The organism is Streptomyces sp. NPDC007901 (assembly GCF_042959465.1).
Taxonomy (GTDB): domain Bacteria; phylum Actinomycetota; class Actinomycetes; order Streptomycetales; family Streptomycetaceae; genus Streptomyces.
In genome coordinates this window covers 1-56393 of record NZ_JBIBKW010000021.1, presented here as the reverse complement: position 1 = coordinate 56393, position 56393 = coordinate 1, and the positions used below count along the sequence as shown (strand labels likewise).

The following is a 56393-nucleotide window of genomic DNA, read 5'->3' as shown; positions in this document are numbered from 1 at the left end:
AAGATCCCCGCTGCCACCACGCTCGCCAGTGCCTTCTTCACACGCCACCTCTTCCGTGACTCCGACGGCCCCGCCGACCACCGGAGTTACAGAAAGTAGCTCCTCGACTACCTGGTGAAACCTTCAGCCACCGAATCACCACCGCATCAGGTGATCCAAAACAGGACACCGGCCGAAATCCGCACGGGACTTCGGGCGGTCACCGTCGTAGCGCCACCGCGACGGCCATCGTGAGCTTGGTGGTGAATTCGGTGCGGTCGGCGGCGCGGTGCTTCCAGCCTTCGCCGGCGGCTTGGAGGACCTCGGCGATCTGGTGGGGGGTGACGTTCCCGGTCCGCGCCCCGGCCGCCGCGCCGAGGGAGCCGACCTCCTTCGACCGGGCCCTCGTCCTCCACCTCGCCCCCGACGGCCGCGCCTCCTACCAGACCCTGGCCGACGCGCTCGGTGTCAGCCTCTCCACCGCCAAACGCCGCGTCGAACACCTCACCCGCCGCGGCCTGCTGCGCTTCCGCTGCGACTTCGCCCGGCCCCTCGGCGGCTGGCCCGTGGCCGTCACCTTCTGGGCCAGGGTCCCGCCCGCCGACCTCCCCGCCGTCGGCGAGGCCCTCATCCGGCTCCCCGAGACCCGCAACTGCGCGGCCGTCAGCGGACCCCAGAACCTCGTCCTCCAGGCCAGCCTGCACTCGGTCAGCGACATCCTCCGTCTGGAGACCCAGCTGGCCCAGGCCCACCCGACCCTGGACATCGCCGACCGGGTCATCACCCTCCGGCAGGACAAACTCCTCGGCCGCCTCCTGGACGCCGACGGCCGGTCCGTCGGGGTGGTGCCGGCGGACCTGTGGGCGGAGCCGTCGGTGTGAAGGGGAGGGCCGCCCTGCGTGCCGGTCTTCGGGACCGGAGAAATTCCCGCAGACTCCGGCGAACATTTCCGGCGTGGCGCGCATCGAACCTGGTGTAGGGCACAAGAAGACGGCGCCGGACGCGGACGCGGCTCGCGGCGCAGAGTACGAGTGGAGCACCGTCACCGTGAACGAACACCGGAACACCACCGACCAGACCCTCGTCACCCGTTCCACGGCGAGGCGCCGCTCCGGCCGCAGGCTCGGCCGTACGGTGCTCGCCGTGGCCGCCGTCGCCGGCCTGGGCCTCGCCTGGGCGGGCACCGCCTCGGCCGCGGGCACCCGCGACGCGAAGACCACGCCGACCTGCTCGGCCTCCGCGCTGAAGGCCACGTTCGGCGAGCAGCTCGGCGGGGGCATGAACCACCAGGGGGTCGTGATCAGGCTGCGCAACCTCAGCGGCACGACCTGTGCACTGCGCGGCTACCCCGGTCTGGGCCTGGAGAACTCCCGGCACAAGGCCCTCACGTCCCACACGCACTGGGGTGACACCTGGTACGCCAAGGACCCGGGCAGGAAGACCCTCACCCTCAAGGACGGCGAGAGCGCCGAGGCCGTCGTCGCCTGGACGCACGCCAACACCGGCACCTCGGGCGCCGTGCACGCCTCCTACCTGGAGATCACCCCGCCCGCCTCCACCCAGCACAAGACACTCGCCTTCCCCGAGTGGGTCGACCACGGCGACCTCTCCGTCACCGCGCTCGCCAAGCACATCACCGTCAACCACTGACGCCGGCGACCGGACCGGCCGGAGCACACGGAGGGGCGGCACCCCCGCACAGGGTGCCACCCCTCCTCTTGCGTGCCGGGTCCGCCGCCCATCGGTCTTGAGGGTCGGGGACGGACGGCGGACCCGGGGTCCGGCGGAGGCCGGTCAGGGCCGGCCTCGGCGGTTGGCGCGCCTCAGCGGTGGTCGCTGCCCTGCGACTCGGTCGCCGCGCGGCCGGCCTCCAGGCGGGCCACCGGGATCCGGAACGGGCTGCAGGAGACGTAGTCCAGGCCCACCTGGTGGAAGAAGTGGACGGACTCCGGGTCGCCGCCGTGCTCGCCGCAGACGCCCAGCTTGAGGTCGGGGCGGGTGGCCCGGCCGGCCTTGGCGGCCGCCGCGACCAGGGAGCCGACGCCGTCGCGGTCGATCGTCTCGAAGGGGGAGACGCCGAAGATGCCCTTCTCCAGGTAGGCGGTGAAGAAGGAGGCCTCCACGTCGTCCCGGCTGAAGCCCCAGACGGTCTGCGTCAGGTCGTTGGTGCCGAAGGAGAAGAACTCCGCCGCCTCGGCGATCTGGCCCGCCGTCAGGGCGGCCCGCGGGAGCTCGATCATCGTGCCGATGGACAGCTTCAGGTTCGTGCCCGTCGCCGCCTCGACCTCGGCGATGACCTGGTCGGCCTCCTCGCGGACGATCTCCAGCTCCTGGACCGTGCCGACCAGGGGGATCATGATCTCGGCGCGCGGGTCGCCCTTGGCGTTCTTGCGTTCGGCGGCCGCCTCCGCGATCGCGCGGACCTGCATGGTGAACAGGCCGGGGATGACCAGGCCCAGGCGTACGCCGCGCAGGCCCAGCATCGGGTTCTGCTCGTGCAGCCGGTGGACGGCCTGGAGCAGGCGGAGTTCGTTCTCGTGCGGCTCCTGGCGGGACTCGGCGAGGGCCACGCGGACCGAGAGCTCCGTGATGTCCGGGAGGAACTCGTGCAGCGGCGGGTCGAGCAGGCGGACCGTCACCGGGAGGCCGTCCATCGCCGAGAAGAGCTCGACGAAGTCCTTCTTCTGGAGGGGGAGCAGGGCGCGCAGGGACTCCTCGCGGTCCTCCTGGGTGTCCGCCAGGATCAGGCGTTCCACCAGTTCGCGGCGGTCGCCGAGGAACATGTGCTCGGTGCGGCACAGGCCGATGCCCTGGGCGCCGAAGCGGCGGGCGCGCAGGGCGTCCTCGGCGTTGTCGGCGTTGGCCCGCACGCGCAGCCGGCGCTTGCGGTCGGCGAAGGCCATGATGCGGTGGACGGCCTCGACCAGTTCGTCGGCGTCCTGGGCGCCCGCGTGCATCCGGCCCTCGAAGTACTCGACGACCGGGGACGGTACGACCGGGACCTCGCCCAGGTAGACCTTGCCGGACGAGCCGTCGATGGAGATGACGTCGCCCTCCTCGACCACGTGACCGCCGGGGACGGTCATCCGGCGGCGCTTGGTGTCGACCTCGAGGTCCTCCGCGCCGCACACGCACGTCTTGCCCATGCCGCGGGCGACGACGGCGGCGTGGGAGGTCTTGCCGCCGCGGGAGGTGAGGATGCCCTCCGCCGCGATCATGCCGTCGAGGTCGTCGGGGTTGGTCTCGCGGCGGACCAGGATGACCTTCTCGCCGGAGCGGGACCACTTCACCGCGGTGTACGAGTCGAAGACCGCCTTGCCGACCGCCGCGCCCGGCGAGGCCGCGATGCCCCGGCCGACCTGCTGGGCCTTCGCCTGCTCGTCGAAGCGCGGGAACATCAGCTGGGCGAGCTGGGCGCCGGTGACGCGCTGCAGGGCCTCGGTCTCGTCGATCAGGCCCTGGTCGACCAGCTGGGTCGCGATCCGGAAGGCGGCGCCCGCCGTGCGCTTGCCGACGCGGGTCTGGAGCATCCACAGCTGACCGCGCTCGATCGTGAACTCGATGTCGCAGAGGTCCTTGTAGTGGTTCTCCAGCGTCTCCATGATCTGCATCAGCTGGTCGTACGACTTCTTGTCGATCTGCTCCAGCTCCGCGAGCGGGACCGTGTTGCGGATGCCCGCGACGACGTCCTCGCCCTGGGCGTTCTGGAGGTAGTCGCCGTAGACGCCCTGGTGGCCGGAGGCGGGGTCGCGGGTGAAGGCGACGCCGGTGCCGGAGTCGGGGCCCAGGTTGCCGAAGACCATCGAGCAGACGTTGACCGCGGTGCCGAGGTCGCCGGGGATGCGCTCCTGGCGGCGGTAGAGCTTGGCGCGGTCGGTGTTCCAGGAGTCGAAGACCGCGCGGATCGCGAGGTCCATCTGCTCGCGCGGGTCCTGCGGGAAGTCCCGGCCGGCCTCGGTCTTGACGATCCTCTTGAATTTGGTGACGAGCTTCTTGAGGTCGGCGGCCTCCAGGTCCGTGTCGACGGTGACCTTCTTGGCCTCCTTCGCCGCGTCCAGGGCCTCCTCGAAGAGCTCGCCGTCGACGCCGAGGACCGTCTTGCCGAACATCTGGACGAGGCGGCGGTAGGAGTCCCACGCGAAGCGGTCGTCGCCGGCCTGCTTGGCCAGGCCCTGCACCGACTTGTCGGAGAGGCCGATGTTCAGGACCGTGTCCATCATGCCGGGCATGGAGAACTTGGCGCCGGAGCGGACCGACACCAGGAGGGGGTTGTCGGCCTGGCCGAGCTTCTTGCCCATCCGCTGTTCCAGCGCGTCGAGGTGCGCACTCACCTCGTCACGCAGTGCCACCGGCTCCTCGCCGCTGTCGAGGTAGACCTTGCAGGCTTCCGTCGTGATCGTGAAGCCGGGGGGAACGGGAAGCCCCAGGTTGGTCATCTCGGCGAGGTTCGCACCCTTGCCACCCAGGAGGTCCTTGAGGTCCTTGTTTCCCTCGGTGAAGTCGTAGACGAGCTTCGCTGCGTGGGGTTCTTTGTTTTCCGACACGGGTCTCGACTCCCTCGAGGACGCGGTGGCTGCCCTGACGGCGAGGAACATACCCAGATCGAAGGCGCCTGGGTACGTCTACTTGCGTGTCATGCGCCCGTAACCAGTCGTCCGCCACCGGATCGAAAGTCAAAGCTTGGCAAGCGGTGACACGGTTGCGTTTTCACTTCTTGAACACAAGAACGCTCAACACGGCACTTTACCGCTCATGTGAGCGGGCATACCGCACACCTGATTTCGATCGATGAACGATCAAGGGGTGGCACCCAGTGCCACCCCTTGGAGAAGTGCAGTCGCTCATGATCCGCTCATCTGAGCGCAGCCCTTATCAAGGGTGGCGAGAATCACGCTCCCACAGACGCGCGGATTTCACCATGCGGACGTGGATCCGGACGCCACAACCAGCCGGAAACCGGCCCGTCACACGCCCAGCGACAGCAGCCGCTCCTCCGCCCGCTCCGGCGCGTACAGGTGCTCCACGACCAGCGCCCCGGCGCCGATCAGCCCCGCCCGCTCCCCCAGCCGCGAGGTGACGACGTCCAGGTGAGCGGTGGAGCGGGGCAGCGCCCGCTGGTAGAGCAGCTCGCGCACACCGGTGAGGAACGCGGTGCCCGCCAGGTCCCCGGCGATCATCAGCACCCCGGGGTTGAGGAGGGTGACGACCGTCGCCAGCACGTCCCCGACGCTACGGCCGGCGTCCCGCGCCAGGGCGGCCGCCTCCGGATGCCCCGAGGCGAGCAGATCACGCACATCTGAGCCGGACGCCGCCGGAACCCCGGCCTCCGCCAGCCTCCGGGCCACGGCGCCGCCGCTCGCGACGGCGGCGAGGCAGCCGTAGGAACCGCAGCGGCACTGCACCTCGGCGCCCACCCGGATATGACCGATGTCCCCGGCGCCGCCGTCGATGCCCCGGTAGATCGCGCCGTCGACCACCACCCCGGCCCCGATACCGGTCGAGACCTTCACCAGGACGAACGCCGAGCAGTCCGGGTATCCGGTGCGCTGTTCGCCGTACGCCATCAGGTTCGCGTCGTTGTCCACCAGGACCGGGACGGCCGGCGCGCCCGTGTGCTCCGTGAACGCCCGGGCCGTGCGGCCCCTTATGTCGTAGCCGTCCCAGCCCGGCATGATCGGCGGCTGGACGACCCGGCCGGTGTCCATGTCGACCGGGCCCGGCACCGCGAGGCCGATCCCGCACACCTCCGTGGCACGGTGGCCGGCCTTCTCCAGCAACTCGGCGAACCAGCGGCCGAGTTCGGCGAGCACGGCCTCCGGGCCGTCCTGGATGACCGCCGTGCCGGAGTGCTCGGCGAGGATCTCCCCGGTCAGGGACAGTACGGCGGCCCGGGCATGGCGGGTCTCCAGGTCGGCGGCGAGGACCACCGCGTGGGAGTCGTCGAACTCGAGGGTGATGGAGGGGCGGCCGCCCAGCGGGGAGTCGACCGGGCCGCCCGCGCCCTCGCGCAGCCAGCCCGCGCGGAACAGCCGGTCCAGACGGAGGCCGACGGTCGCCCGGGAGAGTCCGGTGGCCTGCTGGAGGGCGCCGCGCGTCACGGCCCGGCCGCTGCGCACCAGTTCGAGCAGCTCGCCGGCGCTCGCCTGGCCGCCGCCCTTGCCGGTCCTGCCGGGACGTCCGGTCATGCGCACCCCCTTGTGTTTCTCAAGCTTGCATTACATATTGAGTTTTGCGTGTTAAATAGACGTAACCCTACGGTAGCCACAGCCAAACCCGGCCGGCCGAACGTCTTCGGGGAGTCCCGAGTGGATCGCACTGCCCAGCTCACCACCCCTGCGCTCGATCGCGGGATTGCATACGATCCGCCGCCCCTGTCCCCGACCGGGCGGGGGTCCCTGCACGTCAGGGCCGCGCGGGTGCTCGACGGCAACTGGACCGGCGGTTCGACCGTGCCCTCCCGGAACCTGTATCCGCACCAGTGGTCGTGGGACTCGGCGTTCATCGCGATCGGGCTGCGGCACCTCTCGCCGCTGCGCGCACAGACGGAGCTGGAGACGCTGCTGGCCGCCCAGTGGGCCGACGGGCGGATCCCGCACATCGTGTTCAACCCCTCCGTGCCCCTCGACGCGTACTTCCCGAGCCCCGACTTCTGGCGCTCCTCGACCGCGGGGCGCGCTGCGGGCGCCCCGCGCACCGTACAGACCTCCGGGATCGTGCAGCCACCGGTGCATGCGCTGGCGGCCTGGCTGGTGCACCTCGCCGACCCGGGCCTGTCCCGGGCACGCGGCTTCCTGGCCGGGGTGTACCCGCGCCTCGCCGCCTGGCACCGCTATCTGCTGCACCGGCGGGACCTGGGCGGCGGCGGGCTCGCGTCCGTCGTCCACCCCTGGGAACAGGGTATGGACAACAGCCCCTGCTGGGACGCCCCGCTGGCCCGGGTCGCCCCCGCCCCGGCCCGCTCCTTCCGCCGCGCCGACCTGGAGCACGGCGCCGCCGAGGACCGGCCGACGGATCTGGACTACGGGCGGTACGTGCGGCTGGCTGCCGAATACCGGGACGCCGAGTACGCCGACCGCAAGCGCGAGTTCGCCGTCGAGGACCCCGCGTTCAACGCGCTGCTCATCGCCTCCGAGCACGCCCTCGCCCGTATCGCACGGGAGTTGAGGGCGACCGGCACGGCCCGGCACGCGCGGGCGCAGCGGCTGACGGCGGCGCTGGTGGACCGGCTCTGGGACCCGGAGCGGGAGATCTTCCTCTGCCGGGACCTGCGGGCCGGCGGGAGCGGCGCGGACGGCACAGGCGGCTCGGACGGCATGGGCGGCGGACTGATTCCCGAGCGCGGGGTGTCCGGACTGGTCCCGCTGCTCCTCCCGGAGCTGCCGCGCGAGATCGCCGCCGCGCTGGTCCGCACGCTGAGCGGCCCGCACTTCGGCACCGGCACCCTCCTGGTCCCCAGCTACGACCTGCTCGGCGAGGCCTTCGACCCGCACCGCTACTGGCGCGGCCCGGCCTGGTTCAACACCGGCTGGCTGCTGGAGCGGGGGCTGCGCGAGCACGGCGAGCGGGAGCGGGCGGACGCGCTCGCCGAGGCGGTCCTGCGGACGGCCGACGCGAGCGGGTTCGCCGAGTACGTCGACCCGTACACCGGCGAGGCGTGCGGCGCGACCGGGTTCAGCTGGACGGCCGCCCTGGCGCTCGATCTGCACCACCGGCAGCGGGCGCCGCATGACGAGCGTCAAAATCTGGACAAGAGCTGACAAAACGAGGTGTCTTCGGTGGACACCGCACGTTCGACCTGAAGGACAGAGGAGGGGACCGGGGATGACGGACCGGCATCATCTGCTCGTGCACGGCGCGACGTTCGCCGCCGTGGACGACCGCGGCGACATCAGCGGCGTGCGGGGCGGCGGCTCCCCGGACGGCTTATTCGTACGGGACGCCCGCCACCTCAGCCGCTGGCAGCTGACCGTCGACGGGGCACTGCCCGAGGTGCTCACACCGGTCGGCGACGGGGACGGCACCCGCTGCGTCCTGGTCCCGCGCGGCGGCCGCCAGGAACCGCCCGCGCACACGCTCTTCCGCGAACAGGCCGTCGGTGACGGCTCGTTCGTCGAGTCCCTGCGGGTCACCAGCAACCGCCCGGTGCCCACCACGATCCGCATCGCGATCACCGCCGACGCGGACTTCACCGACCAGTTCGAACTCCGCGCCGACCACCGCACCTACACCAAGTCCGGCGCCGTCCGCTCCCGCCAGGTCCTCGACGACGGACTGGAGTTCACCTACCGCCGGGGCGAGTGGCGGTCCTTCACGACGATCACCGCCGAGCCCGCGCCGGACGGCGTGGAGGAGACCGGGACCGGCGCCCGGCGGATGGTCTGGACGCTGGAACTCGAACCGCACGGCACGACCGAGCTGGTCGTCCGGGTGATCGGCCGCCCGCACGGCGACCGGCGGGCGCTGCGCGTACCGCGCGACCCGGCCGCGCTCAACGAGCAACTCCTGGCCCTGGAAGGCGAGTTCGTGGAGGGCGTGGCCTTCCCGACCGGCTGGCCGGAGCTGGCGGCGGCCTGCGCCCGCGGCCTCGCCGACCTCGCCACCCTCCAGGTGCCGGCCACCGGCCCGGACGGCGAGGAACTCAAGGTCCCGGCGGCGGGCGCCCCCTGGTTCCTCACCCTGCTCGGCCGCGACGCCCTCCTCACCTCCCTCTTCGCCCTCCCCTACCGCCCCCGGCTGGCCGCCGCCACCCTCCCCGCGCTCGCCGCCACCCAGGCGACCGAGGCCGGCGCGCACTCCGTGGCCCAGCCCGGGAAGATCGTCCACGAGGTACGGCACGGGGAGCTGGCCCACTTCGGGCAGGTGCCGTACGGCCGTTACTACGGATCCGTCGACGCCACCCCGCTGTTCCTGATCCTGCTGGGCACATATGTGGAGCAGACCGGGGACGTGGAGCTGGCCCGGCGGCTGGAGCGCAACGCCCGGGCGGCCGTCGGCTGGATGCTGGACCACGGCGGGCTGACCTCGCGCGGCTATCTCGTCTACCGCGCGGACAAGGGCGGCCTCGCCAACCAGAACTGGAAGGACTCCCCCGGCGCGATCTGCTCCGCCGACGGCAGCCGGCCGATGGGCACCGTGATGGCGGCGGGGGCGCAGGGGTACGCGTACGACGCGTTGCGCCGGACGGCGTGGGTGGCGCGGACGGTGTGGGCCGACGAGACGTACGCCGCGCTCCTGGAGCAGGCCGCCGCCGATCTGCGGGACCGGTTCCAACGGGACTTCTGGATGCACGAGTCCTCCTTCCCCGCGCTGGCACTCGACGGGGAGGGCCGGCCGGTCGACGCGCTCGCCTCGGACGCGGGGCACCTGTTGTGGTCCGGGCTGCTGGACAAGGAGTACGGGGAGGTGGTGGGCCGGCGGTTGCTGGAGCCGGACTTCTTCTCGGGCTGGGGGGTGCGGACGCTGGCCGCGGGGCAGGCGGCGTACCACCCGCTGTCGTACCACCGGGGATCGGTGTGGCCGCACGACAACGCGCTGATCGCGCTGGGGCTGGCGCGGTACGGGCTGCACGACGAGGCGCGGGCGGTGGCGCACGGGCTGGTGGACGCGGCCACGGCGGGCGGGCACCGGTTGCCGGAGGTGCTGGCCGGGTACGGGAGGGACACGCATCCGGAGCCGGTGCCGTATCCGCACGCGTGTGTACGGGAATCGCGGTCGGCGTCGGCGCCGTTGGCGCTGCTCACTGCGGTGGGTGGGGCGTAGGGGGTCGTAGAGGGTCGTGTGTAGGCTGCGGGGCGGTGGGGGCTGGTCGCGCAGTTCCTCCCCCGGCCTTCGGCCGGGGGGACCCCCAGCGCCCCCTTGGGGCGCGAGTTGATATGCGTTTGCCCGGTGTTTGCCGTTGGCCCTGAACAGGGGTCATGCGCAAGACGTACGGAAAGTTGGCGGGCCCGGGCCTCCCCAGCGTCGGTCCGCCGTTTCCGTTTCACGGGTCTCGCACGGAAGGACCTCCGGGTTGTCTCAGCACACGAGCATTCGCCAGCCATCGGGCACGCCCTCCGGGCCGTCCGAACGCGAAGCCCCGCCGGAGGAGTCCGAGGTACCGAAGTCCGAGCGGGAGGCGGCTTCCGACGCGCCCGGGACTCCCGCGCCCGAAGCCGAGGCCACTCCTGAGGCAGAACCCGGGTCCATAGCCACCGCCAAGATCGAAGCCGCATCCGAGGCCGACGCCACCGGCGAGACCGACGCCGCTTCCGAGGCCGACTCCGGATCCGAGGCCGACTCGGGATCCAAGACCGACTCCGGATCCGAGACCGACTCCGGATCCGAGGCCGAAGCCGCAGCCACCTCCGAGACCGACCCCGAGGCCCAGGCCGGGAGCGACCCCGAGGCCGCCGCCCCCGGAAGCTCCGCCGAACCGGCCCCCGCCCCCGACGTCCCCCGCCCCCGTCGCCGCGGCTGGGCCGCCTGGAGTGGTCGGGTTCGGGAGCGGCGGGAGGGGTGGCGGGAGGCGCATCCCGGGGCTGCCTCGGTGCTGTCGGTCGGTGTCAACGTGCTCTGTGCGGCGCTCGTGATCGGGGCGCTGGTGATGCCGAACACCGTGGTCGAGCTGGGGCCCGCGAAGTTCGTACGGCTGCCGTCCGAGGGGATCATCGCGGCGGCCGTCGCGCTGGCGCTGCCCCGGCGGCCCCGGATCGTGCTGGCCACGGTGTTCGGCGTCGTACTCGGTGCGCTGACCCTGGTCAACGCCCTGGACATGGGGTTCAAGCAGTACCTGGGCCGGAGCTTCAACGCGATCCTGGACTGGAGCCTGCTCGGCGACGCGGAGTCGTATCTGGAGGACACGATGGGCCGGACGGCCACCCTCGCCGTCAGCGTCGGTGCCGTCGTCCTCGTGCTGCTGCTGTTCGTGCTGCTCGCCCTCGCGACGGTCCGGCTGAGCAACCTGCTCGCCCGGCATCCGGGGCGGGCCACCCGCGGCACGCTGATCGCCGGTGTCGTCTGGATCACCTGCTCCTCCTTCGGCGTCCAGCTCGCCGGCGGTGTGCCGCTCGCCGCCGACAGCACCGCGACCACGCTGGAGATCAAGGCCCGTCAGGTGAAGGACACCCTGCACGACGAGGCGGAGTTCCGGAAGGTCGCCAAGGTGGACGCCTTCGGGAACACCCCGCCCGACCAGCTGCTGACCAGCCTGCGGGGCAAGGACGTGGTCTTCACGTTCATCGAGAGCTACGGGCGCAGCGCCATCGAGGACCCGATCGAGGCACCCGGCGTCGACAGCACCCTCGCCGTCCGGACCCAGGCCCTTGCGAAGGCCGGCTTCCACGCGAAGAGCGGCTGGCTGACGTCGGCGACCTACGGCGGCAGCAGCTGGCTCGGGCACTCCACGACCATGTCGGGCCTGTGGGTGAGCAACCAGCAGCGCTACCGGACCGTGATGGCGAGCGACCACCTGAGCATCACCAAGGCGTTCCAGAAGACCGGTGACTTCGACACGGTCGGCGTGATGCCGGGCATCCAGAAGGGCTGGCCGGAGCAGAGCTACTACGGCCTCGACAAGGTCTACAACGCCTTCCAGCTGGGCTACAAGGGACCGAAGTTCAGCTGGTCGACGATGCCCGACCAGTACGCGCTGCAGCAGTTCCAGGAGCGGGTGCACAGCAAGAAGCCGGCCGACGGCAAGTCGCGGATGTCGTTCCTGATCCTGACCTCCAGCCACCAGCCGTGGGCGCCGATCCCGAAGATGGTGCCGTGGGACCAGCTGGGCGACGGCTCGATCTTCGACGCCATCCAGAAGGCCGGCAACAAGGCGTCCGACGTCATCGCCGACACCACCAAGTCCCGCCAGGAGTACGGCAAGTCGGTCCAGTACTCGGTGACCGCGCTCACCGAGTGGCTGGAGCGCTACGGCAACGACAACACGGTGCTCGTCTTCCTCGGCGACCACCAGCCGATCGCCCGGGTCAGCGGCAACCACGCCAGCCGTGACGTGCCGATCTCGATCGTTGCTAAAGACCCGAAGGTCCTTGACGCGATCGACTCCTGGAACTGGACCGACGGGCTGCGCCCGGCGCACGACGCGCCGGTGTGGAAGATGAGCGCGTTCCGTGACAAGTTCCTGACGGCGTACGGGTCGACTCCGCACCCGAAGACGAACTGAGCGCCCGCCGGAAGTGCCGCGATGGCGTCGTCGTGCGGCTGCGGCGCCATCGTGGCTGGTCGCGCAGTTCCTCCCCCAGCCTTCGGCCGGGGGTACCCCCGGCGCCCCTCAAGGGGCGCGTTCAGCCGCCGGAGGTGTCCAGTTCCGCTTCCTCGGTGATGCCGGCGCAGTCGTAGGGGTCCTTCAGCCAGCCGTCCGGCAGGACCACGCGGTTGTTGCCGGAGGTGCGGCCGCGGGGGCCGTCGGCGCCGGTGGGCCAGGGCTGGTCGAGGTCGAGTTCGTCGAGGCCGGCGCGGAGTTCGGCCAGGGACGAGGTGATGGCGAGACGCCCCCGCATCTCGCTGCCGACCGCGAAGCCCTTCAGGTACCAGGCGACGTGCTTGCGGAAGTCGACGACGCCCTTGGACTCGTCGCCGATCCACTCGCCCAGCAGCGTGGCGTGCCGGACCATGATGTCGGCGACCTGGCGCAGGGAGGGCTTCAGGACGTCCTGCTCGCGGCCCTCGAAGGCGGCCACCAGGTCCGCGAACAGCCACGGGCGGCCCAGGCAGCCGCGGCCGACCACGACACCGTCGCAGCCGGTCGCGCGGACCATGCGGAGCGCGTCCTCGGCCGACCAGATGTCGCCGTTGCCGAGGACGGGGATCTCCGGCACGTGCTCCTTGAGGCGGGCGATGGCCTCCCAGTCGGCGGTGCCGCCGTAGTGCTGGGCGGCGGTGCGGCCGTGCAGGGCGATCGCCGTGACGCCCTCCTCGACGGCGATCCGGCCGGCGTCGAGGTAGGTGATGTGGTCGTCGTCGATGCCCTTGCGCATCTTCATGGTGACGGGCAGGTCACCGGCGCCGGCCACGGCCTCGCGGAGGATCGCGCGGAGCAGGTTGCGCTTGTAGGGGAGGGCGGAACCGCCGCCCTTCCTCGTCACCTTCGGGACCGGGCAGCCGAAGTTCAGGTCGATGTGGTCGGCCAGGTCCTCGTCCGCGATCATGCGGACGGCCTTGCCGACGGTGGCCGGGTCGACGCCGTACAGCTGGATCGAGCGCGGCTTCTCGGTCGCGTCGAAGTGGACCAGCTGCATGGTCTTCTCGTTGCGTTCGACCAGCGCCCGGGTCGTGATCATCTCGCTGACGAACAGCCCCTTGCCGCCGCTGGCCCCAACCTTTGCTTCGCCTCCGGCGAAGGCTTCGCCTTCGGCGAAGTGCCGACACAGGGTCCGGAAGGGCGCGTTGGTGATCCCCGCCATGGGGGCGAGGACGACCGGCGGGCTGACGGTGTGCGGGCCGATCTGGAGGGGCGACGTGGGCTCGGGCATTCCCCCATTGTCCCGTACGCGGCGCGGTGCTCGTCCGGCGCTCGTCGTACCTGTGGACAACCGCCCCTCCCGCACCGCCCGTCATGATCATGTAGCACTCATTAGTTAGACGCACTATCGAAGCGGGCGTACGATGGGGGCCATGCCCGAGCTGAGCCCCCGCCGACGCATGCTCGTCCTTGCCATCTGCTGCATGAGCCTGCTGATCGTGAGCCTCGACACGACCGCCCTCAATGTCGGACTGCCGTCCATGCAGCGCGAGCTGCACGCCTCGACGGCGGGTCTGCAGTGGACGATCGACGCGTACACACTGGTCCTGGCCTCGCTGCTGATGCTCGCGGGGTCGACGGGCGACCGGGTCGGCCGCAAGAAGGTCTTCATGACCGGCCTGGTCGTCTTCTCGATCGGCTCGCTACTCTGCTCCCTCGCGCCGAACCTGGACTCGCTGATCGCGTTCCGCATGATCCAGGCGGTGGGTGGCTCGATGCTCAACCCGGTCGCCATGTCGATCATCACCAACACCTTCACCGACCCGCGCGAGCGGGCCCGGGCGATCGGCGTGTGGGGTGCGGTGGTCGGCATATCCATGGCCGCCGGACCGCTGGTCGGCGGCCTGCTCGTGGAGTCGGTCGGCTGGCGGGCGATCTTCTGGGTCAACATCCCGGTGGGTCTCGCGGCCGTGCTGCTGACGCTGCGCTTCGTGCCGGAGTCCCGGGCGCCGAAGGCCCGCCGCCCCGACCCGGTCGGCCAGGTCCTGGTCATCGCCCTGTTCGGCTCCCTCACATACGCGATCATCGAGGCGCCGACGGCGGGCACCGGCACGGTCCTCCCCTTCGCCGCGGTCGCCCTGGCCGCTCTGCTGGGTCTCCTCTGGTACGAGCCGAGGCGCGACGAACCCCTGATCGACCTGCGCTTCTTCCGCTCGGCGCCGTTCAGCGGCGCGACCGTGACCGCGATCAGCGCGTTCGCCTCGCTCGGCGGCTTCCTGTTCCTGTCCACGCTCTACCTGCAGAACGTGCGCGGCCTTGACGCCCTGCACGCGGGCCTGTGGATGCTGCCGATGGCGGTCCCGATGTTCCTGTGCGCCCCGCTGGCGGGCCGCCTGGTCGGCAGCCGGGGACCGCGCCTGCCACTGGTGATCGCCGGTATCGCGATGACCGCCAGCGCGGTCCTGTTCGCCGCGTTCGAGGCGGAGACCTCGGACACCACTCTCTTCCTCGGCTACGTCCTGTTCGGCATCGGCTTCGGCTTCGTGAACGCCCCGATCACCAACACGGCGGTGTCGGGCATGCCCAGGACCCAGGCGGGCGTGGCCGCCGCGGTCGCCTCCACCAGCCGCCAGCTGGGCCAGACCCTGGGCGTCGCGGTGATCGGCGCGGTGCTGGCCTCCGGGATCGGCTCGTCGTCGTACGCCGGCAGGTTCGTGTCCGCGGCCCGGCCCGGCTGGTGGATCCTCGCGGGCTGCGGCCTCGCGGTCCTGATCCTCGGCGCGGTGACAAACGGCCGCTGGGCCCGCGCGACCGCCGAGCGGGCCGCGCAGCGCCTGGAGTCACCGGAGATCCGCGCGGCCGCGGGGACCGCGGAGCGGGTCTAGACCCTGTCGTCAAATTCCCGCCTGCCCCGCGACGCCATGCACGCACCTGACGCCGCGGAGCCGCCCTCCGGGCGACGACGGGAATGTGACGACAGGACCTAGAGGCATTGCCCTGAAGCGGTGTCAGGGCCGTGCTGGAAGATAGGGGGGTGCCACTCCCCTACGTCTACCGCGTGACCAAGTACGACCCCGCCGACCGCGACGAACACGGGCACTACACCGGCGCCGAGGACACCGTCAGCGATCACGGCGAGATCGAAGCGGCCTATCTTCGGGCAGTCGAGGCGTTCGCCGTGGAGGCCGGCATCGACCGCCTGTGCGTACGCGAGCCGCAGGTCCCGTCCCTCACGCACTTCGGTGCCGAGCGGCCCCTGGCGGACTTCGGGCTCGACGGACTCTTTCCGACCGGCCTCGCCGGCTTTCATGACGGGGCGGAGGTGCCGCTCGGTGTCGGGCTGGAGCTGGTACGGGTCATGCTGCGCGACGGCGGCGCATGGTGCCGGCTGGAGGTGGAAGGCGTCATCGCGGTGCACGTCGGATGGGACCAGTACGTCTACATCGGCAGCAGCCACCCCTGCACGAAGGCACTGGCACGGACCCGCGCACTCGGGCTGTTCCCGGAACGTCTGGATGCCTCCCCGTACGACGTCGAGACCGGCGCGGAAGACGTCCAGCGGCCGGCCGACGACGACTTCTGGGCCGCTCTGCACTGGGCGGTCGCCATCGGACGCGCCGGAATCCTGGAGGAGGCCTACATCGAAGGTGGTTCACGATGGCACCGCCTCGCCCTCGACACCCTCGACACGGTTCGCGCCGGGCTGGCTCCCCGTGCCCGGCTGGCCGTGTGGCCGGACCTGTCCTCCGACATCGACGCCGTCCTCGGTGCCCTCCCCGTCGAGGGTCTCGTCGAGTATGTCTGGCAGGACCGGGACGGCCGGATCCACAGTGCTGTCGCTGACGGGGACGAGTCCTCGGAGCCGGCGCTCCGGACAGCCCGTGCCGGCGCTGCAGCGCTCCTGTCCGTGTATGCCGATGAGCGCATCCCTCTGTTCACCGCTGTCCTGCCCGACAGCGACGGAGCGGTACGGGCCCGCTGGCGGACCGAACCGACGCCGAGCGACCGGAACTGGGCCTTTCTCAAGACCCTTCACCTCGGTGAGATCGTCACCGGCACGGTGACCCGCATCGCCGACTTCGGCGTCACTTTCGTGGACATCGGCGGCTTCGAAGCGATGATCAATATCCCCGAGCTGTCATGGCGTCCCGTCGACCACCCCTCCGACATCGTCTCCGTCGGCCAGGAGATCAACGCTGAGGTTCTCGACGTCGACCTGGTCCGTGAACGTGTGTCACTGTCCCTCAAAGCCCTGCACGAAGATCCGATGCGGCTGCTGACAGGCCGGATCGGTCAGACGATCGTCGGCCGTGTCACCAGACTCGTACCGTTCGGCGCCTTCGTACGCATCGAAGAGGTGGAGAACGGTTTCGAGGGACTGGTACACAACTCCGATCCGACCGACGCGCACCAGGACAGCCCTGGACCCGGCATCCAGGTCGGTGACACTCTGCCGGTCAGGATCCTGGACATCGACATGGTCCGGCGTCGTATCACCCTTGCCTGGGCGGGGGCCGTCACCTGACTCACCGGACATGCCTCAGGCATCAGGGGACCGATCGGCCTCTCCGGTCCTGGAGTCCGAAGCCCCGCCGGACCGATGGCACCCGCAGCCACACCGACGGATCAGCACCAGTCCGTTGGAGTGGGGCAGCGGCACGTCCGTGATCTGCCTGCACACGCGGTGCACCTCTTCGTAGCCGGCCCGCTTCGCCAGTGTGCACTCGGCGGACAGGGTCACCTCGTCGGAGACCGGCGCGCTCATCCGCACCCCCGCCGGAGCACGTCGGCGAGCCGCAGCGCGACGTCTGCACGTACTCGCCCCAGGTCGATCAGGTTCAGGGCGGGGGAGGCGGTGTCCGTCCCCAGCGACGGCAGGACGATCCCCGCCGCCGCCAGCGCTCCGCGCAGTACGCCGACCGCCTCGACGACTTCGGTCGTGCCGGGCTTCTGTGCAGTGGTCATGAACTCAGCGTCGGCTGAGGGAAGTTCCAGCGACAGCGGATATTCGCCGATATTCTGACATGGCGACGGCTTATGCACGGACTTTCTCACGCGGTGGCACGCGAGGCGTAGCAGGCGAGCAAACGATGACGCGAAGCTGGTGGAGACCTGAGGGCACAGCGTGATCCACACCCGATGAGAGGGACATGATCATGAGGCGATTGCGCTTCAACGGCACGGGCAGCGGCGAGGGCGGCTGCCCGTCCGTGCACGAGGACGCGGACAGCGGCGAGATCATCGTTCACGGGCCGCCGCTCACCGACCCCGAGGACATCGCACAACTGCGGCACCTGAGCGAGGGAGAAGTTCCGATCGTCGTACCTCGCGAACTCATCGCGGACTGGGGGCCCAAGGACGTGACGCGCAACGCGAGGATCGTCGACCTGGACGCGTTCGGACAGCTCTTTGAGCGGTTCGAGCACACCGCCTGGCGGTTGGAGACCCGGCGCCGGTACGCCTCCGACGAGGCGACCGACACATGGGCACAGTTCGTCCGGGGTGAAACGCCGACCTGGGATCTGAGCACCCCGTATTCCGTGACGATCCGCGAGAAGACCGCGGGCGGCGCACGAGTCGGACGCGTGCGCCTCGTCGACGATCCCGCCACCCAGGGGCAGCGTTACCTGCTCGCGTACGCGGAGAAGAACACCGCCCTGGGCGAGGACATCCGCAATCTCTCGCGCACCGAAGCGGATCGCCTGAATCTCCCGTCCGAGGACTTCTGGCTCTTCGACTCCCGGCTGGTGGCACTTCTCAACTTCACCGACGATGACGAACTGGTCGACGTCGAGCTGATCACCGAACCGGCCGAGGTGGTCACGTACGCCATGGTCCGGGACTCGGCCATGCACCACGCTGTCCCGTACCGGGATTTCCTGGCCGACATGAGCACCAGGGAGCAGTGAAAGGACCGGTGAGCACCGACTTCCAGCAGGCCCGCGCGGCGCTTGGTGAGCGTCTGCGAGAGCTGCGCGAGTCCGCCCCCGGCGGTCGGCTCACCGGCACCGTCCTCGCCCAGCGGCTGGGCTGGCCCCAGTCGAAGATCAGCAAGCTGGAGAACGGCAAACAGACGGCCACCGCCGACGAGCTCCGGGCCTGGGCCGAGGCCACCGGCCGGCCCGAGGCGGACGGGGAACTCCTCGCCCGCCTCCGGGGGCTCGAGTCCCACATCCGCAGTTGGCGGCGCCAGCTCGCCGCAGGCCACAAGGCGGTCCAGGACGCGCACAACGAGGCTCAGGCGCGGGCGGCGGTGCTCCACGCCTGGGAGTCGTCGTGGATCGTCGGCGTGCTCCAGACGCCCGACTATGCACGGGCGATTCTCACCCGATTCACCGAACTGCACGGCTCGGTACGGGACATCGAGGCGGCCGTGCGCTCCCGGATGAAGCGTCAGGAGGGGCTCTACCGCGCAGGCCGCAAGTACCACATTCTCCTCTGGGAGCCCGTGCTGAGTGCCTTGATCTGCCCGCCCTCGGTGCTCGCCGCACAACTCGACCGGCTCGCCGGTGTGATCGGCCTGGACACCGTCGAGCTCGGAATAGTGCCCATCGGCGCCGCTCTGAAGATCCCGCCCGGCGGCGGCTTCTGGATCTACGACGAACAACAGGTCGTCGTAGAGAACTGGCATGCCGAGCTCTGGCTCGACGACGCGGACAGCGTCGCGACCCACTTCAAGGTCTGGCGCACCCTGCGGGAGTCGGCCGTGTTCGGCGCGGACGCCCAGAACCTCGTCCACCGCGCCCGCCGGACCCTCGACCTCACCTGACACGCGGGAGGGCCTCACAGGGCCTTGCCCGGGTTGAGGATCCCGTGGGGGTCGAAGGCCTGCTTCACGCGGCGTTGCAGTGCGTGGGCGGCCGGGCCGAGTTCGTCGGCGACCCACTGGCGCTTGAGGACGCCGACGCCGTGTTCGCCGGTGAGGGTGCCGCCCAGGCGCAGGGCCAGCGCGAAGATCTCGCCGGCCGTCTCCCAGGCCGCGTCCGGCAGCCGGTCCAGGGCCGGGTCGACCACGATGATCGGGTGCAGGTTGCCGTCGGCCGCGTGGGCGATGGTGAAGACCGGTGTCCCGTGGCGGGCCGAGATGGCGCGGATCTCCGCGGCCGCCTCGGCGAGCCGGGAGCGGGGTACCGCGATGTCCTCGATGAGGGGGCGGCCCAGGCGTTCCAGGGCGGGGAGCGCCCGGCGGCGGGCGGACAGCAGGGCTTCCGCCTCGGCGGGGTCGGCGGTTGTGCGCACGCTCGTGGCCAGGGGGGTCAGGACGTCCGCCACCGCCTGCGCCTCGGCGGCCGCCCCGGCGCCGTCGCACTGCACGATCAGCAGGGCGGCGCCGTGCTCGCGCAGGGCCGGGTCGACGGCCGCCAGGACCGGTCCGTCGAGCAGTTCCGCGAGGGCCGGGACCACCCCTGCGCGCGCGATGGCGTACGACGCCTGCGCCGCCGCCTCGAAGGTGGCGAAGTACGCGGCGAGTGTCGCCGTGGCGGCGGGCAGCGGGCGCAGCCGCAGCGTCGCCGAGGTGATCACCGCGAGGGTGCCCTCCGAGCCGGTCAGGAGCCCGGTGAGGTCGTAGCCGGTGACGCCCTTGACGGTACGGCGGCCGGTGGCCACCACCGTGCCGTCCGCGAGGACCGCCTCCAGGCCCAGCACGCTGTCCCTGGTCACGCCGTACTTGGCGCAGCGCAGGCCACCCGCGTTGGTGGCGATGTTCCCGCCGATCGTGGACAGGGCGGCGCTGGCCGGGTCGGGTGCGTAGCGCAGTCCGTGGGCGGCCGCCGCTCGGTCCAGCTCCGCGGTGATCACGCCCGGTTCGACGACCGCGAGCTGGTCCTCCGGGGACAGTTCGAGGACGCGGTTCATCCCGGACAGGTCCAGGACCAGGGAGCCCTCACCGGCCGTCGCCCCGCCCGACAGGCCGGTGCCCGCGCCCCGGGGAACCACCGGCACCCGCAGCGCGTGCGCGTGCCGCAGGGTCACCGTCACGTCCTCGGTGCGCCGCGCGTGTACGACGGCGAGCGGCAGCCCTTCGGGGTGGGTGCCGGAGCGGTCGGTGGCGTGCGCGGCCAGCGTGCGGGGGTCGGTGGCCAGCCGGTCCGGCGGCAGGTCGCGGGCGAGCAGGCCGAGCAGCCGGGCGGGGGCGGTGGTGGTGGTGTCGGTGACGGTCACGAGTTCAGAGCCTTCGTTCCGATCGTGAGCAGGGTGATGTCCTCCTGGGGGGCGTGCACCGGCGCGCACTGGATGTCGCGGAAGTGCCGCTCCAGGGGATTGCCGCGCGCCAGCCCGGGGTTGCCGAGCAGGCGTACGGCCAGTTCGACCGCCCGTACCGCGTGCCGGTCGGCCAGCACGCGCGCGCCGAGGGCCTGTTCGGGGGTGTACGAGGTCTCGGCCGCGTCGACCCGGGCGGCCCCGTCGAACACCAGCTGCTCGGCGGCCGTGAGGAGCACCTCGATCTCGCCGGCCGTTCTGCGGAAGCGTTCCGTGCGGGCCACCGGGTGGCCGAGGTTGGCGGGCACGCGCGTGCGCGCGAACGTGTGGAAGAAGGCCTGCGCCGCCCTGGCCACGCCCAGGTACAGCGCCGCCAGCGGGAGGTGCAGGGCGGCGCCCGCGCGGTTGTCCTGCTCGGCGGCCGGGCCGTGCGGGCCGATGCCGATGACGTGCTCGTACGGCACCTCTACGGCCCGGAACGTCACGTCGTGGCTGCCGCTCGCCCGCAGGCCCAGCTGGTCCCAGCGGCCGGTGACCTCGATACCGGGTGAGTCGCCCGGCACCAGGAAGGTGCCCACCCTCGGCTCCGGTTCGTCGGTCGTCGCCCACACCAGGAACCAGTCCAGGCCCTCCGCACCGGTCACGAACCTCTTCGTGCCGCTGATCGACCAGCCGTCCGGGGTGCGGCGGGCGAGGGTGGCCGGGAGGCCGCCCCGCGCCGGAGAGCCCAGTTCGGGCTCCACGCGCGCGTGGTTGACGAGAACCGGGCGCTCCGCGGACTCCTTCAGCACGCGCGCGTAGAGCGCCTCCGGCCAGTGCGGGCGGGCCGCCTGGCGGGCGTGGGTGGCCAGGGTCATCGCCGTGATGAGGGCGACGGAGGGGTCGCCCCGGCCGATGGTGTGCAGGATGCGGGCCGTCTCCTCGACGCCGGCGCCCCGGCCGTCGTACTGCCGGCCGATGGTCGCGGTGAGCCAGCCCGCCTCGTGGACCAGTTCCAGGGACTCGGCGGGGAAGTCGGCGGAGCGGTCGTAGCCGGCAGCCAGTCCGGCTATGCGGTCCACTGCGGTCTCGGTGATCTCGGCGGTCACAGGGCCTTCTTCAGGTCGGCGTCGAGGGCCGTGGTCCAGAAGGACTTCACGTCCAGGCGGGAGGGCAGGGCGCCGAGTTCGGTGAAGGCGTCGGCCACCTTCTGCTGGGAGGCGATCGCCGTGTCGTCGACCGTGCGGGCCTGGGTGGGGCGCTGCTTCTGCTGGGCGGTCAGGTCCTGTTCGGCCTGGGCGACCGGCTGGTGGGTGTTCTGCGAGATCACCTTGGCGAAGGCGGCCTCGTGGCCGTCGCGGACGTACGCGTACGCCTTGGTGATCCGGGCGATCAGGTCGGCCGCCGCCGTCTTCTCGGCGGAGCTCTTCAGGACGCTGTCGCGGGCCGACCAGAGGAAGTTGCCGGACAGGATGTCCGCGCCGGAGCCGACGGTCGTGGCGCCCTGCTGGTGGGCGGTGATGATCGAGGTGCCGTAGGAGGCGAAGGCGTCGATGGAGCCGCCGTTGAGGGCCGCCAGGCCGTCGTTGGGGAGGAGGGGCTTGGCGTCGATGTCGGACCAGGTCAGGCCCGCCTGCTTCAGCAGTTCGTAGAGGAAGTAGTGGGCGGTGGTGTTCTTGACGTAGCCGACCTTCCTGCCCTTCAGGCCCGCGATGTCGGTCACCTTCGAGCCCTTGGGTACGACGACCTCCTGGTTGAGGGTCGAGCCCCGCTGGACGGCGACGACCTTGAAGTTCGGTCTGCCGTCGGCGGCCGAGAAGACCGGCGGGATCTCGCTGGAGGAGGCGAGGTCGAGGGCGTTCGCGCGGACGGCCTGCAACTGCTGGTCCCCGCCCTGGAACACGCTCCACTTCACCTTGTAGGGGGTGTCGTCGAGGTGGGCGAACTTCAGGACCGCCTCCTCGACCTTCCAGCCGGTGGCGCCGACCCGGAGGGTGACGTCGTGCTCGGAGTCGGCCTGGGCGCTGCCGCCGCAGGCCGCTGCGAAGGGCAGCAGGAGGGCGGTGAGCAGGGCGGCGGGCGCGCGCAGGGCGCGGGGCAACAACACGGGGTCTCCATGGGGTACTCGCAGAGTCGACGGGGGTGTCAGGCGGCCGGGGCGGTGGCTGCGCGGTGGGCCAGTTCCTGGCGGACCAGGGGGAGGATGTGCCGGGCGTAGTCGATGGCGTCGTTGAGCGGGTCGTAGCCGCGGATCGACAGCAGGTCGCAGCCGATGTCGACGTAGTCGAGGAGGGCCTGGGCGACGGTCTCGGGGGTGCCGACGAGGGCGGTGGAGGCGCCGGCCGCGTTGGTGGCGACGGCGGGGGCGGTCCACAGGCAGCGGTCGTGGACCTCGCCGCGCTCGGCGATGTCGAGCAGCCGCTGGGAGCCGACGTTCGCCGGGCGGCCTGCGGTGCGGTAGTGGCGGAGCAGTTCGGTGTTGCGGGCCTGGTCCTTGAGGACGCCGAGGGTGCGGTGCGCCTTCTCCCAGGCGAGTTCCTCGGTCGGCGCGATGATCGGGCGGAAGGAGACCCAGATCCGGGGGTGCGGGCGGCCGGCCGCGTCGGCGACCGCGTTGACGGCGGCGATCTGCTCGGCCGTCTCCTTCAGCGGCTCGCCCCACAGGCCGAAGATGTCGCCCTGCCGGCCGCCGACCCGGTAGGCGTCCTGGGAGGAGCCGCCGACGGAGACCGGGACCAGGCCGTGCACCGGCTTCACGTCCGAGTAGTAGCCCTCGAAGGTGAAGTACTTGCCGTGGTGCGAGACCGGGCCGTCGGCCTGCCAGACCTTCCGGAGGATCTGGATGTACTCGTCGGAACGCTCGTACCGCTCGGCCTTGTCGAGGTAGTCGCCCTCGCGGCGCTGCTCCTCGTCGTTGCCGCCGGAGATGATGTGAAGGGTGAGGCGGCCGTCGCTGATCTGGTCGAGGGTGGCGAGGGCGCGGGCCGCGTGGGTCGGGAAGATCACGCCGGGGCGGTGGGCGAGGATCGGGCGGACGCGCTCGGTGTGGGTGGCGACGAACTGGGCTACCTGGAAGGCGTCCGGGGAGGCCGAGTGGTAGGCGACCAGGGTGTGGTCGAAGCCGCCGTCGTCCAGGGCGCGGGCGTACCTGCGCAGGTGGTCGACGTCGAGACCGGTACGGCTGGAGGCGGCGGGTCCTGAGGCTCCGGCGTCGGTGTGGACGGCGCTGATGAACTCGACAGGCATGAAGACTCCCGTGACTGCTCGGGGCTGCTTGAGAAGACTCGTGGCTACTTGAGGAGAGAGGTGTCGGCGGACTTCGCCACGTCGACGTTCGGGTCGAGGACGCCGATGCCGTTCATGAGGTCGGCGACGCCCTGGACGGTCGTGTTCACGTCGGAGGTGATCGGCAGCACCTGGCTGTACGCGGCGGAGGCCAGGGTCCTGGCGACGGTCGCGTCGGCGCCGTTGCGCTGCTCGATGGCCTTGGCGTACGCGTCCTGGTGGGTGCTGGTCCACTTCAGCGCCGTACCGAGGCGCTTGAGGAAGTCGGACAGCGCGGCCTTCTTCGAGGTGTCCGCGAGGGCCTTGTCGGAGGCGTTGACGAAGCCGATGCCGCTGACCCGGCCGTCCGCGCCGTCGACGAGCAGCCGGCCGCCCTGCTCCAGACCGACGGCCTGGTAGACGCCGAAGGTCGCCCAGATCCTGATCTTCCCGGAGGCGAAGGCGGCCTGCGCGTCGGTCGGCAGCAGGTACTGCACCTGGACGTCCTTGTAGCTGAGCCCGTTCTGCTTCAGCACGTTGGCCAGCAGGTACTCCGAGACGCTGCCCTTGGCCGAGGAGACGACCACCTTCTGGCCCTTGAGGTCCTTGACGCTGTCGATGCCGGAGTCCTTGCGGACGACGATGCCGACGTGGGTGCCGTCGTTCTTGAGCGCGGCGATGTTCTTCAGCTTCACCCCGCCGCTGAGCGCCTGCAGGGCGGGCAGGTCGGCGGAGTAGCCGGTGTCGGCGGCGCCCGCCTGAACGGCCTGGTAGAGCGGGGCGGCGCCTTCGAACTCGGCCCACTTCACCTTGTACTTGGCGCCCTTGAGGGCGTCGGAGGCGGCGACGATCGTCTGCAGGGTCTTGGCCTGGTCGCCGATGGTGAGGGTGACCTGCCCCTTGGAGGAGGCGTCGGCCGAGGAGTCCGCGCCGCAGGCGGACAGCGCCAGCAGGGCGAGGGCGCTCAGCACGGCGGTGGCGGCAGTGGTGGCGGTGGCGGCGAGTCTGCGGGTTCCGCGTATGGCGCGTGTCACGAGGGGGTTCCTTCCAGGGTGCGGGTGACGCCGAGCCAGCCGAGCAGCCGGGCGCGCAGGGAGACGAAGTCGGGGGTGGTGAGGTCGCGGGGGCGGGGCAGGTCGACGGTGAGCTCGTGGGCGATCCGGCCGCCGTCCATCACCAGCACCCGGTCGGCGAGCAGCAGCGCCTCCTCCACGTCGTGGGTGACCAGGAGGACCGCGCAGCCGTGCGACTGCCAGAGTTCGGCGACGAGTTGCTGGACCTTGCCGCGGGTGAGGGCGTCGAGGGCGCCGAACGGCTCGTCGAGGAGCAGCAGTTCGGGCTCCCGGACCAGGGCGCGGGCCAGCGAGACCCGCTGGGCCTGGCCACCGGAGAGGGTCTTCGGCCACACCCCGGCACGGTCGGCGATGCCCACCTCGTCCAGGGCCTTCGCGGCGAGCGCGCGGTCGGGACGGCCGGGCAGGCCGAGGACGACGTTGCGCCACACCTTCAGCCAGGGCAGCAGCCGGGGCGACTGGAACGCGGCGCTGCGGCGCACCGGCACGGTCACCTCGCCGCCGATCTCGTCGTCGAGGCCGGCGAGGATCCTCAGCAGCGTCGACTTGCCGCAGCCGCTGTGCCCGAGGAGGGCCACGAACTCGCCCTCACGCAGGTCGAGGTCGAGATCGTGCAGGACGGTGTTGCCGTCGAAGGCCCGGGAAAGCCCGCGTATCTCCACACTGTTGGCCATGGTGCTCACGCCTCGCCCTCGAAGTTGGCCCGCCAGGTCAGCAGGCGGCGGGACAGGATCCGTACGGCGAAGTCGCAGGCCAGTCCGAGCAGGGCGTAGACGACGAGGCAGAGCACGATGACGTCGGTGCGGAAGTACTGCTGGGCGTTGCTCATCAGATAGCCGAGGCCCGCGTCCGCGTTGATCTGCTCGGCGAAGACCAGGGCCAGCCAGGCCGTCGACAGGGCGTACCGGAGTCCCACGAGGGCACCGGGCAGCGCGCTCGGCAGGATCACGTACGTGATGAGGCCGAGCCGGCCGAGGCCCATCATGCGGGCGGCCTCGACGAGTTGGGCGTCGGTGGAGCGGATGCCGCCGTAGATGTTGAAGTACAGGGGGTAGGTGACGCCGAGTGCGACCAGGGCGATCTTCGGGGTCTCCTCGATGCCGAACCAGACGATGAACAGCGGGATCAGACCGACCCAGGGGATCGCCCGGAACATGCCCATCGAGGAGTCGATGACGTCCTCGCCGAGCCGGAACAGCCCGGCGAGGAGGGAGAGGACAAGGGCGACCGTGGCGCCGATGAGGAAGCCGATGGCGGCCCGGCGGCCCGACGCGGCGATGGCGCGGGGCAGTTCGCCGTCCTTGGTGAGGTCGACGGCCTGCCTGAGCACGTCCATCGGGGAGGCCAGCACGGACTCCGGGAGGACGCCGGTGGCGGAGGCCAGGAACCAGAGCAGGACCAGGCCGACCGGTCCGGCGGCGCGGCGCACGGAACGGGGCACGGCCGGCCGACGGCCCTGCCGGACGGTGCCGCGGATCGTGACCCGCCCGGCCGTCGGCGCGGCCTGCGGCGCGGGAACGGCGACCTTCAGCGATTCGGTGGTCATGAGGAACCCCCCACGGAAGCCCCCACGGAACCCTCCGCGGAGCCCCCCACGGAGGATCCCCGCACGGCAGAGAGCAGCCCGGACGGCAGGGGTCCCGTCGCCACCGGGCGGTCGGGATCCGCGGACCACGCCGACCAGGAGCCGGGGAACAGGACCGCCTCGAACCCGGCGATCTCCAGGGCCGCGATCTGGTGGGCGGCGGTGACCCCGGAGCCGCAGTAGACGCCGATCCGTGCGGCCGCGCCCGCGCCCGCCTTCTCGAACCGTTCGCGCAGTGCGTCGGCGGGAAGGAAGGTGCCGTCGGCGGCGAGGTTCTCGCCGGTCGGCGCGGAGACCGCGCCCGGGATGTGCCCGGCCCTCGGGTCCACCGGCTCGACCTCGCCCCGGTACCGCTCCCCGGCCCGCGCGTCCAGCAGCAGCCCGTCGGCGGCGAGTTCGGCGGCGCCGTCGGCGTCCGTGACCGGCAGCGCACCCGCCCGGAGTACGGCGTCTCCGGGCACCGGAGCGGCCGGGATCCCGGTCTCCAGCGGCAGCCCGGCCGCCCGCCAGGCGCCCAGCGCCCCGTCGAGGAGCGTGACGTCGGTGAGGCCCGCGTATCGCAGCAGCCACCAGGCCCGTGCGGCCGCCGTGTTGCCCAGGTCGTCGTGGACCACGACGGCCTGCCCCTCGCGCACGCCCCAGCGCCGTACCGCGGACCGGAAGGTGTCGGGGTCGGGCAGGGGATGGCGGCCGTCCCGCGGCGAGGGCGGTGCGGCCAGTTCGGTGTCGAGGTCGACGTAGACCGCGCCCGGGATGTGCCCTTCGGCGTAGTGGTCGCGGCCGTGCGGGTCGCCCAGTGCCCAACGGACGTCGAGGACGGCGGGCGGCCGGTCGGAGCCGAGCAGGTCGCGCAGCTCTGCGACGGTGGTCAGGACCCGGCGGCTCATGCGAGACCCTCCGCGATCAGAGGCAGCTCGGGCGAGAGACTCAGGCGCTCCAGGAACAGCACGACGGTGGCGGCGGCCGTGCGGTGCAGGGCGTCGTTGAGGACGTCGTGGCGGCCGCCGGTGAACTCCACCAGGTGGGCCGGGGAACCCGCGTAGGCCGCGCGGGCCGCCGCCAGGGGGCTGACCGTGTCGTCCTTGCCGTGCAGGGCCAGTACCGGCACCCGTACCCGGTCCAGGCGGAGTTCCGGCAGGTCGGGTGTGGTGTCGAGGGCTCCGCGCCGGAACGCGGGGTCGCCGGTCAGCCGGCCCTGGTGGGTGGGGCAGCCGGTGCGCGCCTCGATCTCCGCCTCCCAGCTGCCCGCCGTCCAGGGACCGGTGGGCAGCCCGGCCAGGATCAGCGCGTCGGCGCCGGAGGCGGGCTCGGCGGCCAGCTCCACGGCGTACCGGGCGCCGGTGTCCGAGCCGACCAGGACCTTGGGGCCGGACAGTGACTCGTCGGCGAGGAGTTTGGCGGCCTCGTCGAGGACCGCCGGGTCGGCGACGGGGTCGCCGAGGGCGCGGACGCGGTAGGCGTCGAAGGCCAGCCGGCGGCCGAACCGCTCGTACACACCGCCGTGTTCACCGCGACCGGCCAGCACGATCAGCGTGCCGCGCGCGGCAAGGCCTTCGGGTTCGTCCCAGGAGAAGGGCATGAGGGGGCAACTCCCGTTCCGGAGCAGGGGGAAAGAGAAAAAGGGGAGGAGAGGCGGCCGTCACCGGCACGTGTCAGCCACGGGGCGATTTCGGTGGGGGCAGCGGAAGGACGCGCGTACGCGCGGAGGAATCAGCGACAGCGGGCGCTGCACGCCACGCCGAAGTCGATGACTCGGCGCTGCGTCAGAAGGGCAGCCGTGGCGGTCGCGAACATGGGTCCATCATGAGCGGCGGTGACCGAACGCGTCCAACGATGATTCCGCATCGAAACCGATCAGGGATCGCGATCGGTCGGGGAAACGGCTACCGTCACCGCTATGTCCCGACCCGTCCTCGACATCGTGGCCCTGCGCAGCCTGACCGCGGTCGCCGACTGCGGCGGCTTCCACCGGGCCGCCCGCGCGCTCGCCCTCAGCCAGTCGGCGGTGAGCCAGCACGTGCGCAAACTGGAGAAGGCGCTGGGACACCCCGTGGTCGAACGCGAGGGCCGCGGCACCCGGTTCACCCCCGAGGGCCGCCTGCTGCTCGAACAGGCCCGGCGCATCCTCGCCGTCCACGACGAGGCCGTGCGGGTGCTGCTGGACGCGGACGGCGACACCGTCACCATCGGCTCCACCGAGCACGCGGCGGACCAGTTCCTGCCCCGGCTCACCGCCGCCGTCCAGGAAGTACGGCCCGGCTGCCGGGTCCGGTACCGCATCGACCGTTCCGCACGGCTGGTGGAGGCGGTCGAGCGGGGCAGCGTGGATGTGGCGGTGTACGTCACCGAGGCCGCCGCCACCGAGGGCACGCCCGTCGGCGGTCTTCCGCTCTCCTGGCACGCGACCCCCGGCTGGCGGCGGCCGGACGCCCCCTCCCCCGTGCCGCTGATCGCCATCGAGGAGCCCTGCGCGATCCGCCGCCGGGCCATCGCCACGCTCGCCGCGCAGGGCGTGCCGGCCACGGTCGTGGGCGACGCCGGCTATCTCGCGGGCGTCCTCGACATCGCCCGCACCGGGCAGGGCGTCGCCCTGATCGCCGCGGTCGGCGGGGCCCCGGACGGCCTGACCCGGTACGACGGCCTGCCCGCCGTCACCCCCATCCCGATGAGCGCCCTCGCCCGCCCCGGCGCCGACCCCACGACGGTACGGGCCGCGTTCGCCGCCGTCCGGGAGCTGCTCGGCGGGGCGGCGGCGGACGGGATCTGACGGCCGCTGTGTCACGGAGACGGCGGGCCGTGGTCAGCAGGAGGCGATCGAGCGGCGGTGCCGTGCCAGGACGGCCTGCCGCAGGGCGCCCAGGACCAGCGACTGGAGCAGCGCCGAGACGACGACCGTGCCGATGAAGAACCAGTTCGGGGTGTCCGTGCGCCAGGCCGTCCGGCCGAGCGCCGAGAGCAGCGGGTACACCGGGAACGTGACCAGGGGCGGCCAGAGCCAGGCGCAGTCGGAACCGTGGTCGTCCGCGTCGCCGGCGTCGACGACGGCCTTGGCGATGACGACGGCGACCAGGACCAGGTAGGCCACCGAGAGGCGGTTGGTGAGCATCAGCCGGACAACGGTGCGGGCCGGGCCGGTTTCCATCGTCGTCTCCCCCGTGGCCGGTCGTCGAGTTCCCTCTCCCCTACTGCATCGTGGGGGCAGGACCGCGCCCCGGTCCTGAGTACGCGTACTCAGTTGTGCGAACTGATTCCCTTACCCAGGTCAGGAGTTCGACGATGCCGCCCGTGCCACGTCGTACAGCCTCTCCAGCCGCTCCCGCGTGCCGTCGTCCGCCGGGACGTAGGTGACCATCCGCGCCCCGGACCCCGGGTTCAGGAACAGGTCCGTGTGTTCCAGGGTGAGGAGGCCGACGTACGGGTTGAGGAACTGCTTGGTCCGGGTACGGACGCCCACCACCTCGTACCGCTCCCAGTTGGCGCGGAACTCCGGGGATTCCGCCGTCAGCCGCTTGACCAGCATCTTCCAGGCCGGCTCGCCGAGATGACCGGCCATGGAGGCGCGGAGCTTCGCGGCCATCAGCCGGCGGGTCTCCTCCAGGTGCACGATGGAGCGCTGCCACTCGGGGTGGGTGTACACGAGGATCATGCAGTTGCGGTCCTCGGGCGGGACCGCGTCGAGGTCGCACAGCAGCCGGGCGTAGGTGCGGTTGTAGGCGAGGATGTCGTAGCGGCTGTTCTGCACGCAGGCCGGGAGGGGTTCCAGGGCCCGGAGCATCTCCTGCAGCGCCGGGGTGACGCCCGTGCAGCTCGCGGCCGGGGTCGGGTCGACGGCACCGGACAGCTGGAAGAGGTGGGCGCGCTCGCTGCCGTCGAGCATCAGGGTGCGGGCGAGGGCGTCCAGGACCTGGACGGAGACCTGGATGTCCCGGGCCTGTTCGAGCCAGGTGTACCAGGTGACGCCGACCGCGGAGAGCTGCGCGACCTCCTCGCGGCGCAGGCCGGGCGTGCGGCGGCGGGTGCCGCGCGGCAGGCCCACCTCCTCCGGGGTGATCCGCTCACGGCGGCTGCGCAGGAACGCGGCCAGCTCGTGCCGACGGATGTCGGCACCCCGGCCCGGGGCGGGGGCCGCCTGCTGCCGAAGGGGCGTCGTCTCCTGCGCCGTGGTCGTCATGCATCCAGCCTGCCGCGTCGCCGATCCTGTTGCCAGGTACTTCTACTACCAGGAGAAGGAGACTCTGGTACCAGTCTCGGGGAGACCGCAGGCTCGGTGCATGACCGAAACCGTCACCACCGCGAACGTACGGTCCCCGGCCGCGCCACCGGCGCTCGGCGGCGCCGGACTGTTCACCGTCCTGCTGGCCGCCGCCCTTCCCCTCATCGACTTCTTCATCGTCAACGTCGCCCTGCCCACCATCGGCGCCGACCTGCACGCGGGCGAGGCGGTCCTGGAACTCGTCGTCGCCGGGTACGGCGTCGCCTACGCCGTGCTGCTGGTGCTCGGCGGCCGGCTGGGCGACCTGTTCGGGCGCCGCCGGCTCTTCCTCGGCGGCATGGCCGCGTTCGGGCTGACCTCGCTGGCCTGCGGACTCGCGCCCAGCGCCTGGACGCTGGTGGCGGCCCGGGTCGCCCAGGGCGCCGCGTCCGCCGCGATGCTCCCGCAGGTCCTCGCCACCATCCAGGCCGCCACCGCCGGCGGCCGCCGCGCCCGGGCCATGAGCCTGTACGGCGCCACCGCCGGCCTCTCCATGGTGGCCGGGCAGATACTCGGCGGGGTGCTGGTCGCCGCCGACATCGCGGGCACCGGCTGGCGCTCGGTGTTCCTCGTCAACGTGCCGGTCGTGGTCGTCGGGCTGGTGCTCGGCGCCCGGTTCGTGCCGGAGACGAAGTCGCAGAAGCCCCAGCCCGTCGACGGACCCGGGACCGTGCTGCTCGCCGCCTCCCTGCTGGCCCTGCTCGCCCCGCTCACCGAGGGCCGGGCGGCGGGCTGGCCGCTGTGGACCTGGCTGTCGCTGGCCGCGTTCCCGGGCGTGGCCGTCGCCCTCTACGCCGTGGAGCGCCGCGCCGACCGCGCGGGCCGTACACCGCTGGTGCCGCCGAGCCTGTTCGAACTTGCCTCGCTGCGCCGGGGCCTGGTGCTGATGCTGCCGTTCTCGATCGGGTTCAGCGGGTTCATGTTCGTGATCGCCGTGGCCCTGCAGAGCGGGGAGCATCTGGGTCCGGTCGCGGCGGGCATGGCGCTCGCCCCGATGGCGGTCGTCTTCCTGTTCGTCTCGCTCGCCGGGCCGCGGCTGATCGCCCGGTACGGCAGCCGGGTGGTGACCGCCGGGTCCGTGATCCAGGCGGTCGGCATCGTCCTCATCGTGCTCGCCGCCCGGCGGGACTGGCCGCACCTGGACTTCACCGCGCTGCTCCCCGGGGTCGCGATCGCCGGCGCCGGCCAGGCCCTGCAACTCCCCAACGTGCTGCGGCTGGTGATGTCGGAGGTGCCGCCCGCGCGGGCCGGGGTGGGCAGCGGCGTGATGGTCACCACCCAGCAGTCCGCACTCGCCCTCGGCGTGGCCACCCTGGGCACCCTGTTCCTCTCGCTGGTCCCGCACCAGGGCATGCGGGACGCCCTGGTCACCACCCTGCTGGTCCAGCTGGGCCTGGTGGTACTGACCGGCCTGCTCAGCCTCCGCCTGCCCCGCACGGTCGGCTGAGCAAGCGCCCCGAAGGGGCGCTGGGGGTCCCCCCGGCCGAAGGCTGGGGGAGGAACCGCACGCCCAGCCACGACGGCGCCTCAGACGAACAACAACCCGTCCCGGCGCCACCAGCGGAGCTAACCGCCCAGTTCGAACCACACGATCTTGCCGGTGCCCAGCCGGGTCGTGCCCCAGCGCCGGGCCAGCCGGTTCACCAGGTACAGGCCCCGCCCGTGCTCCTCGTCGGGCGAGGCCCGGCGCAGCCGCGGCAGCTGCGGCACGTCGTCGCCGACCTCGCAGCGCAGCACGTCCGTGCGCAGCAGCCGCAGGCTGATCGGGCGGGAGGCGTGCCGTACGGCGTTGGTGACGATCTCGCTGACCAGCAGCTCCGCGGTGTCGGTGAGGTCCTCCAGGTCCCAGCCGGCCAGGGCCTGCCGGGTGAACCGGCGGGCCCGGCCGGGGGCGGTGTCCTCCGGGTCCAGCGTCCAGTACGCCACATCGCTCGGCGCGATACCGTCGAAGCGGGCGGCGAGCAGCGCGATGTCGTCGTCCCGGTCGCCCGGGCCGAGCATGTCGAGGACCTCGTCGCACAGAGCTTCGAGCGGCGGCGGCCGGTCGGGGCCGGTCAGCTGGGCGGTGACGGCGAGCTTCTCGCGCAGCTGCTCGATGCCGGTCCACACGTCGCGCAGCCGGGACTCCACCAGGCCGTCGGTGTAGAGGAGCAGGGTCGCCCCGGCGGGCGCCTCCAGCTCCACCGCCTCGAAGTCGATGCCGCCGACGCCGATCGGGGCCCCCGGCGGCACCGAGAGGACCTCCGTCTTGCCGCCGGGGTGCAGCAGGATGGGCGGCGGATGACCGGCGTTGGCGACGGTGATGCGGTGCGAGACCGGGTCGTAGACGACATACAGACAGGTCGCCATGCGGTCCGTGCCGAGCCGCTGGGCCTGTTCGTCGAGGTGGTGCAGGACCTCCTGCGGGGGCAGGTCGAGGCCCGCCAGGGTCACCGCGGTGGTGCGCAGCTGGCCCATGACGGCGGCCGAGGTCATGGAGTGCCCCATGACGTCGCCGACGACGAGGGCGACCCGGCTGCCGGGCAGCGGGATGGCGTCGTACCAGTCGCCGCCGACGCGGGCGGTCTCGGCGGCCGGGAGGTAGCGGAACGCCAGCCGGGCGCCGGTGGGGCGGGGCAGGGCCTGCGGCAGCATCGCGCGCTGCAGCCGGTCGGCGATGAAGGCCTCGCGGCTGTACAGCACGGCCTTGTCGACGCCGAGCGCGGTGTGGGTGGCCAGCTGGGCGGCGACCAGCAGGTCGGCGGGCTCGAAGGCCGGGCGCTCCGGGCGGCGCAGGAAGACCACGGCGCCGGTGACCCGGCGGCGGCCGCGCAGCGGGGCGAGAATCGCGTGCGAACCGGCCCAGCCGTTCAACGCGCTGTCCTCGCCGACGAGTTCGCCGAGCGCGGCGCGGGTCGCCCGGTCGTCGGCGAACACCGGCCGGACCCCGCGCAGGACCTCGGCGAGCGCGCCGCCGGGCACCACCTCGCTCCAGTCGCCGGCGTCCAGGTCGTCCTGCTCGTCGTCGACCGTCTCGGCCGGCCAGACCAGGCCCTCGGCGCCGGGGCCCTTCATCCGGTCGGTGCGGCGCAGCCGCAGCACGGCGGGGCCGGTGGGGCGTTCGTCGCCGACCGGCAGCGGGTCGCGCAGGTAGACGAGGGCCGCGTCGGAGTACGTCGGTACGGCGGCCCGGCACAGGCCGAGCACGATCTCGTCGGTGTCGAAGCCGCGGGCGATCCGCCGGGTGGCGGCGCCGACGTAGCGCAGCCGGTCCTCGTCCGGGGCCTTCGGCACGGCGGAGGCGACGGGATCCGCGGCGGTGTCCTCGCTCACGCCGAGCGCGGTCTGCGCGCACAGCGCGTCGGCGAGGGCGATGTCGTCCGCCACGAAGTCCTCCCGGTCCGGTCGCCGCAGGAACACCGCGAGGCCGACGACCGCGTCGGGCGCGCGCAGCGGCGCGAGCAGTACCCGGTCCCCCTGCGGCAGCCGGGGACCCTTCCCCAGGAGCTCACGGAGCGCCTTGTCGACGTCGTCGTCCGCGCCCCTGCCCCGCGTTCTGCCGCAGCGCAGGAACCCGGCCAGCACACTGTCGGGCGGCACCTGTGCCGTGGCCGGGGGAATCCCGCCCATGACACCGCCGAGTTCGGCCGGCGCCCCGTCCAGCAGCAGGGTCAGCGGCGCGCCCCGGTCGGACCGGCGGTCCGCGAGGTAGACGAACGCGCCGTCCGCGAGGTCCGGTACGGTCGACAGGCAGAGTTCCCTGACGACCTGGGCCGCGCCCTCGGCGCGCGCGATCCGGCGGCCGGAGACGGCCAGGAAACGTTGAGGATCCGGCAGCATTCGCCTCTCCGTGCCGGTGGCCGCATCAGGAAGTCAGCAAGGTCGCTCTCATCTTGAGCCAGGGTCAATTTTCTGTCCAGGGTTTCCGCCGGTACACCAAGTCCGGTTCCCGGTCCGACGGTTGGGTCGCGCAGGTCCAAAGGCCCGCGCAGCGACCGCAATCGGACCCTCGGACACGGCTTGGCCAACTCGGTGTGAAGAAATCCCCGTTGATGTTGGTCTTGCTGCACACTCCTCCCGTCGACACGTGCCGAACGGCAGAACGGGCACATACTCCGGAGGCGTTATGTCACAGATCGACTCGAGCAAGGTGAGCCGGTGGGACCAGCACGGACGGGAACATACGGTTCGGGTGCAGCGCACCGGTATCCAGCGGACGATCAGGTGTGACACCTGCGGCTGGAAGCAGAGCGCGCAGTTCCTGCCGTGGCTGAAGGCGGAGGAGCACCTGGCCGAGGCGCACCAGGCCACCGTGGATCCGGCGGGGGCGCAGCCCTCGCGATGACTTTCCGCCGGGGTGGGAGTCGTACAGACGACCGCATCCGAGGGAAGGACGACCGATGACCGTGACCGCGCTCCGGGCGACCCTGCGCCGCCATGTCGAGGAGGGGACCGTTCCGGGGGCCGTCGGGCTCGTCGCCCGTGGCGCGGACGTCGAGGTGGTGGCCGTCGGCGACATGGATGTCGAGGGGTCGGCGCCGATGGCCCGGGACTCGGTGTTCCGGATCGCGTCGATCACCAAGCCGATCACCGCGGCGGCGGTACTGATGCTGGTGGACGAGGGCCGGATCGGGCTCGGCGACCCGGTCGAGAAGTGGCTGCCGGAGCTCGCGGAGCCGATGGTGGTGCGGACGCCCACGAGCCCCGTCGAGGACGTCGTGCCGGCGGACCGCCCGGTCACCGTCGAGGACCTGCTCAGCTTCCGCACCGGCTGGGGCCTGGCCGCCGACTTCTCGCTGCCCGCCGTGCAGGCGCTGACCGCGGTGCAGCAGCACCACATCCCGTTCCGGGACTGGCCGGACCCGGACACCTGGCTGGGTCTGCTCGCCCGGGTGCCGATGCTGCGCCAGCCGGGCGAGGCCTGGCTGTACGGCACCTCGTCCGCGCTCCAGGGCATCCTGGTCGCCCGGGCGTCGGGCCGTACGTTCCCCGACTTCCTCGCGCAGCGGCTCTTCGAGCCGCTGGGCATGCGGGACACGGCGTTCGAGGTGCCGGCGTCGAAACGGCACCGCTTCACCTCGTCCTACCACCCGGCCGGCGACGGCACCCTGCGTCTGTCGGACACCCCGGACGGGGACTGGAGCGGGCTGCCGCGCTTCCCCTCGGGCGGCGGGGGCCTGGTCTCCACGGCCGACGACTGGCTGGCCTTCGCCCGGCTGCTCCTGAACGCCGGGGCCGCCCCGGACGGCCGCCGGCTGCTGACCCCCACCTCGGTCAGCCGGATGACCACCAACCACCTCACGGCGGCCCAGCGCGACGACGCCACCCTCTTCCTGGAGGGCCAGGGCTGGGGGTACGGCGGCCAGGTCGACGTGACCCCGGCCGACCCCTGGAACGTCCCGGGCCGGTACGGCTGGGTCGGCGGCACCGGCACCACCGCCCATCTGGTCCCCACCACCGGCACGGTCACGGTCCTGATGACCCAGGCGGCCATGACGGGCCCGACGCCGACCCCGCTGATGCGGGACTTCTGGCGGGTTACGGCCTAGCCCGCCCCGTTGCGCCGTTCGGGTGACACGGGACGGGGTGAATCGCGAGGTCAGCGTGCATATCGCGACCTGCGGACTTTACGGATTCGAAGGGCGGTCCGCGCCCGTCGCGGAACCGCCCGGACCGCCGTTCGGGTCGCCGCCCGGCGCGACCCGGCCAAGCCTGGATGAGTCCTCGTCCCCTTCGACAGGAGCTCTGCCATGCACCGCACCCACCGCCGTCCGGCGTCCCGCGCCCTCGCCGCCGGTGCCCTCTCGCTGGCCCTGCTGTCGGCCGGCAGCGCCGGCGCCTTCGCCACGGAGGCCAAACCGAAGCCGAGCCCGTCCCCGTCCGCCATGGCCTCGATCACCATCAAGCCGAGCGCGACCTCGGTCAACGCCGGTGGCTCGGTGACCTTCACCGGCCGCACCCAGGGGCTGAAGGTCGGCTGGCCGCTGGTGCTCCAGCACCAGAAGGCCGGCAAGTGGATCCCGCTCAAGGCGACCACGAAGACCAAGAACGGCAGCTCCTACTCGCTGACCGCCAAGCTCAACACCGTGGGCACCGAGCATCTGCGGGTCTCGGCGGTCGGCAAGAAGGTCTACTCCCCGGCCGTCACGGTCAACGTGACCTGAGACCGCCTACCAGCAGTTCCACCAGCGAGGCGAAGTCCGCCTCGGCCTCCGGCCGCTCCCACTCGCGCGCGTAGCCCGGGTCGTGGAAGCGGCCGGTGGCGTGGAAGACGGCACGGGCCGCGGCGGCGGGGTCGGAGACGGTGAACGCGCCCGTCCCGACCCCGTCCCGGACGATCTCGGTGAGCTGGCCGGTCAGGTCGGCGATATGGCCGCCCACCGCGGGGCCGTTCTCCTCGACCAGCACCATGTAGGTGGCGAACAGCTCCGGGTCGGCGCCCGCCTTACGGCGCTTCGCCTCGAACAGGGCCCGCAGCCAGTCGCGCAGCCGGGTCTCCGGGTCCCGGTCCTCGGCCACGATGCCGGACAGCGCGGCCGAGGTGCGGTCCAGCCACCGCTTGGTCACCGCCTCGCGCAGCGCCGCCTTGGTCCGGAAGTGCCGGTAGACGCTGCCGTGGCTGACCCCGAGCGCGCGGGCCACGTCCACCACGGTGGCCTTCGCCGGGCCGTGCCGGCGCAGCACTTCCTCGGTCGCCTCGAGGATGCGCTCGGCGGTCAGGGTCGGGGTCGGGGACGTCGCTGCCATGGCCTAGACGGTACCTGGCAGCGCGGTCAGTGCTCGGTGCCGAGATGGCTCATCTGCGCGGACGGGTAGCGGGTGCCCGCCGCCGCGTCCGCCGGTACGGCCTCCTCGATCGCCGCCAGGTCGGCCGCGTCCAGGGTGACCTCCAGCGCGCCCAGCGACTCGGCGAGCCGCTCACGGGTGCGGGCGCCGACGAGCGGCACGATGTCGTCGCCGTGCCGCGCGCCCCGGGACAGCACCCACGCGATGGCGATCTGGGCGACGGTGACGCCCTTCTCGTCGGCGATCTTGCGCAGTGCCTCGACGAGGTCGAGGTTGTGCTGGAGGTTGTCGCCCTGGAAACGCGGCGAGAAGGCCCGGAAGTCGCCCGCGCCGAGCTGCCGGTCGCGGGTGAAGTGGCCGGAGATCAGGCCCCGGGAGAGCACGCCGTACGCGGTGATGGCGATGCCCAGCTCGCGGGTGGTCGGCAGGATCTCCCGCTCGATGTCCCGGGTGATGATCGCGTACTCGATCTGCAGGTCGGCGATGGGCGCGGTGGCGGCGGCCCGCCGGATGTTGTCCACGCTCGCCTCGCTGAGGCCGATGTGCCGGACGTGCCCCTTCTCGACCAGTTCGGCGATGGCGCCGACCGTCTCCTCGATCGGCACGTCCGGGTCGACGCGGGCGATCCGGTAGACGTCGATGTGGTCGACGCCGAGCCGCTGCAGGGAGTAGGCGGCGAAGTTCTTCACGGCGGCCGGGCGGCCGTCGTATCCGCTCCAGCCGCCGTCCGGGTCGCGCAGGGCACCGAACTTGACGCTGGTCAGCGCCTTTTCGCGGAGGGCGGCGGGGGCGGTGCGCAGGGCCTCGCCGATCAGCATCTCGTTGTGGCCCATGGCGTAGAAGTCGCCGGTGTCGAGCAGGGTCACGCCGGCGTCGAGGGCGGCGTGGATCGTGGCGATCGACTCGGCGCGGTCGGCCTCGCCGTAGAGGGCGGACATGCCCATGCAGCCGAGGCCGAGGGCGGAGACCTGGGGGCCGGTGGATCCGAGGGTGCGGGTGTGCATCGTCATGGCTCCACCTTGGCATGACAGCTGACAGATTTCAATATCTGTCATTCCATAGTCGTCACACCTTTCCCGGAATGGTCCAGACCTATTGACGGGAGGTCTGGACCACGAGCACTGTCATGCCTACGACACCTCACCGCACCCCCACCGGGAGGACCGCTCATGCTCCGCCGCACGCTGCGCCTGCTGGCCGCCGGTCTCACCACGGCCGTACTGGCCCCGCTCGCGATCGCCACCGCGCCCACCGCCTCGGCCGCCGACACCTGCGCGGTCAAGTCCCGTCCCGCCGGCAAGGTCCTGCAGGGCTACTGGGAGAACTGGGACGGCTCGGCCAACGGCGTCCACCCGCCCTTCGGCTGGACCCCGATCACCGACTCCCGGATCGCCGCCCACGGCTACAACGTGATCAACGCGGCCTTCCCGGTCATCCGCTCCGACGGCACCGCGCTGTGGGAGGACGGCATGGACACGGGCGTGAAGGTGGCGACGCCCGCCGAGATGTGCGCGGCGAAGGCGGCCGGCCAGACGATCCTGCTGTCGATCGGCGGCGCGACGGCCGGTATCGACCTCAGCTCCGCCACCGTGGCGGACCGGTTCGTCGCGACGATCGTGCCGATCCTGCAGAAGTACAACTTCGACGGCATCGACATCGACATCGAGACCGGCCTGGTCGGCAGCGGGTCGATCTCCCAGCTCTCCACCTCCCAGGCCAACCTGGTTCGCATCATCGACGGGATCCTGGCCCGGATGCCGTCCAACTTCGGCCTCACGATGGCCCCGGAGACGGCGTACGTCACCGGAGGCAGCATCACCTACGGCTCGATCTGGGGCGCCTACCTGCCGATCGTCAAGAAGTACGCCGACAACGGCCGCCTGTGGTGGCTCGACATGCAGTACTACAACGGCAGCATGTACGGCTGCTCGGGCGACTCCTACGCGGCGGGCACGGTCGCCGGCTTCACCGCGCAGACCGACTGCCTCAACAAGGGCCTGGTCGTGCAGGGTACGACGATCAAGGTGCCGTACGACAAGCAGGTCCCGGGCCTGCCCGCCCAGTCAGGGGCGGGCGGCGGCTACATGGCGCCGAGCCTGGTCTCCCAGGCCTGGAACCACTACGGCACCTCCCTCAAGGGCCTGATGACCTGGTCGGTCAACTGGGACGGCTCGAAGAACTGGACCTTCGGCGACAACGTGAAGGCACTGCAGCGCCGTTGAGCCCGGACGGCCGGGGCGGGGTACGCCGGACGGGGACCGTCCCCGCCCTCCGTTCGACAGGCCCCGCCCCGGCTCCGAGAATGGAGATGTCGGCGAGCAGTCTCCCCGGCGGCGCCTGCCGCCGGCCGGCCGTGCGCACTCCGCGCCGCCCGAGGAGACCGCCATGACTCTCCGTATCGCCACGTTCAACGCCGAGAACCTGTTCCGCCGGGCCACGGTCTTCGACCTGGCGGACGCGGCTCTGCGCAAGCAAGTCCTCGACGAGTTCGCCGAGTTGGTCTCCCTTCTCGACCACCCCGTGTACTCCGAGGCGGACCAGCACCGGATCGCCGAGCTGATCGAGAAGTACAAGGCCTACGACCTGGACCCGGAGAACCCTCCGCCGATCTACGTCAACCAGACCCGGGGCGGCACCGCCCAGCTCTTCAGGAAGAGCGGACCCGAGCACGACCCGGTCATCACCGTCACCGCCAAGGGCCGCCCGCACTGGGCGGGTTGGGCCGAGCTGGTGCAGGACGACGTCGACATCGACGTCGTGAAGAACACCGGCCGGGTGGTCACCGAGGTCAACGCCGACGTGCTGCTGATGGTCGAGGTGGAGGACCGGCTGTCGCTCGACCGCTTCAACACCCAGGTCCTGGGCGGGCTGCTGCACAAGCGCCCCTACCCGTTCAACATGCTGATCGACGGCAACGACAGCCGCGGCATCGACGTCGGGATCCTCAGCCGGCTGCCGATCAGGTCGATACGGTCGCACATCGCCGACAAGGACGCGCACGGGGAGCCGGTGTTCAGCCGGGACTGCCCGGAGTACGAGATCGATCTCAACGGGTCCCCGCTGTGGATCCTCGGCAACCACTTCAAGAGCAAGCGCGGCGGCGGACTCGCCCGGCGCAAGGCCCAGGCGGAGCGGGTCGCGGAGATCTACGAGGCCGCGCTGGAGCGTTCCCCGCACGTCCTGGTCGCCGGTGACCTCAACGACTCCCCCGACAGCGAGCCGGTGCGGCTGCTGCTGGACACGGGCCTGCGGGACGTGATGAGCCACCCCGGCTACGCGGGCGAACCCGGCACGTACGGCACCGGGCACACGCTCAGCCAGAAGATCGACTATCTGCTGCTGTCGCCGGAGCTGTGGGGGCTGGTGCGGCACGTGGACGTGGAGCGGCGCGGGGTGTGGGCACCGAGGACGTTCAAGTCGTTCGACACGGTGACGTCGAAGGCGAACGAGGCGTCCGACCACGGGGCGCTCTTCGCCGACCTGGACCTGTGAACACGGCGGTGCCGGGCCCCCGCACGGGGACCCGGCACCGGTACCACAGGCTTCAGCTGCCGATCAGGCGACCCGCGAGGTAGCCCTCGATCTGGTCCAGCGACACCCGCTCCTGCTTCATCGAGTCACGCTCACGCACCGTGACGGCGTTGTCCTCGAGCGTGTCGAAGTCGACGGTGACGCAGTACGGCGTGCCGATCTCGTCCTGGCGGCGGTAGCGGCGGCCGATGGCGCCGGCGTCGTCGAACTCGATGTTCCAGTTCTGCCGCAGCGCCTGGGCGAGGCCCTTGGCCTTCGGGGACAGCTCGGGGTTGCGGGACAGCGGCAGGACCGCGACCTTCACCGGGGCCAGGCGGTGGTCCAGGCGGAGCACCGTGCGCTTCTCCAGCTTGCCCTTGGCGTTCGGCGCCTCGTCCTCGACGTACGCGTCGAGGAGGAACGCCAGCATCGCGCGGCCGACACCGGCCGCCGGCTCGATGACGTACGGCGTCCAGCGCTCCCCGGCCTCCTGGTCGAAGTAGGAGAGGTCCTGGCCGGAGGCCTTCGAGTGCGCACCGAGGTCGTAGTCCGTCCGGTTGGCGACACCCTCCAGCTCGCCCCACTCGTTGCCGCCGAACTGGAAGCGGTACTCGATGTCAGCGGTGCGCTTGGAGTAGTGGGAGAGCTTCTCCTTCGGGTGCTCGTACCACCGCATGTTCTCCTCGCGCAGACCCAGGCCGGTGTACCAGTTCCAGCGCTGCTCCATCCAGTACTCCTGCCACTTCTCGTCCTCGCCCGGCTTGACGAAGAACTCCATCTCCATCTGCTCGAACTCGCGGGTCCGGAAGATGAAGTTGCCGGGCGTGATCTCGTTGCGGAAGGACTTGCCCATCTGCGCGATGCCGAACGGCGGCTTGCGGCGCGAGGTGGTCTGCACCTGGGCGAAGTTGGTGAAGATGCCCTGGGCGGTCTCCGGGCGCAGGTAGGCGACGGAGCCGCTGTCCTGGGTCGGGCCGAGGTGGGTGGAGAGCAGACCCGAGAACTGCTTGGGCTCGGTGAACTGGCCCTTGTTGCCGCAGTTCGGGCAGTTCACGTCCGCCAGGCCGTTCTCCGGGAGGCGGTTGTGCTTGGCCTCGTAGGCCTCCTCCAGGTGGTCCGCGCGGAACCGCTTGTGGCAGGCGGTGCACTCGGTCAGCGGGTCCGTGAAGGTGGCGACGTGACCGGAGGCCACCCAGACCTCGGGGGCCAGGATGACGGACGAGTCGATGCCGACCACGTCCTCGCGCGACGTCACCATGTAGCGCCACCACTGGCGCTTCAGGTTCTCCTTGAGCTCGACACCCAGCGGCCCGTAGTCCCAGGCGGCGCGCTGACCACCGTAGATCTCACTGCACGGGAATACGAAGCCTCGGCGCTTGCTCAGGCTGACGATGGTGTCGATCTTGTCGGCGGCCACGGTGCTCTCTTCATTACGACGACGGGCGACGAAGCGAGACGCTTCAGAGCGAATGCTTCAGCGTACCGGCGGGGGCTCCCCCTCAACCAAATCGGATCCCCTTACCGGCCTCTCACCAAGGCTTGTTGACAACGGTTTCCATGTTTGTTGAAAATGACTCTCATGAACGTACGACGAGGCCTGATACCCGCGGCCGCCGCGACCACCGTCACCGCACTCGGCATAGCCACCCTCACGGCCTGCGGCGGCGACGCCACGGCGGCCCAGACCGGCAAGTTCGACGTCGTCGCGTCGTTCTACCCGATGGCCTTCCTCGCCGATCGGATCGGCGGCAGCCACGTCCACGTCACCAGCCTCACCTCGCCCGGCCAGGAACCGCACGACCTGGAGATCAGCCCCAAGCAGATCGTCCAGGTCGAGAAGTCCGACGCCGTCCTCTACCTGAAGAACCTCCAGCCCTCCGTCGACGACGCGGTCGCCCAGTCGTCCGTGCAGACGAAGATCGACGCGGCCTCCCTGACCACGCTGGAGAAGCACGGCAACGAGGTCGGCGGCCACGCGGCCTCCCACGACGCCTCCAAGAACGAGGAGCTGTCCGGCCTCGACCCGCACATCTGGCTGGACCCGGTGCGCTACGCCCAGGTCGCCGAGGGCGTCGGCAAGGCCTTCGAGAAGGCCGACCCGGACCACGCGGCCGACTACAAGAAGAACACCGCGGCCCTGGTGAAGAAGCTGGACGCCCTGAACACCCAGTTCAAGACCGGCCTCGCGAACACGAAGTCCAAGGTCTTCATCACCACCCACGCGGCCTTCGGCTACCTCGCCGAGCGCTACGGCCTGACCGAGGAGGCCATCAACGGCCTCGACCCCGAGTCGGAGCCGAGCGCCGCCCGCGTCAAGGACCTGGAGACCATGGCCAAGGCCGACGGCGTCACCACCGTGTTCTACGAGACGCTCGTCAGCGACAAGACCGCCAGGACCATCGCCGCCGACGCCGGACTGAAGACGGACGTCCTCGACCCGATCGAGGGCATCACCGCCAAGTCCCGCGGCAAGGACTACTTCGCGGTCCAGGAGGCCAACCTCAAGGCGCTCCAGCAGGCGCTGGGCACCAAGTGACACAAGCGACACAGGCGACAGGAGACGACGAGATGAGCGGCGAGCCCGTCATATCCCTGCGCGGCGTGACCGCCGAGCTGGGCTCGCGCCCCGTCCTGCGCGGCATCGACCTCACCGTGCGCCGCGGTGAGGTCGTCGCGCTGCTCGGCGCGAACGGCTCCGGCAAGTCGACCGCGATCCGCACGGTCATCGGCCAGGTGCCGGTGAGCGGCGGCGAGATATCCCTGTTCGGCACCCCGCGCCGTACCTTCCGCGACTGGTCCCGGATCGGCTACGTCCCGCAGCGCACCACCGCCGCCGGCGGCGTCCCCGCCACCGTCACCGAGGTCGTCTCCGCCGGCCGGCTCTCCCGCACCCGCTTCGGCCTCTTCCGCAAGGCCGACCACGCGGCCGTACGGCACGCCCTCGGCCTGGTCGGCATGGCGGACCGGGCCAGGGACAACGTCGAGGCGCTCTCCGGCGGCCAGCACCAGCGGGTGCTGATCGCCCGCGCGCTGGTCGCCGAGCCCGAGCTGCTGATCATGGACGAGCCGATGGCGGGCGTCGACCTGGCCAGCCAGGAGATCCTCGCCGAGACGCTCCGCGAGCAGGTCGCACAGGGCACCACGGTCCTCCTCGTCCTGCACGAACTGGGCCCGCTGGAGCCGCTGATCGACCGCGCGGTCGTGCTCCGCGACGGCTGCGTCCTGCACGACGGCCCGCCCCCGCGCGCCCTCGGCCAGCATGCCCTGCCCGGCCACGACCACGTCCACCCCCACGACGAGCACACACCACTGCGCACGGGACTGCTGAGCTGATGGACTTCCTGAACTACGCCTTCATGCAGCGGGCCCTGCTCGCCGCCGTCCTGGTCGGCATCACCGCCCCCGCCGTCGGCATCTACCTGGTCCAGCGCCGCCAGGCCCTGATGGGCGACGGCATCGGCCATGTCGCCATGACCGGCGTCGGCCTCGGCTTCCTGCTCTCCGCGTCCCCCGTCTGGATGGCGACGGCCGTCTCCGTCCTCGGCGCCATCGTCATGGAACTGATCCGCTGGTACGGCCGCACCCGCGGCGACATCGCCCTCGCCATGCTCTTCTACGGCGGTATGGCCGGCGGCGTGATGCTGATCAACCTCGCGCCGGGCGGCTCCAACGCCAACCTGATGTCGTACCTCTTCGGCTCGCTGTCGACGGTGTCGGAGTCCGACGTCACCGCGATCTGCCTGCTGGCCGCCTTCGTCCTCCTGGTCACCCTCGGCCTGCGCCGGCAGCTGTTCGCCGTCAGCCAGGACGAGGAGTTCGCCCGGGTGACGGGCCTGCCGGTGCGGGCGCTGAACCTGCTCACGGCGATCACCGCGGCGGTGACCGTGACGGTCGCGATGCGGGTGGTGGGCCTGCTCCTGGTCTCCGCGCTCATGGTCGTCCCGGTGGCCGCCGCCCAGCAGCTGAGCCGCAGCTTCGCGGCCACCTTCGCGATCGCCGTCGCGATCGGTGTGACGGTGACGATCGGGGGCACGATCACGTCGTACTACCAGTACGTCCCGCCGGGCGCGACGATCGTGCTGCTGACCATCGCCGCGTTCATCGCGCTGAGCGTGCTGGCCACCCCGCTGGCCCGCCGACGCGCCCGCGCGGCCGCCGCCCGACGGCCCGCGGGGGATCCGGCGGAGTGCGCGATTCCGGCCGGGCGGGGGGCCGCCGACGAGGTCGGCGTCTGAACGCCCCCGGCCCGGGCTGGCACAATGGCCCGGCAGAGGCAGTGACGTGAGGAGGCAACCGGTGACGACCGCTGGACAGCCCGTGAAGGGCCGCTCGACCCGTCAGCGGGCAGCCGTGGCGGCGGCCCTGGACGAGGTCGAGGAGTTCCGCAGCGCGCAGGAACTGCACGACATGCTCAAGCACAAGGGCGACTCGGTGGGCCTCACCACGGTGTACCGCACGCTCCAGTCCCTGGCCGACGCCGGCGAGGTCGACGTCCTGCGCACCTCCGAGGGCGAGTCGGTGTACCGGCGGTGCTCCACGGGGGAGCACCACCATCACCTGGTCTGCAGAGTCTGCGGCAAGGCCGTCGAGGTCGAGGGCCCCGCGGTCGAGAAGTGGGCGGAGGCCATCGCGGCCGAGCACGGGTACATGAACGTGGCCCACACCGTTGAGATCTTCGGCACGTGCGCGGACTGTGCCGCGGGGTGCACCGCAGGTTGAGCCGACGCGTGCGGGTACGTGGGGGCTGGTCGCGCCCACGCGGCGGTAGCCGCATATCGGATACAGCCCCGCGCCCCTGAAGGGGCGCTTCGGCTCAGCTTCGTCCGAAGCAGTGCTCCAGCTCGTTCAGGTCGTAGAACTTGGAGCCCTTCTTGATCGGGTGGCAGCCTGCCTTGAAGGCGATCTCCTTCTCGTTGTAGAGCATGCGCACCAGGTAGTCGTCGCCCTTTTTGAAGACGTCCCACTGGATGTTGGAGGCGAGGGAGGCGGCGTCGGCGCCGCGCCAGGGGTTGTTGGCGTAGGTGTAGTCGGTGCCGGGGGTGGCGGGCTGGTCGCTGCCGGGGAGCCGCATCAGGGCGGCCAGCGGGATGATCTCCTCGGCGTGGGTGAAGCGCAGTTCGGCGCCCAGGGTGCTGGTGCCGTCGCGCTTGGCCTCGACCTGCTTGAAGAGGTCGTCGAGGAGGGGCTGGGCCATCTTGTAGGTGATGTCGCTGTCCGAGAAGCTCGGGCCCTTCTCGTAGAAGTCCTCGGCGTCGCTGAGATAGCCGAACCAGGCCGCGTCGCGCGGGGCGAGGTAGCGGTCGAAGTCCCAGCCCTTGCCGTCCGGGCTCTCCTCGCTCATGGCGGGGGCGATGGCGTAGAGGTTGTAGACGGCGGTGGCGGCGGTGATGTCGTCGGCCGTCGAGGAGAACTCGCCGTTCACGATGCGCCGCACGAACGCCGGCTTGAAGATCTTGCCCAGGACCCGGGCGGCCGCCCGGTGCGAGGCCGGCTGGTCGGTGATCGACTTGAGGGTGGCGGCGAGGCGCTCGTCGCTCGCCAGCCACTTCTGGTAGTCGGCGCCGCCGGACGACTTGTGGAAGTAGAGGAGGTTCTTGTCGACGCGGGCGGTGCCGAGGGAGGCCTTCAGCGCCGGGTCGGCGTCGGTGAGGGCGGTGGAGAAGACCGTACCGCTGTCGACCGCGCGGCCCTGGCCGGAGCTGACGACGTCGATCTTCTCGCCGTTCTCGGCGATCGAGGAGAAGAGGGACGGCAGGCGCTTCTCGAGGCGGACGGCGGTGGCGCGGAGTTCGTCCCTGCCGCGCCCGCTGAGGTTGCCGTAGCCGACGGCGCTCATGGCCGCTTCGAGGGCCTGCACGTCCGGGCCGAACTTCTCCCCGAGCGGGGTGAGTTGGCCGTCGGCCTTCGCCTGGTTCCACAGCGCGAGGATCGTGTCGCCGTCCTCGCCGTCGGTGGCGGAGCGGGAGCCGTGCCGGGAGACGTTCTCGGTGAGGACGGCGGTGTAACCGGCGGGCGGCTGCCGGTAGGTCCGCGGGTTCTGTCCGGGGGAGTAGACGGCCTTGGTGCCGTAGCTGTCGCGGTGGGTGAGCCCGGTGTCCGTGGCGTGCGCGGGCAGCGCGGTCAGGAGCAGGGCGCCGAGGGAGACAGCAGGGATGACGCGCTTCATGAGGACCGTTCCAGAGGCGGGAGACCGGGGCGGTGGCCGTGGATCTTCCGCATCCTCGACGGCCCTCGTGAACGGCGGATGGCGGTCAGTCGCCCTCCTGGTTGCCCTCCATGGCCAGTAGCTCCTCGTTGGGGATGGCACCGCCGAACCGCCGGTCCCGGGAGGCGAACTCGACGCACGCACGCCACAGGTCACGGCGGTCGAAGTCGGGCCAGAGCACGTCCTGGAAGACCATCTCGGCGTAGGCGCTCTGCCAGATCAGGTAGTTGGAGGTGCGCTGCTCGCCGCTGGGCCGCAGGAACATGTCCACGTCCGGCATGTCCCCGTAGTACATGTGCTTCTGCAGGGTCTTCTCGGTGATCTTCGACGGGTCGAGGCGGCCCGCCTTCACCTCCTCGGCGATCGCCTGCACCGCGTCGGTGATCTCGGCACGGCCGCCGTAGTTCATGCAGAAGTACAGGGTGAGCCGGTCGTTGTCCTTGGTCTGCTCCTGAGCGACCTGGAGCTCCTTGGCGACCGACTTCCACAGCCGGGGCATCCGGCCCGCCCAGCGCACCCGGACGCCGAGTCCGTCGAGCTGGTCGCGGGACTTGCGGATGAAGTCACGGTTGAAGTTCATCAGGAAGCGGACCTCTTCGGGCGAGCGCTTCCAGTTCTCGGTGGAGAAGGCGTACAGCGAGATGTTGCGGACGCCGATCTCGATCGCGCCCTGCAGCACGTCCAGCACCTGCTCGGCGCCGACCTTGTGGCCCTCGGTGCGGGGCAGCCCGCGCTCCTTCGCCCAGCGGCCGTTGCCGTCCATGACGATGGCCACATGGCCCGGGACCAGCTCACCCGGGAGCTTCGGCGGGCGGGCACCGGACGGGTGCGGCTCCGGCGCCTGGTACTCGCGGCGCTGACGCCCCAGGATCCCGCGTACGACCATGTGCTTCTCGTCTCCCTCTAGCTCTTCTCTACGTACCTGAGCGAGCGCAGCCCGCGCTCCAGATGCCAGTGCAGATAGGCGGACACCAGCCCGCTGCCCTCCCGCACGTACCGCGCCTCGGCCGTGTCCGCCGTCTCCCAGTCTCCCGTAAGCAGCGCGCCGAGGAGTACCAGGGTCTGCGGCGAGGGTACGACGCTGCCGGGCACCCGGCAGTCGACGCAGACGCTGCCGCCGGAGCCGACGGAGAAGAAGCGGTTCGGGCCGGGCATGCCGCACTTGGCGCAGGCGTCGAAGCTGGGCGCGTAGCCGTTGACGGCGAGGGAGCGGAGGAGGAAGGCGTCGAGGACGAGGTGGGGGGCGTGCTCGCCCCGGGCGAGGGTCCTGAGCGCGCCCACCAGCAGCAGGTACTGCTGCACGGCCGGCTCGCCCTCGTGGTCGGTGAACCGCTCGGCGGTCTCCAGCATGGCCGTCCCGGCGGTGTACCGCGCGTAGTCGGCGACGATTCCGCCGCCGTACGGCGCGATGGTCTCGCTCTGCGTGCACAGCGGCAGCCCGCGCCCGACCAGCTCGCTCCCCCGCGCGAAGAACTGCACGTCGACATGGGAGAACGGTTCCAGCCGCGCCCCGAACTTCGACTTGGTCCGCCGCACCCCCCGCGCGACGGCCCGCACCCGCCCGTGTCCCCGCGTGAGCAGGGTGATGATCCGGTCCGCCTCACCCAGCTTCTGGGTGCGCAGGACAATGCCGTCGTCCCGAAAGAGACTCATCGCGCATCGCCCCGAAACGGCTGGGGGTACGCCCCGCGGCACAGCCGCAATCGGATGCAGTGACCCCCGCGTGGCCACAGCATGATCCCGTCCGCCTCACCCGGCTTCTGGATGCGCAGAACAATGCCGTCGTCCCGAAAGAGACTCATCGCACATCGCCCCGAAACGGCTGGGGGTACGCCCCGCGGCACAGCCGCAATCGGATGCGGTGACCCCCGCGTGGCCACAGCATGATCCCATCCGCCTCACCCGGCTTCTGGGTGCGCAGCACGATGCCGTCGTCGCGGAACAGGCTCATGGCCCCATTCTGCCCTGCCGCGGCGGGGTGCCGTTCCGGAACGGCACCTTCAAGGGACCTCGCCGCGGCTGCGGGCGTTGGCGTGGGCGGTGGCCGCGCTGAGCCGTTCGGCCTGGGTCGCGACGCGGACGGCGTCCGGGTGCGCGTCCCACTCCCGTCCTCCCCCGTACGGCCGCAGCTGCACGTAGGGGCCTTCGTGCCCCATGACGATGCCCAGCCGCCCGTTGCGGGTGTCGACGGCACACGAGCCGATGGGGAGGTTCTTCGCGTTCACCTCACCTGGCTCCCCCGCCCCTGGGAATTTCACGCTTCGCATCACCGGGGTGGCGCTGTGTGCCTAGACTCGGCCGGAGTCTGTCCCGGTCGGCCGGTTCGGCCGGTTCCGGGTGGAGGCGCTCGGCCGGACCGCCTACAGCTCCGGCGGCCCCTACATCAGGCCCGCCCCCGCGAGGTACTTGCCCACGCACTCGGTCTCCGCCTCCGACAGGGCCACCTGGGGCTCGGCCGTCGCCGGGCAGTCGATGACCCCCCGCAGGTGCAGCGCCGCCTTGAACGCCCCGAGCGCCGCCGAACTGCCGCCCATCCGGGCCGGGTTCCCGACGCCGACCATGCGGAAGAGGGCGCACAGCCGCTCCTGTTCCGCCCGGGCCCGGTCCCAGTCACCGGCCCGGCAGAGGCGGTACAGGCGGACGTAGCCGTCCGGGTCGACGTTGGCGAGACCCGGGACCGCCCCGTCGGCGCCCAGCGCGAGGGCCGAGTCGACGGTCAGCTCGGAGCCGGTCAGCACGCTGAAGCCGGGGAGCTGACGGCTGCCCGTGACGACCTCGCGGAAGGCCGCCAGGTCACCGCTGGAGTCCTTCAGCCCGGCCAGCACCCCGTCGGCGGCCAGCTCCAGGACCAGGTCGGCGGGGAGCTTGGTGTGGACGGCGACCGGGATGTCGTAGGCGATCACCGGGACCGGCGACCGGTCGGCGACCAGGCGGAAGTGGCGGGCGATCTCGGCGGGGTGGGTGCGGGTGTAGTAGGGGGCGGTGACGACGATCCCGTCCGCACCGGCGGCCGTGACGGACGCGACGTGGTCCAGGACCCGGGGCGTCGTCATGTCGATCACCCCCGCAAGGACCGGGAGCCGCCCACCCGCCTGGGACACCACCGTCTCCGTGACCAGCCGGCGCTGCCGGTCCGTCAGATACGCCACCTCCGACGTCGAGCCGAGCACGAACAGGCCGTCCACCCCGGCCTCCGTCAGATGGTCGACGAGCCTCTTCAGGGAGACGACGTCCACCTCGCGGTCCGGTGTCAGGGGCGTGCAGACGGGCGGTACGACACCGGTCAGCGGGGTGGGCAGCGTCATCAGGGCTCCTGGGGCAGGCTGTGGCTCGGCTGGTCCTCCTCCAACGGATGGTGACAGCGGTAGCGGTGCGCGGGGCGTGACGCGGCCGTGAAGTCAGGCATGCGGACGGCACAGGCGTCGTCCGCCCGCCAGCAGCGGGTGCGGAACGGGCACCCGGACGGGGGGCGGCTTGCCGAGGGCACTGGACCGGTCAGCGGGATGGGGTCGACGGGATTCAGCAGGCCGGGGGTGGCCGAGAACAGGGCCCGGGTGTACGGGTGCCGGGCGGCGCCCGTGACCTCGGCGGCCGGGGTCTCCTCGACGATCCGGCCCAGGTACATGGTGATCACCCGGTCGCTCATCCGCCGTACCGTCTGGATGTCGTGGGAGACGAAGACCATCGCGAGACCGAGGCGTTCGCGCAGGTCGAGGAGGAGGTTCAGGATCTGGGCGCGGACCGAGACGTCCAGGGCGCTGGTCGGTTCGTCCGCCACCACCAGGTCGGGGTCCAGGGCGAGCGCGCGGGCGATCGCGACGCGCTGGCGCTGGCCGCCGGAGAGCTGCCCGGGGAGGGCCTCGGCGAGGGCCCGGGGCAGACCGACCAGGGCCATCAACTCCCTTACCCGGTCCTCCCGTTCGGGCCGGGTGCCGCGCTCGTGGACGTCCAGCGGGTCGCGCAGGATCCGGCGTACGGGCAGCCGGCGGTTCAGGGCCGCCGACGGGTCCTGGAAGACCATGCCGGTGCTCGCGCCGACGGTCGCCCTGCGGTCGGCCGCCGGCATCGACCACAGGTCGCGGCCGTGGAAGGTGACCGTGCCCGCGGTCGGCCGCTGGATGCCCACCAGCACCTTGGCCAGCGTGGACTTCCCGCACCCCGACTCGCCGACCACGCCGACCGTCTCGCCGGGCGCCACGGTGAGGTCGGCGCCGGTCAGCGCGTACACCCGGTCGCGGCCGAGGACGCCTCCGCCGCGGGCCTTGTGGACCACGTGGACGCCGGTCAGCTCCACCGCGCTCATGTCACCGCCTCGGTGCTCGCCAGGTCGGCGGCCGGGTGGTGGCAGGCCGCGGTGTGGGTGGGGGTGCCGAGGAGCGCCGGTGGGGTCGTCCGGCACACGTCGGTCGCCGCGGGGCAGCGGTCACTGAACCGGCAGCCCGCCGGGAAGTCGGCGGGGGACGGGACCACGCCCCTGATCTGGGTCAGCCGCTCGGCCCCGGACTCCAGCGACAGGACGCTGCCGAGGAGGCCGCGGGTGTAGTGGTGGGTCGGGGAGCCGACCAGTTCGGCGGTGACGCCGGTCTCGACGATCTGGCCGCCGTACATCACCACCACCCGGTCGGTGACGTCGGCGACCAGCGCGAGGTCGTGGGAGACCAGGATCAGTGCGAAGCCGAGTTCCTCGCGGAGGCGGAGGAGGAGTTCCATCACCTGGGCCTGGACGGTGACGTCCAGGGCGGTGGTCGGTTCGTCGGCGATGATCAGGCGGGGGCCGCGGGAGAGGGCCATCGCGATGAGGACGCGTTGGCGCTGGCCGCCGGAGAGTTCGTGGGGGTAGCTGGGGAGGGTGCGGGTGGGGTCGAGGCCGACGAGCGCGAGGAGTTCGGTCGGGGTGCGGTGGCCGCCGCGTCTCACCAGCTGTTTGAGCTGGGCGTTGATGGTCATGGAGGGGTTCAGGGAGGAGAGGGCGTCCTGGTAGACCATCGCGATCTCGTGGCCGAGGAGGCGGCGGTGGGGGGTGGTCAGGTCCACCGGCGGCTGCGGGTGCGTTGTGCCTGGTCGCGCCCCCGCGGCGGCAGCCGCATATTCGACACTGCCCCGCGCCCCCGGCGGGGCGCTCCAGGCAGCGGTGTCGAAGAGGATCTCGCCTGTCACTCTCGCCGTCTTGGGTTGCAGGCCCATGACGGTCAGAGCCGTCAGGGACTTGCCGCAGCCCGACTCGCCCACCAGGCCCAGGACTTCGCCCGCATGAACCTCGAAGGTGATGCCGTTCACGATGTTCGTGCCCCGGTGACGGTCGGGGAAGGCGATGGTGAGGTTCTCCACGGACAGGACCGGCGGGCCCTCCCGGGAGGGGAGGGGACGGGCACGCCGTCGTAGCCGGTCGGCCGCCTCGGTCAGGGACGGCAGCTCCGGGGCCTCCCCCGGCTCAAGTACCTCCACAGGCTCCGTCGGTTCCGTCTCCCTCGGTGCCGGGGACGCCCACGCGTCCGAGACGCCCTCGGAGAGGATGTTGAGGGAGAGGACGGTGAGGAGGATCAGGAGGCCGGGGAAGACCGTGGCCCACCAGCCGCCGGTGAGGACCATGTTCTTGCCGTCGGCGATGACGCTGCCCCAGGAGGGGTCCGGGGGACGGACGCCCGCGCCGATGAAGGAGAGGGAGGCCTCGAAGACGATGGCCTCGGCGACCTGGACGGTGCAGAAGACGAGGACGGGGGCGGCGCAGTTGACGGCCACGTGGCGGAGCACGATGTGCGGGGTGCGGGCGCCGATCACCCGTTCCGCGGTGACGTAGTCCTCGCCGTACTGGTCGAGGACGTTCGCGCGGACCACCCGGGCCACCGGCGGGGTGAAGAGGAAGGCGATCGCGCAGATCAGGACGGTGAGACCACCGCCGAAGACGGAGACGAGGACGGCGGCCAGGGCGATGCCGGGGAACGCCATCACCACGTCCAGGCAGCGCATCAGCGTCTCGTCGACGGCTCGTCGGGAGGTGGCCGCGAGGGCCCCGAGCAGCGCGCCGGCGACGAGGGCCAGGGCGGTGGCGCCGAGGCCGATGGCGAGGGACCAGCGGGCGCCGTACATCAGCCGGCTGAGGATGTCCCGGCCGAGGCTGTCCTGGCCCATCCAGTGGTCGGCGGAGGGGTGCCCGGTGCCGTCGACGGGGGCCTGCTGGGCGAGCGGGTCGTCCGGGGCGAGGAGGGGCGCGAGGAGCGCCACCAGGACGACGACGGCCAGGAAGGCGAGGGCCGTCCTCGACAGCGGGGTCAGCCTGCGCAGCCGTACGCCGGGACGGGCGAGGGCGGCGGTGAGGCCGGTGCGGGTGAAGGTCGTCATGTCGCCTCCCTCAGACGCGGGTTGACCAGCAGGTAGAGGATGTCGATGACGAGGTTGACGACGACGAAGCCGGTGGCGGTGGTGAGGACGACGCCCTGGACGACGGCCGGGTCGCCGTTCTGGACGGCGTCGATCATCAGCTTGCCCATGCCGGGCAGGGCGAAGATGGTCTCGATGACGACGGCGCCGCCGAGGAGGTAGCCGACCCGCAGGCCGAGCACGGTCAGGGGGTTGACGAGCGCGTTGCGGAGGACGTTGCGGCCGACCACGACATGGGGTGGCAGGCCGCTGCCGATCGCGGTGCGGACGTAGTCCTTGTCGAGTTCCTCGACCACCGAGGTGCGGACGATCCGGGTGAGCTGGGCGGCGACCGGCAGGGAGAGCGCGAGGGCGGGCAGGGCCATGGTCTTCAGCCAGCCGGTGACGGAGTCCTCGGGGTTGATGTAGCCGCCGGCCGGGAACCAGCCGCGGTCGACCGCGAGGTACTGGATCATCAGCAGCGCCAGCCAGAAGGCGGGGGCGGCGACGCCGATCAGGGAGAGCACCCGGATGGCCTGGTCCGGCCAGCGGTCCCGGTGGATGGCCGCGGTGACACCGCCGGCGAGGGCCAGGACGACGGCGATGCCGAGGCCGAGGAAGGTCAGCTGGAGGGTGAGCGGCAGGGCGGTGAGGACCTGGTCGAGGACCGGGGTGCGGGTGAGGGCGCTGGTGCCGAGGTCGCCGTGGAGCAGGTCGCCGACGAAGTGGAAGTAGCGGACGGGGAGGGGGTCGAGGAGGCCGTTGTGGGCGCGGAAGGCGTGCAGCTGCTCCGGGGTGGGGTTGGCGCCCTGGAAGAACGCGGACGCCGGGTCGACGTCGGAGAAGCCCATCACCAGGAACACGAACAGGGCGATGCCGAGCAGCAGCGGCACCAGCAGGGCGACGCGGCGCAGCAGGATGCGCAGGACGGCGGTCATGCCGTCAGACCCACTTGGCGGTGAGGACGTTGATGCCGGGGTAGGGCTGAGCCCTTATGCCGGTGAGTCTGCGCGGGTCCCAGGCGGTGATCAGCTCGTTGTGGACGACCGGGTAGAGGACGGCCTGTTCGGCGACGACGTCGATGTAGTCCTGGATCATCGTCCTCTTCTTCCCGGGGTCCGGTTCGCGGGTGGCCGCGTCCATGGCCTTGAAGAGCTGCCTGGCGACAGCGTTGTCGGCCCAGCGGGCGTAGCCCGTCCAGAGGTTCTCGGGGCCGTAGTTGTAGTGCATGATCAGGTCGGCGTCGAGGCCGAACTGGTTGGGGTTCGAGACGGCGGCGACGACCTGGTAGTCCTGCTTCTGGTCCATCTTGGTGAACACGGCCGTGGTCTCCTGCGGGGACAGGGTGGTGCGGACCCCGATCGCGTCCCAGGACGACTTGATGGTGGGCAGGCAGTCGACGAGCCAGCTCACGTTGACGGCGAGGATGTTCACCCGGAGTCCGCCGACCCCGGCGGCCTTCAGCAGGGCCCGCGCCTTGTCCGGGTCGTAGTCGTAGACCGTTTTCGCGGGCCGGTAGGCGGGGTTGGTCTCGTTCAGGAACGAACTCGCGGGCTTTCCGTGGCCCTTGAGGGCGACCTCGACGATCTTCGCCTTGTCGATGGCGTAGTGCAGGGCCTGGCGGACCCGGACGTCGTCGAACGGCTTGTGCCGCGTGTTGAACATCAGGAACGCGTTGTTCATCCCGGCGCCGCCGCCGACCGAGAGTCCGCCCTGTTCGAGGCGGGGGATGTTGGCGTACGGGATGTTGTCGGAGATCTGCGCGCCCGCGTCGGCCCCGGAGATCCGCGCCACGCGTGAGGCGGCGTCGACGATCGTCAGCCAGTTCATGCGCTCGAAGGCGGGGGCGCGGGGGCCGTTGTAGCGGTCGTACGCGGCGAAGGTGGTGTTCGACTTCGGGTGGTGCCCGGTCTGCCGGTACGGCCCCGAGCCGACCGCCAGTCCCCGGATCGCGTCGTCCCAGGCGCCGGGCCGGGAGAACACGTGCTTCGGCATGATCTTGGCGAGGGTGAGGCGGGCGATCCCGTCCGGGAAGGGGAAGCGGAGCACCAGGTCGACGGTCCGGGTGTCGACCCTGCGGGCCGCCTTCAGCCAGCTCGCGAAGAAGCCGTGGGCGAGGGTCGGGGTGCCCGGGTCGAGGATCCGGTCGAAGACGAAGACCACGTCGTCGGCGGTGACCGGTTTCCCGTCGTGGAAGGTGGCGCCGGGGCGCAGGGTGAACCGCCAGGTCGTGGCGTTCGCGTCGGCGGGCAGCCGGGTGGCCAGCGCCGGGTAGGGGGCGCGGGTGATCGGGTCGGTGTCGGCCAGGCCCTCGTAGAGGTGGTTGTTGGCGGCCATCGCGAAGGCGGAGGCGGTCTGGGTCGGGTCCCAGCTGCCGTCGTTGCCGTAGCCGATCACGGCGGTGAGGGTGCGGCCGGAACCGCCGCCGCCGAGGTCGATGGTCGACTTGGGACCGCAGGCGGTCAGCGTCGGCAGGGTGGTCAGCGAGGCGGCCGCGCCCAGGGCCCCGGCGTGCTTCAGGAACGTCCTGCGTCCGTGGGTCGCCTCGTCGCGCACGGAGCCTCCAGTGTGGGGGAAACGGAGACGTCGGACGTCCTGTGTAAGCGCGACCATAAGAGGGGGTTCGGGGGCGGTCAAGGCAAGGCGCGCGAATGGCGTAAACCGTCAGAGGTGGGACCAATGGCACCCTGATGGCACCCCGGATGGGCGGGAGTTGGCGCCGGGGTGCTACGCGGGAGCGGTCAGCTGGGCCGCCACCGCGGCGCCGTCCAGCCAGACGTTCTCCATGGTCACGGCGGAGTCGGAGTAGTAGGTGCGGGTGCGCTCCTCGCTCTCGGCGCGGAAGTCCTTGCACAGCTGGCGGTAGAAGTCGAGCGCCGCCGGGATGCCGCGCTTCGGGCCGTTCGGGTCGCCGACGACGTCGTGCTCGATGTCGTCGGTGTAGACGGCGACCGACCGTTCCTAGAGACTGAGCGGGAGTGAGTCCTGTTGCCAGGATTCGTGCTCAGCCGAACGCCCCGGACGGTGTTGGGCGTTCTGGTCGACCGCGT

At 71.6% G+C, this 56393-nt stretch carries 49 protein-coding genes (1 of these 49 running past the window's edge); 20 read left to right on the top strand and 29 right to left on the bottom strand.

Annotated features, from left to right (window positions below; translation table 11 throughout):
- Positions 1-41, bottom strand: the 5' portion of a protein-coding gene (locus tag ACFZDK_RS43710) for a hypothetical protein (protein ID WP_390981467.1). 373 nt of this gene lie to the left of the window's left edge; 41 of the gene's 414 nt are visible here — the first part of the coding sequence; it begins with the start codon at positions 39-41; the stop codon falls past the left edge of the window.
- Between the two features lie 279 nt (positions 42-320).
- On the opposite strand from ACFZDK_RS43710, the gene ACFZDK_RS43705 reads away from it, so the two are divergent.
- The gene (locus ACFZDK_RS43705; RefSeq protein WP_390981465.1) at positions 321-860 is read left to right on the top strand and encodes an AsnC family transcriptional regulator; all 540 of its coding nucleotides are present in this window, start codon (positions 321-323) and stop codon (positions 858-860) included.
- Positions 861-933: 73 nt separating this feature from the next.
- Positions 934-1629, top strand: a complete 696-nt coding sequence (locus ACFZDK_RS43700) for a DUF4232 domain-containing protein (RefSeq protein ID WP_390981463.1) — start codon at positions 934-936, stop codon at positions 1627-1629.
- Positions 1630-1802: 173 nt separating this feature from the next.
- Here ACFZDK_RS43700 and ppdK read toward each other — a convergent pair whose 3' ends face one another.
- Together ppdK and ACFZDK_RS43690 are read right to left on the bottom strand one after the other, a co-directional pair.
- A complete protein-coding gene (gene ppdK / locus ACFZDK_RS43695; RefSeq protein WP_390981461.1) occupies positions 1803-4523 on the bottom strand; it encodes a pyruvate, phosphate dikinase in 2721 nt (906 codons plus the stop codon).
- Positions 4524-4943: 420 nt separating this feature from the next.
- Positions 4944-6164, bottom strand: coding sequence for an ROK family protein (locus ACFZDK_RS43690; RefSeq protein ID WP_390981459.1), 1221 nt, complete (start codon positions 6162-6164; stop codon positions 4944-4946).
- Positions 6165-6284: 120 nt separating this feature from the next.
- Here ACFZDK_RS43690 and ACFZDK_RS43685 point away from each other — a divergent pair, with 120 nt between their 5' ends.
- The 3 genes from ACFZDK_RS43685 (at position 6285) to ACFZDK_RS43675 (ending at position 12133) form a co-directional block, all read left to right on the top strand.
- On the top strand, positions 6285-7736 hold the full coding sequence (locus ACFZDK_RS43685) for a hypothetical protein (protein ID WP_390981457.1): 1452 nt from the start codon (positions 6285-6287) through the stop codon (positions 7734-7736).
- A gap of 64 nt (positions 7737-7800) precedes the next feature.
- Entirely contained in the window at positions 7801-9738 is a 1938-nt protein-coding gene (locus tag ACFZDK_RS43680; protein ID WP_390981455.1) for a glycogen debranching N-terminal domain-containing protein, read from the top strand.
- A gap of 250 nt (positions 9739-9988) precedes the next feature.
- A complete protein-coding gene (locus tag ACFZDK_RS43675; protein ID WP_390981453.1) occupies positions 9989-12133 on the top strand; it encodes a sulfatase-like hydrolase/transferase in 2145 nt (714 codons plus the stop codon).
- A 121-nt stretch (positions 12134-12254) separates the two neighbouring features.
- On the opposite strand, the gene dusB is transcribed toward ACFZDK_RS43675, so the two are convergent.
- Positions 12255-13442, bottom strand: coding sequence for a tRNA dihydrouridine synthase DusB (gene dusB, locus ACFZDK_RS43670; protein ID WP_390981451.1), 1188 nt, complete (start codon positions 13440-13442; stop codon positions 12255-12257).
- A gap of 142 nt (positions 13443-13584) precedes the next feature.
- Here dusB and ACFZDK_RS43665 point away from each other — a divergent pair, with 142 nt between their 5' ends.
- On the top strand, positions 13585-15036 hold the full coding sequence (locus ACFZDK_RS43665) for a DHA2 family efflux MFS transporter permease subunit (RefSeq protein ID WP_390981449.1): 1452 nt from the start codon (positions 13585-13587) through the stop codon (positions 15034-15036).
- Between the two features lie 149 nt (positions 15037-15185).
- On the top strand, positions 15186-16676 hold the full coding sequence (locus ACFZDK_RS43660; RefSeq protein ID WP_390981447.1) for a S1 RNA-binding domain-containing protein: 1491 nt from the start codon (positions 15186-15188) through the stop codon (positions 16674-16676).
- 236 nt (positions 16677-16912) lie between these two features.
- On the opposite strand, the gene ACFZDK_RS43655 is transcribed toward ACFZDK_RS43660, so the two are convergent.
- Complete coding sequence (locus tag ACFZDK_RS43655) at positions 16913-17116, bottom strand: hypothetical protein (RefSeq protein ID WP_390981445.1); 204 nt, start codon at positions 17114-17116, stop codon at positions 16913-16915.
- Positions 17117-17304: 188 nt separating this feature from the next.
- Here ACFZDK_RS43655 and ACFZDK_RS43650 point away from each other — a divergent pair, with 188 nt between their 5' ends.
- Positions 17305-18060, top strand: a complete 756-nt coding sequence (locus tag ACFZDK_RS43650) for a DUF6879 family protein (protein ID WP_390981705.1) — start codon at positions 17305-17307, stop codon at positions 18058-18060.
- An 8-nt stretch (positions 18061-18068) separates the two neighbouring features.
- Positions 18069-18920 (top strand): Scr1 family TA system antitoxin-like transcriptional regulator, encoded by an 852-nt coding sequence (locus ACFZDK_RS43645; RefSeq protein ID WP_390981443.1) that lies wholly within the window; start codon positions 18069-18071, stop codon positions 18918-18920.
- Positions 18921-18934: 14 nt separating this feature from the next.
- Here ACFZDK_RS43645 and ACFZDK_RS43640 read toward each other — a convergent pair whose 3' ends face one another.
- The 9 genes from ACFZDK_RS43640 to ACFZDK_RS43600 are packed head-to-tail and all read right to left on the bottom strand — an operon-like array spanning position 18935 to position 27833.
- A complete protein-coding gene (locus ACFZDK_RS43640) occupies positions 18935-20314 on the bottom strand; it encodes an FAD-linked oxidase C-terminal domain-containing protein (protein WP_390981441.1) in 1380 nt (459 codons plus the stop codon).
- Entirely contained in the window at positions 20311-21441 is a 1131-nt protein-coding gene (locus ACFZDK_RS43635; RefSeq protein WP_390981439.1) for an acyl-CoA dehydrogenase family protein, read from the bottom strand. The genes ACFZDK_RS43640 and ACFZDK_RS43635 overlap by 4 nt, the downstream gene beginning before the upstream one ends.
- Positions 21438-22439, bottom strand: coding sequence for an ABC transporter substrate-binding protein (locus ACFZDK_RS43630; RefSeq protein ID WP_390981437.1), 1002 nt, complete (start codon positions 22437-22439; stop codon positions 21438-21440). Before ACFZDK_RS43630 ends, ACFZDK_RS43635 begins: the two co-directional genes overlap by 4 nt.
- A 38-nt stretch (positions 22440-22477) precedes the next feature.
- Positions 22478-23578: an LLM class flavin-dependent oxidoreductase gene (locus ACFZDK_RS43625; RefSeq protein WP_390981435.1), complete on the bottom strand. Its 1101-nt coding sequence runs from the start codon at positions 23576-23578 to the stop codon at positions 22478-22480.
- 44 nt (positions 23579-23622) lie between these two features.
- Positions 23623-24630: an ABC transporter substrate-binding protein gene (locus ACFZDK_RS43620; protein WP_390981433.1), complete on the bottom strand. Its 1008-nt coding sequence runs from the start codon at positions 24628-24630 to the stop codon at positions 23623-23625.
- The gene (locus ACFZDK_RS43615; protein WP_217554108.1) at positions 24627-25343 is read right to left on the bottom strand and encodes an ABC transporter ATP-binding protein; all 717 of its coding nucleotides are present in this window, start codon (positions 25341-25343) and stop codon (positions 24627-24629) included. The genes ACFZDK_RS43620 and ACFZDK_RS43615 overlap by 4 nt, the downstream gene beginning before the upstream one ends.
- 5 nt (positions 25344-25348) lie before the next feature.
- Positions 25349-26215, bottom strand: a complete 867-nt coding sequence (locus tag ACFZDK_RS43610) for an ABC transporter permease subunit (RefSeq protein ID WP_390981430.1) — start codon at positions 26213-26215, stop codon at positions 25349-25351.
- Complete coding sequence (locus ACFZDK_RS43605; RefSeq protein ID WP_390981429.1) at positions 26212-27141, bottom strand: rhodanese-like domain-containing protein; 930 nt, start codon at positions 27139-27141, stop codon at positions 26212-26214. Before ACFZDK_RS43605 ends, ACFZDK_RS43610 begins: the two co-directional genes overlap by 4 nt.
- On the bottom strand, positions 27138-27833 hold the full coding sequence (locus ACFZDK_RS43600; RefSeq protein WP_390981427.1) for an alpha/beta hydrolase: 696 nt from the start codon (positions 27831-27833) through the stop codon (positions 27138-27140). Before ACFZDK_RS43600 ends, ACFZDK_RS43605 begins: the two co-directional genes overlap by 4 nt.
- 318 nt (positions 27834-28151) lie before the next feature.
- Here ACFZDK_RS43600 and ACFZDK_RS43595 point away from each other — a divergent pair, with 318 nt between their 5' ends.
- Positions 28152-29021 carry a LysR family transcriptional regulator gene (locus tag ACFZDK_RS43595; RefSeq protein ID WP_390981424.1) on the top strand — a complete coding sequence of 290 codons (870 nt, stop codon included), beginning with the start codon at positions 28152-28154 and terminating at the stop codon, positions 29019-29021.
- A gap of 33 nt (positions 29022-29054) precedes the next feature.
- Here the strand turns inward: ACFZDK_RS43595 and ACFZDK_RS43590 are convergent, their stop codons facing one another.
- Both ACFZDK_RS43590 and ACFZDK_RS43585 read right to left on the bottom strand, forming a co-directional pair.
- Entirely contained in the window at positions 29055-29396 is a 342-nt protein-coding gene (locus tag ACFZDK_RS43590; RefSeq protein ID WP_390981422.1) for an SCO4225 family membrane protein, read from the bottom strand.
- 120 nt (positions 29397-29516) lie between these two features.
- Complete coding sequence (locus tag ACFZDK_RS43585; RefSeq protein ID WP_390981420.1) at positions 29517-30425, bottom strand: helix-turn-helix domain-containing protein; 909 nt, start codon at positions 30423-30425, stop codon at positions 29517-29519.
- A 100-nt stretch (positions 30426-30525) separates the two neighbouring features.
- Here ACFZDK_RS43585 and ACFZDK_RS43580 point away from each other — a divergent pair, with 100 nt between their 5' ends.
- On the top strand, positions 30526-31953 hold the full coding sequence (locus ACFZDK_RS43580) for an MFS transporter (RefSeq protein WP_390981418.1): 1428 nt from the start codon (positions 30526-30528) through the stop codon (positions 31951-31953).
- A 119-nt stretch (positions 31954-32072) separates the two neighbouring features.
- On the opposite strand, the gene ACFZDK_RS43575 is transcribed toward ACFZDK_RS43580, so the two are convergent.
- Positions 32073-34325 carry a SpoIIE family protein phosphatase gene (locus ACFZDK_RS43575; protein WP_390981416.1) on the bottom strand — a complete coding sequence of 751 codons (2253 nt, stop codon included), beginning with the start codon at positions 34323-34325 and terminating at the stop codon, positions 32073-32075.
- 286 nt (positions 34326-34611) lie between these two features.
- Between ACFZDK_RS43575 and ACFZDK_RS43570 the strand changes: the two genes are divergently transcribed.
- From ACFZDK_RS43570 to ACFZDK_RS43560, 3 genes are all read left to right on the top strand, one after another.
- Positions 34612-34830, top strand: a complete 219-nt coding sequence (locus ACFZDK_RS43570) for a hypothetical protein (protein ID WP_355710723.1) — start codon at positions 34612-34614, stop codon at positions 34828-34830.
- A 55-nt stretch (positions 34831-34885) separates the two neighbouring features.
- Positions 34886-36034 carry a serine hydrolase gene (locus ACFZDK_RS43565; protein WP_390981414.1) on the top strand — a complete coding sequence of 383 codons (1149 nt, stop codon included), beginning with the start codon at positions 34886-34888 and terminating at the stop codon, positions 36032-36034.
- Between the two features lie 201 nt (positions 36035-36235).
- A complete protein-coding gene (locus ACFZDK_RS43560; protein ID WP_390981412.1) occupies positions 36236-36649 on the top strand; it encodes a hypothetical protein in 414 nt (137 codons plus the stop codon).
- On the opposite strand, the gene ACFZDK_RS43555 is transcribed toward ACFZDK_RS43560, so the two are convergent.
- Both ACFZDK_RS43555 and ACFZDK_RS43550 read right to left on the bottom strand, forming a co-directional pair.
- Entirely contained in the window at positions 36636-37232 is a 597-nt protein-coding gene (locus ACFZDK_RS43555) for a TetR family transcriptional regulator (RefSeq protein WP_390981410.1), read from the bottom strand. The genes ACFZDK_RS43560 and ACFZDK_RS43555 overlap by 14 nt on opposite strands.
- 26 nt (positions 37233-37258) lie before the next feature.
- Complete coding sequence (locus ACFZDK_RS43550; RefSeq protein ID WP_390981408.1) at positions 37259-38281, bottom strand: aldo/keto reductase; 1023 nt, start codon at positions 38279-38281, stop codon at positions 37259-37261.
- Between the two features lie 159 nt (positions 38282-38440).
- Between ACFZDK_RS43550 and ACFZDK_RS43545 the strand changes: the two genes are divergently transcribed.
- Together ACFZDK_RS43545 and ACFZDK_RS43540 are read left to right on the top strand one after the other, a co-directional pair.
- The gene (locus ACFZDK_RS43545; RefSeq protein WP_390981406.1) at positions 38441-39493 is read left to right on the top strand and encodes a glycosyl hydrolase family 18 protein; all 1053 of its coding nucleotides are present in this window, start codon (positions 38441-38443) and stop codon (positions 39491-39493) included.
- 163 nt (positions 39494-39656) lie between these two features.
- Positions 39657-40763 carry an endonuclease/exonuclease/phosphatase family protein gene (locus ACFZDK_RS43540; RefSeq protein ID WP_390981404.1) on the top strand — a complete coding sequence of 369 codons (1107 nt, stop codon included), beginning with the start codon at positions 39657-39659 and terminating at the stop codon, positions 40761-40763.
- Positions 40764-40815: 52 nt separating this feature from the next.
- Here the strand turns inward: ACFZDK_RS43540 and ACFZDK_RS43535 are convergent, their stop codons facing one another.
- A complete protein-coding gene (locus ACFZDK_RS43535) occupies positions 40816-42198 on the bottom strand; it encodes a glycine--tRNA ligase (RefSeq protein ID WP_390981402.1) in 1383 nt (460 codons plus the stop codon).
- Positions 42199-42360: 162 nt separating this feature from the next.
- Between ACFZDK_RS43535 and ACFZDK_RS43530 the strand changes: the two genes are divergently transcribed.
- The 4 genes from ACFZDK_RS43530 to ACFZDK_RS43515 all read left to right on the top strand — a co-directional run bounded on the left by ACFZDK_RS43530 (position 42361) and on the right by ACFZDK_RS43515 (position 45500).
- Positions 42361-43317, top strand: coding sequence for a metal ABC transporter solute-binding protein, Zn/Mn family (locus ACFZDK_RS43530; protein ID WP_390981400.1), 957 nt, complete (start codon positions 42361-42363; stop codon positions 43315-43317).
- Positions 43318-43349: 32 nt separating this feature from the next.
- On the top strand, positions 43350-44114 hold the full coding sequence (locus ACFZDK_RS43525; protein WP_390981398.1) for an ATP-binding cassette domain-containing protein: 765 nt from the start codon (positions 43350-43352) through the stop codon (positions 44112-44114).
- Positions 44114-45016, top strand: coding sequence for an iron chelate uptake ABC transporter family permease subunit (locus ACFZDK_RS43520; protein WP_390981396.1), 903 nt, complete (start codon positions 44114-44116; stop codon positions 45014-45016). The genes ACFZDK_RS43525 and ACFZDK_RS43520 overlap by 1 nt, the downstream gene beginning before the upstream one ends.
- A 61-nt stretch (positions 45017-45077) precedes the next feature.
- Complete coding sequence (locus tag ACFZDK_RS43515) at positions 45078-45500, top strand: transcriptional repressor (protein ID WP_390981394.1); 423 nt, start codon at positions 45078-45080, stop codon at positions 45498-45500.
- A 94-nt stretch (positions 45501-45594) separates the two neighbouring features.
- Here ACFZDK_RS43515 and ACFZDK_RS43510 read toward each other — a convergent pair whose 3' ends face one another.
- From ACFZDK_RS43510 to ACFZDK_RS43470, 9 genes are all read right to left on the bottom strand, one after another.
- A complete protein-coding gene (locus ACFZDK_RS43510) occupies positions 45595-46947 on the bottom strand; it encodes a histidine-type phosphatase (protein WP_390981392.1) in 1353 nt (450 codons plus the stop codon).
- Positions 46948-47032: 85 nt separating this feature from the next.
- Complete coding sequence (locus ACFZDK_RS43505; protein ID WP_390981390.1) at positions 47033-47872, bottom strand: isoprenyl transferase; 840 nt, start codon at positions 47870-47872, stop codon at positions 47033-47035.
- A 17-nt stretch (positions 47873-47889) separates the two neighbouring features.
- Positions 47890-48639: a DNA repair protein RecO gene (gene recO / locus ACFZDK_RS43500; protein WP_390981388.1), complete on the bottom strand. Its 750-nt coding sequence runs from the start codon at positions 48637-48639 to the stop codon at positions 47890-47892.
- A 347-nt stretch (positions 48640-48986) separates the two neighbouring features.
- A complete protein-coding gene (locus ACFZDK_RS43495; protein ID WP_355710796.1) occupies positions 48987-49211 on the bottom strand; it encodes a hypothetical protein in 225 nt (74 codons plus the stop codon).
- A gap of 153 nt (positions 49212-49364) precedes the next feature.
- Positions 49365-50291 carry a dihydrodipicolinate synthase family protein gene (locus ACFZDK_RS43490; RefSeq protein ID WP_390981386.1) on the bottom strand — a complete coding sequence of 309 codons (927 nt, stop codon included), beginning with the start codon at positions 50289-50291 and terminating at the stop codon, positions 49365-49367.
- Positions 50291-51289 carry an oligopeptide/dipeptide ABC transporter ATP-binding protein gene (locus ACFZDK_RS43485; protein ID WP_390981384.1) on the bottom strand — a complete coding sequence of 333 codons (999 nt, stop codon included), beginning with the start codon at positions 51287-51289 and terminating at the stop codon, positions 50291-50293. Before ACFZDK_RS43485 ends, ACFZDK_RS43490 begins: the two co-directional genes overlap by 1 nt.
- Positions 51286-53325, bottom strand: a complete 2040-nt coding sequence (locus ACFZDK_RS43480) for an oligopeptide/dipeptide ABC transporter ATP-binding protein (protein ID WP_390981382.1) — start codon at positions 53323-53325, stop codon at positions 51286-51288. The genes ACFZDK_RS43485 and ACFZDK_RS43480 overlap by 4 nt, the downstream gene beginning before the upstream one ends.
- Positions 53322-54281, bottom strand: coding sequence for an ABC transporter permease subunit (locus tag ACFZDK_RS43475; protein ID WP_390981380.1), 960 nt, complete (start codon positions 54279-54281; stop codon positions 53322-53324). The genes ACFZDK_RS43480 and ACFZDK_RS43475 overlap by 4 nt, the downstream gene beginning before the upstream one ends.
- A gap of 4 nt (positions 54282-54285) precedes the next feature.
- Positions 54286-55899 carry an ABC transporter substrate-binding protein gene (locus tag ACFZDK_RS43470; protein ID WP_390981378.1) on the bottom strand — a complete coding sequence of 538 codons (1614 nt, stop codon included), beginning with the start codon at positions 55897-55899 and terminating at the stop codon, positions 54286-54288.
- Positions 55900-56393: the final 494 nt, after the last annotated feature.

Excerpts from the sequence above, each read along its gene's own strand:
- ACFZDK_RS43690 (WP_390981459.1), bottom strand. The coding sequence starts at position 6,164 with ATGACCGGACGTCCCGGCAGGACCGGCAAGGGCGGCGGCCAGGCGAGC.
- ACFZDK_RS43680 (WP_390981455.1), top strand. The coding sequence starts at position 7,801 with ATGACGGACCGGCATCATCTGCTCGTGCACGGCGCGACGTTCGCCGCC.
- dusB (WP_390981451.1), bottom strand. The coding sequence starts at position 13,442 with ATGCCCGAGCCCACGTCGCCCCTCCAGATCGGCCCGCACACCGTCAGC.
- ACFZDK_RS43665 (WP_390981449.1), top strand. The coding sequence starts at position 13,585 with ATGCCCGAGCTGAGCCCCCGCCGACGCATGCTCGTCCTTGCCATCTGC.
- ACFZDK_RS43655 (WP_390981445.1), bottom strand. The coding sequence starts at position 17,116 with ATGACCACTGCACAGAAGCCCGGCACGACCGAAGTCGTCGAGGCGGTC.
- ACFZDK_RS43625 (WP_390981435.1), bottom strand. The coding sequence starts at position 23,578 with ATGCCTGTCGAGTTCATCAGCGCCGTCCACACCGACGCCGGAGCCTCA.
- ACFZDK_RS43615 (WP_217554108.1), bottom strand. The coding sequence starts at position 25,343 with ATGGCCAACAGTGTGGAGATACGCGGGCTTTCCCGGGCCTTCGACGGC.
- ACFZDK_RS43610 (WP_390981430.1), bottom strand. The coding sequence starts at position 26,215 with ATGACCACCGAATCGCTGAAGGTCGCCGTTCCCGCGCCGCAGGCCGCG.
- ACFZDK_RS43605 (WP_390981429.1), bottom strand. The coding sequence starts at position 27,141 with ATGAGCCGCCGGGTCCTGACCACCGTCGCAGAGCTGCGCGACCTGCTC.
- ACFZDK_RS43600 (WP_390981427.1), bottom strand. The coding sequence starts at position 27,833 with ATGCCCTTCTCCTGGGACGAACCCGAAGGCCTTGCCGCGCGCGGCACG.
- ACFZDK_RS43595 (WP_390981424.1), top strand. The coding sequence starts at position 28,152 with ATGTCCCGACCCGTCCTCGACATCGTGGCCCTGCGCAGCCTGACCGCG.
- ACFZDK_RS43590 (WP_390981422.1), bottom strand. The coding sequence starts at position 29,396 with ATGGAAACCGGCCCGGCCCGCACCGTTGTCCGGCTGATGCTCACCAAC.
- ACFZDK_RS43585 (WP_390981420.1), bottom strand. The coding sequence starts at position 30,425 with ATGACGACCACGGCGCAGGAGACGACGCCCCTTCGGCAGCAGGCGGCC.
- ACFZDK_RS43580 (WP_390981418.1), top strand. The coding sequence starts at position 30,526 with ATGACCGAAACCGTCACCACCGCGAACGTACGGTCCCCGGCCGCGCCA.
- ACFZDK_RS43575 (WP_390981416.1), bottom strand. The coding sequence starts at position 34,325 with ATGCTGCCGGATCCTCAACGTTTCCTGGCCGTCTCCGGCCGCCGGATC.
- ACFZDK_RS43570 (WP_355710723.1), top strand. The coding sequence starts at position 34,612 with ATGTCACAGATCGACTCGAGCAAGGTGAGCCGGTGGGACCAGCACGGA.
- ACFZDK_RS43565 (WP_390981414.1), top strand. The coding sequence starts at position 34,886 with ATGACCGTGACCGCGCTCCGGGCGACCCTGCGCCGCCATGTCGAGGAG.
- ACFZDK_RS43560 (WP_390981412.1), top strand. The coding sequence starts at position 36,236 with ATGCACCGCACCCACCGCCGTCCGGCGTCCCGCGCCCTCGCCGCCGGT.
- ACFZDK_RS43555 (WP_390981410.1), bottom strand. The coding sequence starts at position 37,232 with ATGGCAGCGACGTCCCCGACCCCGACCCTGACCGCCGAGCGCATCCTC.
- ACFZDK_RS43550 (WP_390981408.1), bottom strand. The coding sequence starts at position 38,281 with ATGACGATGCACACCCGCACCCTCGGATCCACCGGCCCCCAGGTCTCC.
- ACFZDK_RS43545 (WP_390981406.1), top strand. The coding sequence starts at position 38,441 with ATGCTCCGCCGCACGCTGCGCCTGCTGGCCGCCGGTCTCACCACGGCC.
- ACFZDK_RS43540 (WP_390981404.1), top strand. The coding sequence starts at position 39,657 with ATGACTCTCCGTATCGCCACGTTCAACGCCGAGAACCTGTTCCGCCGG.
- ACFZDK_RS43530 (WP_390981400.1), top strand. The coding sequence starts at position 42,361 with ATGAACGTACGACGAGGCCTGATACCCGCGGCCGCCGCGACCACCGTC.
- ACFZDK_RS43525 (WP_390981398.1), top strand. The coding sequence starts at position 43,350 with ATGAGCGGCGAGCCCGTCATATCCCTGCGCGGCGTGACCGCCGAGCTG.
- ACFZDK_RS43520 (WP_390981396.1), top strand. The coding sequence starts at position 44,114 with ATGGACTTCCTGAACTACGCCTTCATGCAGCGGGCCCTGCTCGCCGCC.
- ACFZDK_RS43510 (WP_390981392.1), bottom strand. The coding sequence starts at position 46,947 with ATGAAGCGCGTCATCCCTGCTGTCTCCCTCGGCGCCCTGCTCCTGACC.
- ACFZDK_RS43505 (WP_390981390.1), bottom strand. The coding sequence starts at position 47,872 with ATGGTCGTACGCGGGATCCTGGGGCGTCAGCGCCGCGAGTACCAGGCG.
- recO (WP_390981388.1), bottom strand. The coding sequence starts at position 48,639 with ATGAGTCTCTTTCGGGACGACGGCATTGTCCTGCGCACCCAGAAGCTG.
- ACFZDK_RS43490 (WP_390981386.1), bottom strand. The coding sequence starts at position 50,291 with ATGACGCTGCCCACCCCGCTGACCGGTGTCGTACCGCCCGTCTGCACG.
- ACFZDK_RS43485 (WP_390981384.1), bottom strand. The coding sequence starts at position 51,289 with ATGAGCGCGGTGGAGCTGACCGGCGTCCACGTGGTCCACAAGGCCCGC.
- ACFZDK_RS43480 (WP_390981382.1), bottom strand. The coding sequence starts at position 53,325 with ATGACGACCTTCACCCGCACCGGCCTCACCGCCGCCCTCGCCCGTCCC.
- ACFZDK_RS43475 (WP_390981380.1), bottom strand. The coding sequence starts at position 54,281 with ATGACCGCCGTCCTGCGCATCCTGCTGCGCCGCGTCGCCCTGCTGGTG.